Genomic DNA, 57,671 nt, shown 5'->3' on the forward strand with positions numbered 1-57,671 from the left:
GTTGTCTTGAATTTCTATTTGGATTTTGTTGTTCATTTTTTTTACATCAACATAAATTTTATTTCCGTTTGAATATTTAATAGAATTGTTTATTGCCTCTTGAATTGTTCTATATATATTAATACCAATGAAAGATGAAAGTTTAATTTCTGATAATTGCTCGTCAATTTTAAATTCAAAATCAATATCTTCTTTAGCAATTTTTGCCTTTTCAATGAAATTAAAAATCCTAGAACGTAAATCTTCAAAAGAAAATTCGTCTTTATTCATTGCCCAAATTGTATCACGAAGTTCAATAATTGTAGCTTTTGTAAAATCACTAATTTTTGTTAGTTGATTATTGATTTTAGTATCGGTTATTTTATTTCCAAATTTTAAATTATCGACCGATGAAATCACAAAAGTCAATTGAGCTCCAATATTATCGTGTAAATCTCTTGAAATAGAGAGTCGTTGTTCGTGTAATTGATTTTGGTTTTCTATTTCTTTAATTGCTGATTTTAATTGAAACTCCTGTTCTTGTTGCTTATTTTTAAGTTTTTGTTGACGATATATTAAGTATCCAATTGTAATTAATGCTAATGAAATCAATGATAGGATTTGAAATTGAGTGTTTTTCTTTTTGATTTGAAGTTCGCTTTCTGCAATTTTTGTTTTAGAAATTAAAAGCTCTTTCTCTTTTTTTTCTGTTTCATAAATAGTTTTAAACTCAGCTGCTGCTACTTCTTTTCTCTCATTGATCAAGCTTTTATATACCGATTGATATTTGTTAGAATATTCTAAAGCGCTTTTATAATTTCCTTTATTTTTATAAAAATCAACTAACAAATTATAGCTTTTTGCTATGCCTGGATTATAATTTACATTTTTGGCAATTTCAATACTCTTATTGGCAAAATTTAATACCTCAGCATCATTATTACAAAAAATAGCTAATTGCGCAAGATTTGCATAAGAATCTGAAATTTGTTTTTCATTTTTACTCAATAAATCTAATTTTAAACATTCATTGAAATAGTATTTTGCACTATCCAGTTGATTGGAAAACATGAAACAATTTGCTTTATTATCAAGAAATGTAGCTTTTAAATTATCTGACTTAATTTTCTCACAAATTTTCAACCCTTCTTCATCAATCTTTAATGCTTCCTTCAAATTTCCATTCATACCTTGCAAATTTGCCATTGTGTGAATTGCAACTAAATAATGTGGATTTAATTTGTAATTTTCTAAATAATTTACTGCTAATATTAAATGCTGTTTTGCTAATTTCATTTCTTCTTTTTGAAGATATAATTGACCTAAATTTGCATAAATTCCGCCAATCATAAGTGAGTCTTTAAGCTTTTCAGATAATTTTAAAGCATTCAAAAGATTTTTTAATGACTTTTCATATTGACCTGTGTGCTTGTAATAATTCCCTAAACCCGCAAAAGTTGAAATTTTTAAACTATCAACTTTAGAATCTTTCAATAAATTAAATGAAGCATTAAAATTTTTAAAAGACAAACTGTCGTTATTGATTGAATTATAATAAATGCCATAAGCAATTTTAGCAGTAGCTTTAAAATCATTAGATTCATTTTTAATCAATGATTGTATACTATCGGCATAGTTTTTTATAAGAAAGTGCTTTTTGTTTCGTAAAGATTTTGCAATCCTAAACCATTCAATAATTTGCTTTTGATTTTTAGTAAACGCTTTTGATTCTTGCCGATTTGTATCTTCTTTTTGACACGAAAACAAGACTATAAACAATAAAACAAGTATTCTTTTTATCATAAAGTTTTTATTTATATTGTATAAAGTTAATTATAATTCCCATTGGAAATAATTTCAATAAAAACTTTTTGCAATTCAACAACCTCATCACCAAGAGCTTTCATATCATTAGAATAATTTGACTTATAATCATCCGAAATTAAAACTTGATTATTCAGCAATTGATGTTTAGAATTTAGAGACGCAATTATTTGCTCTAATTTTTCCATGTTATTCTGGTGTTCTTCTCGTATTGAAGCATTGTTTACAAACAAATAAATCACAAAAAAAAGCAACAGAATTATTATTGATATTAAAATATAAATCATAAAAAAAGTCATTAAATCAATTACAAATTTGACCTAATGACTTTGAAAAAACAATACGTATAAATGCGTATTTATGATTTAATTTTTGCCTGAAACTCTTGATTATTATTTACAATTTCACCTTCGTATTTTAAAGTCCAACCCATAGAACTTGTTAGAATTAAAATTTTAGATAACTCACTTACTAATCTATTTTTAGCATTTGACTTCAAAGTAGATTTATCTATTTTCTTTTTAAGATTTTCTTTTGCAATCTTGTTGATTTTGTTATAGTCATCACCTGTAAACTCATTAAAAGTTGAAGATTCAGTATTGTAATATTTAATATCTGGACTAATTTTTATTTCCTCTTCAGGAATTGTTAAAATTGTTACTGTTTTATTTTTAGCATCAACATCATATTTTACTTTGCTTAAATCAAAACCTACAGTAACATCGGCATTAATAACAACTAAAGCTTTTTTGTCAAAACTCAATCCTGGAATATAGGTTTCTTTTCTATCTTTGTATGTTAGCACTTCGGCAAAATGTCCTTCTGTTACAACGAGCTTTCCTACATTCTTTATTTGTTGTTGAATTAAATTTGTATCATATTCAATCGATGAGGTTTCACTTTTAGTGGTAAAAAATTTATACCCAAAAAACAATACTAAACCTATTAGAATTAAAACTGCCCATTTTCTAAATTCTGATAAAGCGCCAAAAAAGCCAACTTTTTGTGGAGTTTGTTGTGTCATATTTTTATATTGAAAGTTTTCAAATTTATGAAATAAAATCCAATGAAAACAAAAAAGGCTATCTCAAAAAAGATAGCCCTTTTCAACCTAAAAACTACTATTTTTAACTACCTATTTCTAATCTAAATGAACCATTGGTAACATTTTTTGTTCCACCTGAACAATCTTCTGATTCAAGTAATTCCTTACCTTTAAAGCTAAAAGTTCCTTCAATTTTTGTGGCATCAATGAATGTAATTTCTAAAGTCCCATTAGAATCATCACAAAAAGAAGAGTTATATGTTTTTGTTGACATGGAATTAATATCTACATCAATCAATGATAAACTTCCTACATAATTATCCTCGTTATTTGACAAATCCATTGCATACGTTCCTACTTCTAAACTTCCGTCAATTGCATACAATTGAATATTAACCGATTTACCTGTTGTTGTAGAAAAACCTTGCAAAACTAAATTTCCAGAATTATAACCGCCATTTGCATAATCGCCTTCTGCTAATAAATTTGTGCTTCCAATTTTTGCTTTCACAAAAGTTCCTGTGCTTGGTCCGCTAAATCCACCGCTACCACCATCGCTATCATCACTACTACATGAAGATAAAATTGAGGTAACTGCAAGAAATAAAATGAATCCAAACTTGTTTAATTTTTTCATTGTTTTTTGTTTTAAAGTTATAAGACAAAATTGAATGAATTAAATACGGAACTCAATACGAAGAAAATCGTATTTTTATTTTAGAAATTAATAAGTGGTAATTTTTCTTTTAAATCAGAAATTTTCTTACTGAGATTAGTTAAGAATTTTTGATGACTTTCTGAATCTGGATTAAAAGGTCTGTGTTTTAAAGCACGTTGGATCTCACAAACTTGATTCATTGTTTTGAACTCCGTTTCGGAAACATAATTTTCAAAGAATTTTATCCAAATATAATCAATTGCCGTTTGAGAAGGATGTAACATATCTTCGGCATAAAAACGATAATCGCGAAGTTCGTCCAACAGGATTTCGTAACTAGGAAAGTAGTTGCACTTCGACAAGCTCAGTGTGACAACTTTTTGTAATGCAGTTATCAAATGTGCTTTGCTTCTCTGGTTTTCTACAAAGCCATCTTTGATATGTCGAACTGGTGAAATGGTAAAAATGAATTTACAATTTGGATTTATTGAATGAATTAAATCTATACTATTTTGAATGGATTTTTCGATAACTTCAATAGGTAGAATTTCTTTTTCAAATTGATTTTGAGGCACTTTATGGCAGTTTGCTACAATACAAATTCTGTGAGATTGCGCTTGTCTAAGTCGATAAACCCATGAAGTTCCGTAAGTAATAATAAAATGTGAGGCTTCAGTGATTTGATTTCTAAAATTGTCTAAAATTGTATTAAGATTCTGAAGTAATACCTCATTTGAAGTAGTACTTAAAACAGAATGAGTTTCAAAACAATGCCAATGCTCATTGTGAAAAAAAATATCATTCTCAGTAAACTCAATTTTATTTACCGCTCGATTTATTAAATTTTCAATTGATACCGGATTGAAAATAATCCCAAAAGGATTGACAGAATTTTGAAACTTAAAATAGTCAAACTTCTCCGCCATAGTTGAGGCAAAACAGGAACCAATAGAAATAATTTTAGAATTATAATCTATTGGAAAATTTGACTTTTGAATGGGTATTTTTGTGGTGAAGTTCATTTTATAAAAATATTTTACAAAAATACAAAATGATTATTTAACCTTGTAACTTAGATGAAATTATACAATCAAAAAAAACAATCTTGATTTTTTTATTCTCTACTTTTGTAAAAAAATAAAACTTCATGAAACTACTTTATTCCTACTTAAAAAAACATAAACTTTTACTCTTTTTTGCCTTATTAATGGCGGCAATAAACATTTGCTTTAGCTTGTCTGATTCGGTTATTACGGGTAAATTGATGCAAGATTGTGGTGTTGGAATTGAAAAATACAAAGGAAACGAAATTGGTTTTATTAAATCGGTTGCATTTTGGCTCGGATTATCACTTGGCGCGGCAATGATTTCTAGAATAACTAAAAATTTTCAAGATTATTTTACCAATATAGTAATTCAGCGAACTGGAGCTGAAATGTACACTGACGGAATTAAAAAATCACTCGATTTACCTTACGAACAATTTGAAGATCAACGAAGTGGTGAAACATTAAGCAAATTAACCAAAGTACGTTCTGATTCTGAAAAACTAATTACACTTTCTATTTCGCTGATATTTCAAACAATTATTGGATTTATATTTGTAATCATTTATGTTTCCAGAATTGACTATAGAATTTCATTTATTTTTCTACTTACAGCTCCAATTATAGCAATCATTAGTTCGTATTTAGGTAAAAAAATAAAAGTCGTTTCTAGAAAAATTGTTACTCAAACCAATGCTTTAGCAGGTTCTACTACAGAAAGTTTACGAAATATAGAATTGGTAAAAAGTTTGGGATTAACCTATCAAGAAGAAAAACGACTCAACTTAAACACGTTTAAAATTCTTCAATTAGAATTACAAAAAATCCGTTTCATTAGAAGTTTGAGTTTTATTCAAGGCACAACAGTACATTTTTTAAGAACTTGCGTCGTTTTTACATTGTATTATTTCTTGTTTGGAGGCGAAATTATTGTTGGAGATTTATTGACCATGGTCTTTTTTACCTTCTTCATTTTTGGTCCATTACAAGAGTTAGGTACGTTTATTATTGCATTAAATGAAACCAAAGTTTCCATGGAAAACTTCAAAGAATTATTGAATGCTCCAAAAGAATACCGTCCAAAAAATGCTAAAGATGTTGGCGCAATTAAAGCATTACAATTTTCCGATGTGAGTTTCAAACATAAATCAGCGAAACATAATGCGGTAGAGAATATAACTTTTGATATAAAACAAGGCGAAACAGTTGCATTCGTTGGTCCTTCTGGAGCAGGAAAAACCACATTGGTCAAACTTTTAGTTGGATTATATCCGCCAGAAAAAGGACATGTAAAATACAACGAAATCGATTCTAAAGAAATTGATTTATTGGATTTGAGAAAACAGCTCGGCTTTGTAACTCAAGATGCGCAATTATTTAGTGGAACTATTCGTGAAAACTTATTGTTTGTAAAACCATCAGCAACCGACGAAGAATTACTTGAAGTATTGCATAAAGCAAGTTGCGACCGATTATTAGAACGTGCCGAAGATGGATTAAATTCAACTATTGGCGAAGGCGGAATTAAAGTTTCTGGCGGTGAAAAACAACGTTTATCAATTGCAAGAGCTATTTTGAGAAACCCAAATTTATTAATTTTTGATGAAGCCACTTCTGCATTAGATTCGATTACTGAAGAAGAAATTAACGCCACCATCAGAAATATATCCGACCAAAATAGAATTACGGTATTAATTGCACACCGATTATCAACCGTAATGCATGCCGATAAAATTTTCGTATTAGAACAAGGAAAAATCATCGAACAAGGAAAACATGAAGCGTTGCTAGAAGAAAAAGGTTTGTATTATGCAATGTGGCGTCAACAGATTGGGGAAAGAAAATAATTCTAAAAGACATAAAAAAACTCAAAACTTAAATTAGTTTTGAGTTTTCTATTGATGCTATTTATAAAATTAATTATAAGTAACTGTTTCTATGTATGTTTGACTACCTTCAGTGTAAGTATTTGATACAGGAAAATTCAATGCATTGTATGTGTATGTTGATGAAACATTATTAGAAGATGTTTCTGAATCAGTAAATGTCAAAACATTATGATCAAAACCAGATCCAACATTTTCTGAACCTGCAAATGCATACCACTTATAGCCAGTAATATTTTTAAATGGTGTAAACTTGTTATCATAAGTGTATGTATTTGTTGTTGTAACTGGTCCAAATCCAAAATCATAATTAGAAACAACATTTAAAATATCATTTCCTACCATTGTGAAAACTCCAGTTGAATATACTTCTCCATCTTCAGTCCTTGTAAAAGAAATCGTTCCATTTGCATTGTGAACATATGTTTCTTGATTACTAAAGAAATCTGCATAATCTGTGGTGTAACTAATTAATCTTCCTGATGAATCATAAGTATATAACTCAGTCAAATCTAATTCACCATCATAAAAGGTTTCCACTTTTGTGATTAAATCACCTGTATATGTAAATACACTTTTTTGTCCGTCACTGCTTTCAATTTTTGTTAATTTAGTTCCATTATAGAAGAAATTATCTGTAAATTCTCCATCAGCATCTTCTGATACGACTTTTTTTGGTAAAACTGCATTTGGATCTGTAGTTTCTGATGAATCGTCTCCACCACTAGAACATGAAGTAAATGTAAGTGCAAATACACTTAATAATAAAGCTAATTTTTTCATTTTAAATTGATTATGTTAATTTTACAGCAAAGAAACTACTTTTTTTTATGTGACAAAATTTTTATAGTTATTTTTTACAAAAAAACCTTACAATTTAAAAATCACTTTAAATTGTAAGGTTTTAAAAATAAAATTATCAATATAGTTATTTTACAAACTCAACTGCTTTATCCAAAGCCTCTTTAATTCCTAAAACATTTTTACCTTTTCCTGATGCGAAGAACGGTTGTCCACCACCATTTCCGTCGATGTATTTTCCTAATTCTCTAATTACATTTCCTGCATTTAATCCTTTTTCAGCAACTAATTCTTTTGAAATATAACAATGAATATTTGGAGCATTATCTTCAATTGAAGCTAAAAATACGAATGAATTTGATTTTGAAGTCCCAATTGCCTGAGCTAAATCTTTAGTTGAACTTATTGACAAATCTACTTGTTTAGCTAAAAAGTTAACTCCATTTATTTCTTGGAATTCTGCAACTAACGCATTTTTCAATCCGTCTACTTTTTCTTTTAACAATTGCTCAATTTGTTTTTTCAACTTCGCATTATCATCTTGTAACGTAGCAACCGATTTTAAAATATCTTGAGGATTTTTCAACGTTTCTTTAATTTCTGCTAAAGTACTTTCTTGATTTTTGTAGAAATCTTTCACAGCATCACCAGTAATAGCCTCAATACGTCGAATTCCTGCAGCAACAGCACCTTCAGAAATTATTTTGAAATGCCAAATATCTGCCGTGTTTTTTACGTGAATTCCACCACAAAGTTCTTTGCTTTTGCCAAATTCAATCATTCTTACTGAATCACCATATTTTTCTCCGAACAAAGCCATTGCGCCTTTATCCAATGCTTCTTGTATTGGAATATTTCTATGTTCTATCAATCGTAATTGTGCTTCGATTTGTGCATTTACACTTGCTTCTACTTGACGTAATTCGTCATCAGAAACTTTAGAAAAATGTGAAAAGTCAAAACGTAAATAATTTGGATTTACCAACGAACCTTTTTGCTCCACATGTGTTCCTAAAATGGTTCTCAATGCCAAATGCATTAAATGCGTAGCCGAGTGATTTTTAGAAGTTGACGTTCTTAAATCAGTGTTTACTTTTGCTACAAAACCAGCTTCAATATTCTCTGGAAGTTGTTTTGCAAAATGTAATATTAAATTATTTTCTTTCTTTGTGTCAATAATATCAATCGTTTCATTAGCAGAAACTAAGGTTCCTTTATCACCAACTTGTCCTCCGCCTTCTGGATAAAATGGCGTATTATCTAAAACTATTTGATATAAAATTCCATCTTTTTTAGAATCTACTTTACGAATTCTGGTGATTCTTACGTCATTCTCTGTTTGGTCATATCCTACAAAAGTTTCTACATTTCCTGAAATTAAAACTGACCAATCTTCGGTTGAAACTTCTGAAGCTGCACGAGAACGCGCTTTTTGTTTTTGTAATTCTGCTTCGAAATCTTCTTCGTCGTATGAATATCCTTTTTCTTTTAAAATTAAAGCCGTCAAATCTTTCGGAAAACCAAAAGTATCGTACAATTCGAAAACTTTTGCACCTGAAACTTCTTTTCCGTCAGTTTCAGCAACAACCTTGTCTAATAATTGTAACCCTTGATCTAAAGTTCTCAAAAATGATGCTTCTTCTTCACGAATTACATTAGTAACCAATTGTTGCTGCGACTTTATTTCTGGGAAAAATTCACCCATTTGATTCGCCAAAACCTCTACCAATTTATTGATAAACGGTTCTTTGGTGTTCAAAAATGTAAATCCGTAACGAATGGCACGACGCAAAATTCTACGAATTACATAACCTGCGCCAGTATTTGATGGTAATTGTCCGTCAGCAATAGCGAAAGCCACAGCACGAACGTGATCTACAATTACACGAATTGCGATGTTGGTTTTATTTTGTTCTTCTGACACCTCTACTGCGCTCAGTGAGACATCATTTGAGGTATATTTTAATCCTGTAATTTGTTCTACTTTTTCAATTAGCGGTGTAAAAACATCGGTGTCATAATTTGAAGTTACGTTTTGCATAGCCATACACAAACGCTCAAATCCCATTCCGGTATCAACATGTTGAGCAGGTAATTTTTCTAGTGAACCATCAGCTTTACGGTTGAATTCCATGAAGACATTGTTCCAAATTTCAACTACTTGCGGATGATCTGCATTTACTAAATTTCTTCCTGAAACGGCAGTTCTCTCTGCATCGGTTCTTAAATCGATATGAATTTCTGAACATGGACCACACGGACCTTGATCGCCCATTTCCCAAAAGTTGTCTTTTTTATTTCCTAAAATAATTCGGTCTTCTGGAACATATTGTTTCCAAATATCGAATGCTTCTTGGTCAAAAGGAACATTTTCTGCAGGATTTCCTTCAAAAACAGAAACATATAAACGGTCTTTATCTAACTTTAAAACTTCAGTTAAAAATTCCCAAGCCCAAGCAAGTGCTTCTTTTTTGAAATAATCGCCAAACGACCAGTTTCCCAGCATTTCGAACATCGTGTGATGATAAGTATCAAAACCTACATCTTCTAAATCGTTGTGCTTTCCTGAAACACGAAGACATTTTTGTGTATCGGCTATTCTTGGACTTTTTGGAGTTCCATTTCCTAAAAAGTATTCTTTGAATTGTGCCATTCCTGAGTTGTTGAACATCAAGGTTGGGTCATCTTTTAGCACAATTGGTGCTGATGGAACAATTAAATGTCCTTTTGATTCAAAGAAATTGAGGTAAGCTTTACGAATGTCTTGTGATTTCATTGTACTTATGATATTTTTTTAAACACAGAAACATAGTTTTTGATTCTTTTTAAAAGTAGTTACACTTTTATGATAGTAAAACATAGTTTCTATTAGTTCTTTATTTTTATTTATTATTCTGATATTTTTTTTAATTCTTGTAATGCTAATGGAAATTTTTCTTCCATGTAATTAATATATTCTGGAACACAATCAATTTCGGCTGTCACGGTTGTAATTCCTTCAACTTCATTCAATTTATATATTTCAAAACTTCCTGTCCATTTTTCAGATTCAGCATCAATTGGTTGTTCTTTTAAATCTTTTAAATTTCCAATGTGTTTAAATATGATCAATTTATTTGGAATAAGATAAAAAATGTCGCTGTACATTCCTTCAAATGATGGCGCAATAAAATGAATTCTGCTTCCTAATTCAATTTCACCTGTGTAATAAGTTCCTGCACAAAAAGGAGTTGTCCATTTAGTATATGAATTTTTATCCCACATTTTATCCCAAACAGTTTCTGTAGAAGCTTTAATTTCTTTAGTGAAAACTAATTTTTTAATATTGTATAGATAATTTCTCAAGTTAGTTTTAACCAAAGCATTCCAACCCATTTCATAATTGGCAATAGTAAAACTAGGTCCGGCATCTGCAAAACTTTCAACACCTTCGTGTGTCAATGTTACCTTTGATTTTCCATCAACTTCATCAATTTTCCATGTTACAATTGAACTCCCTTTTGATTGTTCTGGATGCAACCATGTATGTTGAAATAATTTATTTTCTTCAACTTTTAGAACTTCACCTTCATGGAGATATTCTTTTTTTTCTCCTTCATAAAAAGAAAATTTATTCCCAATAGTCAAATTGAAATTTGAAATATCAAAATACCAAACCTTCATTGCGTCTGAATTTGTAATAGCATCCCAAATTTTTTCATTGGTTGCATCAAAAGAAGCTTCTATTATAATTACACTCATGATTAGAAGAATTAATTAACTTATTTGAGAAGAATTAAAAATAAAAAATAGTATAGTTTGAAACATTTCTTAAATTTGTTCGTATAACCATTGTTATTCTTAAAACGATTACAAAAATAGTATAATTTAAGAAATGTCGAAGAAAGTTAAGTATTATTACGATTCAGAAAATTTAGCCTACCGAAAAATTAAACCTCAAAAGAGAAAAAAATTTGGATATGCTTTGTTATTCCTTATTGCATCGGCGTTGTTTGGTTTTTTATGTTTTGTAATGTTTATGAATATTCCTTATTTTAAAACACCAAAAGACAAATTACAAGCTAGAGAAATTGAAAATTTGAAAGTAAAATATTCAATTTTGAATAAAAAAATAGAAAGTTTAGAAGAAGTTGCTTCCGATTTAGAAAACAGAGACAACAATTTATACCGAACATTTTTTAATTACGCACCAATTTCAACTGAAAAAAGAAGAGGTATTTTTGATAAAAACAGATATAAAGAATTAGAAGGATTTAATAATTCAGAATTGGTTATTAATACCACAAAAAAAGTTGATGGCATTTCAAAGGCATTAGCTTTTCAATCAAAATCTTTAGATGAGATATTAAAATTAGCAAGAGCAAAAGATAAGTTATTGAGTGCAATTCCGGCAATTCAGCCAGTGAAGAATGAAGATTTAAAGCGTATGGCATCAGGTTTTGGTTATAGAACAGATCCATTTACAAAAGCCAGAAAAATGCACGAAGGAATGGATTTTACTGCTTCAACAGGAACACCAATTTATGCCACAGGTGACGGAGTTGTTAAAAGTGCTGACAATTCACTTTCTGGCTACGGAAATCATATTGAAATTAATCATGGTTTTGGATATTTAACGCTTTATGGCCACTTAAGCAGTTATAAAGTTCGACCAGGACAACGAGTAAAACGAGGTGACATCATTGGTTTAGTAGGAAGTACAGGAAGAAGCCAGGCGCCACATTTGCACTATGAAGTTCATAAAGATGGAAAAGTAGTAAATCCAATTAATTTTTATTACGGAAATATTTCGGCTGCTGAATATAAAGTCATTTCAAAAATTGCAAATCAAGAAAACCAGTCGTTAGATTAGTGTTCAAAATTTAATAAAGAAATTAATATGCACATAGAATTATCAAAAGACAAATTATATTTTAGTATTGGTGAGATTGCCGAAGCTTTTGATGTAAATGCATCACTAATACGTTTTTGGGATAAAGAATTTGATATTCTAAAACCAAAGAAAAATGCGAAAGGAAATCGAATGTTCACGCAAGAAGATGTAAAAAACTTGCAATTGATATATCATTTAGTAAAAGAAAGAGGATTTACATTAGAAGGAGCAAAAACACATTTGAAAGAAGGACAGAAAAAAACCTTAGACAAATTTGATATTATTTCAAAATTAGAAGGAATAAAAGCAGAACTTACAAATATTAAAAATAATTTATAACTATGAATAAAAATTTAGCTCCACTTAGCTATTTAACATCTTTATTTTTTTCAATAATTGGTGCTGTGATGAAAATTCTACACTATGATTATTCAGAAATTTTATTGTCTCTAGGCATCATTTTACTTATCATTTTTATAATAGCAGCATTTGTTGAAGTGAGTCGATCAAGAAACATTTCAGATTCTGAAAAATTTATGTGGAAAGTTGGTTTTATTACCTTAGGTGCAATAGCAGGATTAGTTTATGTTGTATCTGCAAGAAAAAGAATTTTAAGAAATTAAACTATATTTATAAATAAACAAAAACAAAAAATAAACCTTAAAAACAATTAGAAATTATGAGAAAATTTTTGCCATGGATAATTTTGGTTGGTGTAATCTTAATCGGATACAGCTACTTCAAAGGAATTAACAATACTGCAGTAACTCTTGAACAAGATGTTAAAGAAGCATGGGGTAATGTTCAAACTTCTTATCAAAGAAGAAATGACCTTATAGGTAATTTAGTTAAAACGGTTCAAGGTGCTGCTGAGTATGAAAAAGGAACTTTAACAGCAGTAATTGAAGCTCGTTCAAAAGCAACATCTGTAACAATTGACCCAACAAATATTACGCCTGAACAATTAGCACAATTCAATCAAGTACAAGGTGGAATGAGTAATGCTTTATCAAGATTATTGGTAACGGTTGAACAATATCCAAGCTTGAAAGCAAATGAAAACTTCTTAAAATTACAAGATGAATTAGCTAGTACTGAAAATCAAATTTTAACTGCAAGAACTCGTTACAATGAAGCAATTAAACCTTATAACAATCACGTGAAAGTATTTCCTAACAATATTTTTGCAGGTTGGTTCGGATTTAAAGAAAAACCATTCTTTGAGGCAGTTGCTGGTGCTGAAAAAGCTCCTGAAGTAGAATTCAATTTTGATAAAAAAGAGGAAACAAAATAATGTCAAAAGTAGAAGATTTTTTAACAAAAGCCGAAGAGGAAGAAGTTGTTGAAGCTATTCGATTGGCTGAAAAAAATACTTCTGGCGAAATTCGTGTTCATTTAGAAAAAGAAACTTCCATTGCTCCTATTGAGCGAGCATTGGAAGTGTTTCATGAACTTAAAATGGATAAAACCCAACAACGAAATGGTGTTATTATTTACGTTGCCGTAAAGAGCAAACAATTTGCCATTTATGGTGATGCAGGAATAAACCAAAAAGTTGCGGACGATTTTTGGAATTGCACTAAGGATATTATGGTTAATCATTTCAAAAATGGCGAAAATAAATTGGCTCTAGTTAATGGAATTTTCAACATTGGTGAACAACTTAAAAATTACTTTCCTTTCCAAGATGATGATAAAGACGAACTCTCTAACGAAATATCAAAAGGATGATACAACTAGTATTTAAAATAGTAAAATTCTTGTTGATTGTTTCGTTGTTATTGTTACATCAACTTGGATTTGGACAATTTACAATTCCTCCAAAACCCGATTTTCAAACTTCAGTTTATGATTATGCAAAACTTCTAAATGAATCTGAAAAAGCTTCATTAGAAGATAAACTGATTAAATATTCCGATTCTACAACTACACAAATTGTTGTTATTACAATTGATGATTTAAAAAATGAAGATGTTGGAGTTGTAGCAACAAATTGGGCGCATACATGGGGAATTGGTCAAGCAGATAAAGATAATGGTGTCATTATTTTAGTTTCAAAAAATGACAGAAAAATATCAATTCGTCCAGGATATGGTGTTGAAGATCGATTAGTAGCTGGAATTTGCGGAGAAATTATTAGAAATGTAATAACTCCCGAATTTAAGAACGGTAGTTATTACAATGGATTAAATAAAGGTGCTGATGCAATTTTCCAAGTATTAAAGGGAAAATATAAAGGCACTCGTATTAAAGATTCAGATAAAGGTAGTTTTCTACCCATTCTAATTTTTATTGTTTTTTTCATCATCCTCATAATTATTATCTCAAAAAACAAAAACAATGGCGGAAACAGTGGTGGATTTGGCGGACCAGATTTAGCTGACATTATCATTTTAAGCCGAATGGGAAGAGGTGGCGGATTTGGTGGTGGAAGTTTTGGTGGCGGTGGATTTGGTGGTGGTTCTTCTGGAGGATTTGGCGGCGGATTTGGCGGTGGCGGATTTTCTGGCGGTGGCGCAAGTGGTGGATGGTAAATCCATTTTTACAAAATCAAAATTCAAATAATTTATATAATAAAAACGCCTTTCAAAATTTGAAAGGCGTTTTGTTTTTTACCACATAAATCTATTACTTGGTTTCTTTTCTTTGGCTCCAAATTTTTCAATTTTGTAAGTCAGTGAAAACATAGCATAACGTTTTAAAACAATATTTTCTTCATCGCGTATTGAGGTTGCAGATATGGTTCTTGTTGAACTTAAATTTTGATTTAACATATCGTAAACCTTTACCTTGGCGATTAACTTCTTTTGGAAAAAACTATACGATAAACTTGTATTCCACAAATAGAAATCTTTTTTAAATCCATCGGCAATGTTTGAGTTATAAGTATATCCGAAGTCGTTACCGAAAGTCCAATTTTTTGGCCAATAATTAGTTATTTGAACATTAAATTTATGCGTGAAATTTGATGCTGAACTAACTACATAATTGGTAAAATCGGTTTTACTTAAAGTATAATTATACGTTGGGTTTATAGTAAATAATTCACCATATTCATATGTAAAATTAAATCTTGGTGAAAAATTAAATGATTTAGCACTATACAATTGCCCATCTGTAAATCCTTTTGAAACATTTGCCCAATTATTAATATTAACTCCAAACTTATAGGTATGAGTTTCTTTTTTTATTGACTTGTTCATATAAAATCCAAACCAATAATTGTTTGTTCCTGTAACATTTTGATAAGTTGTTGTTCTTTTTCTATCAGCATCAAATGTTGTTGATGAAACCACTTGGGATTCGTAAAAATTTCCACCCGAATAAATTCCATAACCAGAACGAGTTGCGTAATCATAGTTTCTATAACTGAAATACACATTGTGATATTTATTCAAATCAATATTTGGGTTACCAATAAATGTATTTAATGGATTTGATAAATTTTCAAAAGGTAAAACCTGATTTGCAGAAGGCATTTCAAATTCATAATTATAACTTATCCAAATGTTTTTAGATTTTGTAAATCTATAATTAATGCTGGAGCTGATATATGGCATTAAATAATCTTTATTCAAATCTGTTGCAACACCAACATAATCTGAGTGATTATCAAACTTCACTATACTCGTCCCAAAACTTGCTCTTACATTAAATTTACTTTTATTCCAATCAAAACCTGCCTTTGGTGTCAAAGTCTTTGTAAAAGATGTAGTATAAGTTGAAAGCAAATCATTATTAATTGAGTAATCATCTGAAACCGAATCATAATCAAACGTATTTATCCTCTCTAATTGTTTATCAAAACGGACATCAGTACCAACTTTAATTTGTAGCGAATCCGTAATGGGTTCGGAAAATTCAATTTCTGAATAATAATTATCTGAGATTTTCTTCGTAATTCCCAACTGATTTCGGGTATCATCTGGATCAGTTCCTTGATAGAAAATGGTGTTTGAATTAGTAGTAGTTTCATCGAGCGATTTATTATTTTCATTTTCAAATGATACGCTTAAAAATCTTCCTTTTCTACGGAATGTTTTGGTAAAAGTTAATGTATTTCCAAAATTATCAGAATCGCTATCACTAAAATTACTTGATGTACTTTCATTCAATAAAGCATCAACATTATCTCTTGACTCTTGCGATGATGCACTTTTATACTTTCCTGTTGATTTAGTATATCTTGGTTCAATTACAATTGAAGTTAAAGAATCTATTTTATATTCTAATTCAAATGTCATGTTGTGTCCAAAACGCTCATCGGTTGTTTTTGAAGTAGAGTTGGTCGAGAAATTTCCTGATGGCAATAAATTAGTTTGATTGGTTCTGTTTACATTTTCAGAATTTGTATTAGAGAAAAAATAGCTTCCAGTAGCATCTAAACCTTTTTTCCATTCATCAGAATAATTAATTCCAACCATATTAGAACGCGTGATTCCTGTATTTCCACCAAAACGTCTTCCGTTAATTCCAAAAGAGCCATCGCCATTTACCCACATACTTCTACTTCTTCCTCCACCCATATTATCAAATATTTCATCCATTGAAAAACCTGTAGAGTTGATATTATTTGAAGAAGCAAGAATGCTGACTTTCGTTTTATTTTTAAAATAGTTAGCTAAACCACTACTTTCATAACGATCATTTGTACCTGCGCCAGCCATAATTTTCCCGAAAAAACCTTTATTTTTCTTTTCATCAATGGTCAGATTTATACTCGCATTATTGGAACTTGCAACAGCACCTGTTTTTTCTTCTTTAGTAGTTTTAGTATCTGAAACTTGAACTTTATTAATGATGTCAGAAGGTAAATTTTGTAATGCAATTTTACCATCTTTATCAAAAAAAGGCTTTCCATTTACAAGAATTTGGTTTACTTCTTTACCATTTACAGTAATTTTTCCATCGGCATCAATCTCAACTCCAGGAAGTTGTTTTAAAAGTGTTTCTACATTGGCATCAGGTCTAACTTTGAAAGATGATGCGTTAAATTCAAGTGTATCTTTTTTAATTCTGATTGGTGGTGCTTCACTTTTTATAACGACTTCATCAATATTTTTTATTGCAGTCTTTAAAGATACTGTACCAAAATCTTTATCTGAATCTATTGAATTCAAATTGATTTTAAAATCATCAAAACCAACGGAAGATATTTTTAAATAAACAGGTTTAGCAATATTTTTAATTTTAAAATCAAATTTTCCAAATTTATCAGAAATTGTATAATCTATTACTACAGAATCTTTTGCTGAGGAAATATAAACAGTAGCAGATTCTATTGGAAGTTTTGTGGTTTCGTCTATAATCTTTCCTTTTAACGAATTAGTTTTTTGAGAAAATGAAAAGGTAAAAAATAATAATGCAATGATGGAGTAAAATGTTTTCAACATAAAAATTAGGTTAGTTTCTGTAGATAACTGCGAAATAACTACTTTAGTATCAAAAGTTGGAATTTCTTACGAAAATTTAACATTAATTTATTTTTTAAGAATAAAAAAAACCGACTCAAATTCATGAATCGGCTTTAATATTATAATATAATAAATATTATCTTTTTGGTTGCAATGACTTTAAAGAACTCAAAGCATAATTGTTAGTTGGATCTAAAGCCAACGTTTTGTTGAAATAATCAATAGCTTTTGCTTTATCAGAATTTGCATAATGAGCTGCAATACTATTATAAGACTCCGTAACTTTTGCTTTATTTTTAGTAACTTCTTCATCACCTTTAGCTAAAACCATATCTAAATATTTTTGATATGTAGCAGCCATAACATCATCTTTATCTAAAGAACTATTGATTCTTGCTTTATATAAGTATGCTTCTTGATAAGTTGGTGTAGCAGTAATTACATTATCCATAGCTTTATCAGCACTTTCAAGAGCTACTTTATCAATTGTTTTTTCATCTTTACCTCTATTTTCTGTATATACAGCTAAACCATAATACACATTATCTTCAAGATAATTTTTAGAGTTTGGATTTGTAATTGCTACTCCAAATATTGCAGCAGCAACATTATACAATTTTTGTTGTGTAAAATAATTTTTACCAATTTCATTTAATGCATTAGCTAAAGATGGCTCAGCTTCAACTGCTTTTTTAACATTAGCAATTCCTGAATTTAATAATGCTGCATCTACTGTTTTTCCATCAGCACCAACCGATTTTTTTACCGTTGCAAGTCCTAAAAACAAGTAATCACCATTAATTACTTTATTTGTTCCTTTATTAATAAATTCATTTAAAGAACTTATTGCAACATCAGTATTTCCATTTTCATAAGCAGCATAACCTAAGTAACGCAAAATTCTTGGGTTCACTTTGTCTAATTTTTTCATTTCATTTGCTTCAACTTCAAGCGCTTTATAATCTTTTGCCAAGATCAAAAAGTCAGCATGACGCATACGGGAAGCTAAAGAATAATCTGTTAAAGACAAATATTTTTCATAATAATCTAAAGCTTTTTTAATGTTTTCATTATAAAACTTTGGTTGATTATTTGCCCACAAATAATGTGTTTCCGCAAGCTCTCTGTATAAAGGTCCATAATTTGAATTAATAGTAGCCACTTCATCAAAAGCTTTAATTGCTTCATTATATGCTTTAGCTCCTTTTAAAAGTACACCAAGTTGCATTTTAGCTCTAATTAATGAACTATCAGTTTGGTAGGCACTTCTGTAAGCTGAATAAGCTTCATTTTGGTTTTTATCACCATAATGAGCATCTCCAAGAGCTAATTGAACATAAGCATTTGTAGGATTTGCTGCTTTAGCTTTTTCTAAAACTGCAATAGCACTTTTAAAATCAGGTTTGTCAGCATTCATATATGCTTTTGCAATATAGATATACTCTTCTATATCTTTCTTTTTCAAATCTTTTGTTACCAAATCAAATTTTGATTTAGCAGAAGAAACATCACCTTTGTTCAAGAACATTTGACCTAAACCAATGTTATTGATTTTTCCTCCATCAAGAGCTATTCCTTTATCAAAAAATATTTTTGCAGAATCCTCTACACTTTGAGTAAGATAAATATTTCCCAAAAGAAAAGAAGCTTTTCCTCCATCTTTTGTTGATACTAAACTCTTTAATAACGACTTAGCTTTTTCGTACTGTTCAGCATCAATGGCTTTAGTAGCTTGATCTAAATTTTGTGCTTGGCTCACTGCGGCTGAAGCTAACAAAGCTATACTGAAAATTTTAAATTTGCTCATCTTATTGTAATTTATTTTTTTTCTATTTGATTTCTAGTTCTAATATTTCTACTTGGTTCTCTTATTGGAGATAGACCAGATTGTAATATTATTCGTTGCCCTATCTCTCCAGCAATGAATGAAGCAAACCCCATTCCTAAACCTTCATATCCTTGACAATTTATAATATACAAAACACGTGCCAAAGGATATTTTCGAGTTCCAATGTTCTCTTGTGTAGGATAAACATAATCATTATCATCACCTTTTACACTCAAAACATTTACTTTCTCGATATATTGTTTCATATTTGGTTTTGGTTGAGAAATCCAATTGATTCCAACAACACCAATCATCCCATCATTTTGTGAAACATATTTTATTACTTCTTCATTAGTTTTGTATGAAAAAACACCATCAGTAGGCAATGTCTCAATACCTGCTAATTTACATAAATACGAAGCCGTACTTGAATTTGGATTGTCAAAAACTAAACCTTTAATGTTATTTTTTGTCCCTTTTAAAAAATCAAGAACATCCTTCAAAGCAATTAACGAATCATTTGACTTTTTATTTTTAATGAATGTAACAGCATCAATTGCAAAAGGTGTTGTTCTAGGTTTAATTTTCTTTTGATTAAAAACAGCAATTTCTTTCTTATTTAATTGACGTGATAAAACAATGATTCCAGCTTTATCTTCAGAAAAATCCAAAACAGCTTCTCTTTCAGATTTTGGCAAAAGTTCAAGTTTTGCATTATACTGATTTTGAAAAACTAAAGCTTGATCTTCAACGATAGGTAATAATGTCTCATCAACTAAAATTGAAGTATTACCCTCTAATATTGTATCCGATTTTGGTGCGTTTTTATCTTTCTTTTCACATGAAAATATAATAGCAAAAACTACTATAGATATTAAAACAACATATTTGATATACTTTTTCATTCTTCAGAATTGAATTTATAGAATCTAAAAAACCTAAAAAAAGCGTACACAATTAGTAAAACGCCTAGTAAAACTCTATAGGTTGTTGTTAAAGGATATGGAAAGTTTTTCCATAAAATAATTATAATTCCAAATGTTAAATAAAACAAAAAAAACAATCCTCTTATAAATAGAAGAAATCGCTCATTAAGCGATTTCTTCTTGAAATTATCTTTGAATTTCTTCAACATTATTCAGGTGCTTGAATTGTAATAGGCAACATGTATGAACATCTTACTTTTTTACCATTTTGTTCAGCAGCACTCCATTTTACTTTATTCTTTTTAACAACACGAATTGCTTCTTCTTTTGTTCCAAAACCTGCATCTCTAACAACTTTTATATCAGTTAAAGTACCGTCTTTTTCAACAACAAATTGAACAAATATCTTTCCGCCTTTGAATCCTTCATCTTCTGGAGCTTGAAAATTAGAGCCAATAAAACTTCTAAACTTATCAATTCCTCCTGGATATTCAGGTTGTACTTCAATACCTGCTTGGTTGTAGATAGTGTTATCTTCTTCAACAACTTCTTGTTGTTTTGGTCCATCACCTGGAGGAGTTAAAACGATATCTGCATTAGGATCACCTTTGATATCTTCTTTTCCAAGATTTTTATCTTTAATATCCTCTACTTTAGGTGGCTCTTCGGTTACATCCTCTGTTTTAGCCACAACTGGCTTAACAAACTTCACCTGATCCACTTTTGGTGGAGGTGGCGGTGGTGGTGGAAGATTTTCTTTTGGTTTTTCTTCTTTTGGTGGCAATTTAACTGTTGTAATTTTATCAGTTAAAGCTTCATCTCCATCAGATGAACTCGGCAACATATTAATAATTACTGGAGCCGCAATACCTAAAGAAAAAATAACTGCACCGATTAAAAAGGCACGAAGATTTGTATTGGTGTTTTTCTTACGTAAATCGTAAGCACCATAACTTTTATTACGTCCTTCAAAAACGATATCAAGCCATTTATTATTTAATAAATCTAACTTCATTTTAATGTTTTTTAAGTATTACTATTCTACTTTTTTATTAAGCTCATCTGCTAACTTTTGCTCCTCAGGAGAAAATTCATTAACGATAGCATAAGTAGGCACTTTACAAATTGCCATTTCATCTAAAATATCTACTAGATTTTTGTAAGTAGATTTTTTAGTAGGTTTGATAATTACAATCATACCTTTTTCTTTATCACCTGTAACTTCAACAATCGACTTTACCCTTGGAAGCAATACAGAACGAATTCCTTCTTTACCATAACCTATGGTTTGTGGTTTTCCGTTAGGCTCAGGTGTTTCTAAAAGTCCATGAAACCATTTGATTTTGTCATTATCTCCAAGAATAACCGTTACAGTTCTTCTTTGATCTGTTTTAACCTCAGTAGAGTCATTATCATCTTTATCAGGCAAACCCAAATCCATAGATTGAGGTTTTGATAACGATGTGGTTAACATAAAGAACGTAATCAATAAGAATGCTAAATCCACCATTGCAGTTAAATCAACTTTTGAATTTTGTTTTTTACTTCTTACTTTACCGCCACCTTTTTTGCCTCCGCCGTCGCCGGTATTTAATTCAGCCATTTTATACTATTATTTGAATTAATAATCTTTACCTCTTGCACCAGTAACTAAATTAAAGCTATTGATTTTTTGGTCCTGTAACATATCCATAATTTTTTTAATTTGTGGATATTCTTGTTTAGCATCGCCTTTAATTGCGAAGTCAAGGTCTTTATCTTTCCCTAATTCAACATTTGCTTGACGTGCAGTATAGATCCAATCTTTAAGTTGGTTATCCAAAGAATCCATTGGAATTCCTGGTTGTAAACCTTCTTTATTTCTATCAGCACTTTTCATAGCAATAATTTGCTTCAAATTAGTTATCGGAACACCAAATTCCTCCATTAGAGAAAATTGTGCTGTCTCTTCAGGTGTAAATTTTACACCATATTTATCACCCATTAGTTCTAATGTTTTTTCGCGAATATCTCTATCCTTCATTCCAAAAAACACTTTATTTTTTCCTTCACTTTTTCCAACTGTCAAAGTAACTAATCCTGTTTCAGGAAGTTTTACTTCTACTGTTGAAGCAGGAGTTTGCACAGGTAAAGCCTCAGGAGTTTTAGCTGTTGCAGTTAAAATAAAGAACGTGAGCAAAAGAAAAGCAACATCACACATAGCCGTCATATCAATTGACGCTGCGTTTTTAGACATTTTTATTTTTGCCATTTATTTTTTTATTAGTTTTTCAAAAATTGAAAAATTATCAACTTTTAAAAAGTTACTACTATTTTAAGCTACCTCTTAATCTTCTGTATGTGTTTACGATAGAAGTACCAGCTTCATCGATAGAATATGTTAATGTATCAATTTTAGAGTTAAAGAAATTGTACATTACAATCGCTAAAGCAGAAGTTGCAATACCAGTTGCAGTATTAATTAACGCTTCAGAGATACCTGTTGCAAGTGCAGCTTGGTCAGGAGTTCCAGCAGAAGCTAACGCACCAAACGCTTTAATCATACCAGATACAGTTCCTAATAATCCACCAAGAGTTCCTAAAGAAACTAAAGTAGAAAGAATAGTCATGTGTTTTTCTAACATTGGCATTTCTAAAGTTGTAGCTTCTTCGATTTCTTTGTGAATCATTTCTGAAGCTTCTTCGCTATTAAATCCTTCTTTTTTAACATCTTGGAATTTTACTAATGCAGATTTAATAGCATTTGCAACAGAACCTTGTTGTTTATCACAATCTTGAATCGCATCTTCAATGTTTCCTGCTTTGATATTTGACTGAATCTTGCTCATAAATTTATCAAGATTACCTTTTCCTGCAGCTTTAGCAATAACAAAATATCTTTCAAAAGAGAAAACAATCACCATTAATAACATTCCTAATAATACCGGTACAATAAAACCTCCTTTGTAAACCATACCTAAAGTATTTAATGGATGTCCTTTTTCTGGATCACCACCTTCAAAATTTGATTCTGCTCCCATAAGGAATTTCCACACCAAAGTACCTACTAAAATACATGCTACAATGATAATTCCTGTTATCATTCCTCCTCCGTTTGAACCGTTTTCTTTTTTAACGTTTGCCATTTTTTTAAAATTTAATAGTTTTTAATAATTTATAAGTTTTAGTTGTAAATAAACTTGAATAGGAGCAAATTTAATTTTTTAGTTTAAATAAAAAAACTTTTTTTGTTATTTATAACATTATCTTAAAAGATAATGAATCGTAGAATTTATTCTATCAATATTTCAGTTTTGATGTTAAAAACTTAAAAATTTATACTCAAAACAACAAAAATATATCTTCATTCTATTTTCAATAACGCCAAACTAATGTCTTTTATTATTAATAAAGATACTAAAAATAAATAAAAGGTTGGGAAGTGTTAAAAAAAAATTCAAAATTTCAAATTAATAGCGTGGTAAAAATATATTATCTTCGCTATAAAATTTATTACTACATTTCAAATAAAATAATATAATGAGCATAACAGAATCATTTATTCAGCATATTAATGAAGGTTACACTTCAAAAGGTGAGGGTATTTTACTTGGCGCAGCCATTTTAAACGGTGAACCAGTTGGAGAAACTCAAGTTAAAATTCCATTGAAAACACTAAATCGTCATGGATTAATTGCTGGTGCAACTGGAACAGGCAAAACTAAGACAATTCAAGTACTTTCAGAGCAATTGTCCTCTTTTGGGATTCCAGTTTTAATGATGGATATTAAAGGAGACTTCTCAGGAATAGCGCAACCTGGTGAAGAAAAACCTTTTATTACAGAACGACATACAAAAATAAATATTCCTTATTCTACTAGTGCTTTTCCCGTAGAGTTAATGACACTTTCTGCACAAGATGGAGTTAGAATGCGAGCTACTGTTTCTGAATTTGGACCAGTATTATTTTCAAGAATATTAGACTTGAATGACACTCAATCTGGAGTGATGGCTGTTATATTCAAATATTGTGATGATAACAAAATGCCTTTGCTAGACTTAAAAGACATTAAAAAAGTACTTAATTACATTACTGAAGAAGGAAAAGATGACATTTCTGAAAACTACGGCAAGATTTCAACAGCTACGACCGGAACAATTCTGAGAAAAATTATTGAATTGGAACAACAAGGAGGTGATTTCTTTTTTGGTGAAAAATCTTTTGAAATTGATGATTTGATGCGAATTGATGAAAACGGTAAAGGATATATTAATATATTACGACTAACTGACATCCAAGATAAACCAAAATTATTTTCAACTTTTATGTTGAGTTTGTTAGCCGAAATTTATCAGCAAATGCCAGAAAAAGGCGATGTTGATCAACCTGAACTAGTTTTATTTATCGATGAAGCGCATTTGATTTTTGACGAAGCTAGTAAAGTTCTTTTAGATCAGATAGAAACTATTATTAAACTTATTCGTTCGAAAGGAATTGGCGTTTACTTTGTTACTCAAAACCCAATGGATATTCCAAAAGGTGTTTTGGCGCAATTAGGTTTGAAAATTCAGCATGCTTTGAGAGCTTTTACCGCAAATGATAGACAAGCCATCAAGCAAACTGCCGATAATTATCCAACTTCTGAATATTATCAAACTGATGAAATTTTGACTTCGCTTGGAATTGGCGAAGCTTTTGTTACTGCTTTAAATGAAAAAGGAATCCCTACTCCATTGGCTGCAACCATGCTTCGTGCTCCACAAAGTAGAATGGATATTTTAGTAGATTCTGAAATTGAAGCAATTAATGCTAAATCTAAATTGGTTAAAAAATATGCCGAAGAAATTGACCGTGAAAGCGCCTACGAAATTTTAAATAAAAAAATTGAAGAAGCTGTTCAAGCATCAGAAGAAATTGAAGAAGAAGAAAAGAAAAGTAACGAACCTAGTACAGCCGAAGTTATTGGTAAATCTGTAACAAAAGTGGTTACTAGTGCAAGTTTTATTCGTGGTGTTTTTGGAATTTTGATGAAGATTTTTAAAAAATAAGTGATTAGTATTTAGCTAATGAAAGGTTACTTAACAATAGGATTACTCATACTTTCCAATGTTTTTATGACATTAGCTTGGTATGGACATTTAAAATTCAAAGAATTAAAATGGTTTGAAAATACTGGGTTGATAACGATTGTTTTAATCAGTTGGGGTTTGGCATTGTTTGAATATTGTTTTCAAGTTCCTGCAAATCGAATTGGATTTCAAGGAAATGGTGGACCTTTTTCATTATTGCAATTAAAAGTCATTCAAGAAGTAATTACATTGGTGATTTTTGTGATTTTTTCATTCCTGTTTTTCAAAAATGAAACATTGCGATGGAATCATTTTGTGGGAATGTGCTTTTTGGTTTTGGCAGTTTATTTTATATTTAAAAAATGAAAAGAACTTTACTTCTAGTTGTTTCTTTATTTAGCACTTTTGTTATCTTTTCACAAAGTAAAAGAGTTCTCTTTTTAGGAAATAGTTACACACAAGTTAATGATTTACCGCAATTATTATTAAATATTGGGCAATCAACAAATGATATTTTTATTGTTGACAGCAATACTCCAGGTGGACACACACTTCAACAACATAATAGTAACCCAACTTCTTTATCAAAAATTAATGAAGGAAACTGGGATTTTGTTGTTCTACAAGAGCAAAGCCAACTACCATCTTTCCCAATTAATCAAGTCAATACACAAGTTTTTCCATTTGCACAAAGTTTGAACAACTTAATTGTTTCTCAAAATCCATGTGCCGAAACCGTTTTTTACATGACATGGGGTAGACAAAATGGTGATTCTTCAAATTGTGATTTTTTTCCTCCACTTTGTACTTACGAAGGAATGGACGATCTTTTAAGAGAACGTTATATGATGATGACCGTTGACAATAATGCCATAACATCGCCTGTTGGTGCCGTTTGGAGATATATAAGAAATAATATTCCTAGTTTAAATTTATATAGTTCAGATGGAAGTCACCCATCAATTACAGGTTCTTATGTAGCAGCTTGCACTTTCTACACAACTTTAACGCGAAAAGATCCTACATTAATAACATTTAATTCTAGCTTATCTTCTGCTGAAGCAATGCTTGTTAAACTTGCTGTTAAAAATATTGTATACGAGCACTTAACAGATTGGAAAATTGGCAACTATGATACTGTGTCAAATTTTAGTTATTCTAATGTTACTTCAAGTGAAATAAGTTTTGACAATAACTCATTAAATGCAAATCAGTATGAATGGGATTTTGGTGATGGTACAACTTCAAATGATGAAAATCCAACACATAACTTTTTAAATGAAGGTGAATATACTGTAACCTTAAATGCTTCAAAATGCGGAAACATTAGTTATTCACAACAAACGATACTTATTTCCAACTTAAACGGTCAAGAATTTAACATTAAAAACTTGGAATTATATCCAAATCCAACAAATGAGGAACTTAATATTATTTCAAATGAGATAATAGATTTAGTATCTCTTTATGATGTTAATGGTAGATTAATTGAAACTATTGAAAACAATAATAATAAAATTACCATTAATTTCTCAAACAAAAAAGAAGGTTTTTATATTGTAAAAATGAATTCGAATGGAGAAATTTATACTAAAAAAATCATCAAAAATTAATGAAAAAATATTTAATTCAAAAAACACCTTTTGTTGTTCCAACTACTGATGGCAAATTAATTGAAGAGCATCATGGAAAAGTTGCTACAAATAATGATGATATTTCAATTGCCCACATGATTGCGCCACCAAAATGGAGCGAACCTTTTCAAACACCTGAATTTGAAGAATACACATTTATAATTTCAGGTAAAAAACAATTTATTATTGAAGATGATATAATTGTGCTTGAAGCAGGTCAATCTATTAAAATTGAAGCCAATACAAGAGTTCAATATTCAAATCCGTTTGACGAATCATGTGAATATATTGCTATTTGTAAACCAGCATTCGATTTTACAAAAGTTAATAGAGAATAATAAAATTTTAAAAGATTGTATTTAATGCTATATGAATAAATCATTTAAAGGAGAATATGTACCATTTATAAGCAGACTTACAAAAAGATTAGTACCGTTGATTCTAATAGTAATTCTTGCACTTTTTAAACTTTATTTTGGTCGCTCTTCTGAAACTCTAGGAAGTTATAGAGCTTATTTTTTTATATTTATAGTTATCTGTTTTATAATTGGAATTTACTTTCAAACTAACAAAATTAGAACGATTGTGAATGAAATAAAATTTACTGATGATAGTCTTCATATTATTGGACAAGATTTTAATTCAAAATTTGAGGACAAACTAAATATTAATAAAGTAATCATAGAAATTCAAGAAGAAGAATTAAGTAGAAATAAATCGAGATACTGTTTAGAAATATATTCTGATGATAAATATTATTATTTAAATAAATTTAATGATTGGAAATACTCAACACTTGCGGAAGTTGTTGACGAATTCAAACTAAAAACTGAAAAATTAGTTTCAAATTCGGACTTATATCCATTATTAAAGGATAATTAAGGATATAATTTATTTATTTTTTTAGAATTAAGATGTGGTTTCGCCTTCGTCGAAATGACAAAAACTTATTTTGTGTTTAATAATTTAATTATCAAGTTTTCAACTTCATCAGAATTCCATTTTTCTTGAATGTTTTCTATTTGAAGAATTTCTTCCATGATTTTATTTTGAAAATCTCCAATTGCTAATGCTTCGGAATAAGGTTGTAAACTAAAAGTCACACGACTGTATAATGGCATCCACTTATCGGGATGTTTATCTGAAAACCATTTTTCAATTTTCTTTTGAAGTAAAAATTTTTCATCAGCGGTTTTAGAACTCATTTCCATGAAATTTCGATAGGAAAGTTCTGCAATAGCATCAGTATTTGGTTTTCTTGAATTTTCGTAATCGTTTAATAAATTTGCCCAATCATCGCCATATTTTTCAATCATCTGTTCTAATACAGTTATATCTTCAAAACCTGCATTCATCCCATGTCCATAAAAAGGCACAATAGCATGACAAGCATCTCCAATTAGAGCTACTTTATCACTAAAAGTCCATGGAAAACATTTCATTGTAACCAAGTAACTCGTTGGGTTTTTGAAAAAATCTTGCACTAAATTAGGAATCACTTCTTTAGTATCTGGAAAATATTGAGCAAAAAAATCAACTAGTTGCTCATTTGATTGCAATGATTCAAAGGAGTTTTCGCCATCATGTGGCATGAACAATGTACAAGTAAATGTACCATCTAGATTGGCTAAAGCCATCAACATAAATTTACCTCTAGGCCAAATATGTAAAGAATTTTTATCTAATTTATGTGAACCATCAGCATTAGCAGGAATGTGTAATTCTTTGTAACCAATTTCTAAAAATTCTTGTGAATAATTAAACATACTCTGGCGTTGCATTCTATGTCTAACTCTTGAAAAAGCACCATCAGCACCAAAAGTTAAATCATAGTCTTTAGTAATCCATTCGCCTCTTTCAGTTTCACCAATTGATATCGTTGCTGTAGTTAAATCAACATCCCAAACCTTTTCCTCAAAGAAAAATTCAACACCAGCTTTTTCAGCTAGATCAACCATTTTTTTATTTAATAAACCTCGAGAAAGAGAATAAATAACTTCACCATCTTTACCATAAAATTGTTCATTAACTGTATTTTCACCAACATGAATAGCTCGTTTTTCGACAGGAATTCCAATTCCTAAAACCTCTTTCTCTAAGCCAACATCACTCAAAGCTTTGACACCTCTATCTGATAAAACTAAGTTTATAGATCTTCCAGAGAAATTTATTTTTCTAATATCAGGACTTCTATCATAAATATGAACAGTGTGACCTCTTCTTTTAAGATAAATTCCTAATAAAGTTCCAACTAATCCTGAACCTACAATGGCTATTTTTTTGGGAGTTTGCATTAAATAATTACGAATTTAAAATTACAAATTATTAATTGTTTTAATAGTACAAAGATGCGTCAAATTATTTAGCAATAAAAACCAATTTAGTTGATGAAGCAATAATTTCCTTTTTATTCATTTTCATTTTTCTAAATTTACCTTGATTGTACATTTCGGCTTGATCATTATAATGCTTACTCATAGGATTTCCTGAATTTCCTGTTGGTAAAATACTTACGCTATTTTCAACATCAGAAAAATCGATAATTCTTCGAGTTGATGGTCCAGCTTTTACTTCATAAATTCCATTAGAAGGAAAGCCAAACATTAAATTATTTATCACTTCATTACTTCCTGCTACTTCAAATTTTCCAACATTAAAAAATGGTGCTAAAAGTTCTATTTTACCAATTGGATGTATGTGTTCTAACGTATGAACTTTATTCCAAGTCCATTTTGAAATATCATTTCCAAGTTGACTTTCGAGTTCAGCAACTGTTTCTTTAAATGATTTTGTTAGAATCTCTTTTTGAGTTTCCTTTTTATCTTTCGTTTTAGAATTATCCCACCAAACTGAATTTTCATTAGCTAGTTGTGGTTCAATCATTTGCTTAATTACATGAGTAGTGAGTAAAGCCGAAAATTTATCTTTACCCAATTCATCTTGAAAAGTATTTTCTAAATATCTGTAAATTAATTTATTGTAAATTGTTGATTGAATAGTAGTTAATTCGTTTTCGCCATTCCATTTTACTAAAGAATACATAGCATCTTTTTCTAATCGTGAAAAATCATTTGTATTCAAACTTGACACAATAGCTATTGCATTTTTTGCTGCATTGGTTGAAGTATTATCCAAAATCATTTTTTCAACATCTTTAGAAGTCCAATTGTTTTTTGGAAAAAGAAAACTCTCAATTCGCATGGCTCTATCCTTTGGCAAATAATAACCTGGATACAAATAACCATCAACTGCTTCTGTTTGATTATTAGACGAATACACATAATTCCAACTCGGATTTAATGCCGTTGGATTTTTAGTAAAATCGAGAAACTCTTTCTTATCGTCTTCCCCATTACTTCCATTTAGGATAAAATTTGGATTGACATTATTAGGTAATTTATATAACTTTCCTGCAGCAGTCCACGAAATATTATTTTGAGCATCACCATACATAATATTCAATCCTGGTGCATGAATGAGTTCAATATTTTTTCTAAAATCTGTAATATTTTTAGCATGACTTAAATGATAAACTGCATCAAGAATTTGATTTTTTTCTTGCGTATAAATCCACGAAAGTGCAATAGGTTTATCAGTAGAAATGGTATTCATAACACCATTCATAATTGGCCCATGAATACTTTCTCGAATGTTTAAAACAATATCGGAACTATCTTTTACTCTAATTGTTTTTTTACGAATCTTAAAGTTCAAATATTGATTTTTATACTTGTATTGATTATCATTCTTTAAATTAATTTCCTCTTGAAACAAATCAATATCGTCATTTTCAAACATCGTTAATCCATAAGCATAATTGCGATTATGTGCTAAAAGTGGAAATGGAGTTCCAGCTAAATAATAGCCATAAATTTCATAATCTGGACAAGAAATATGTGCCTCATACCAAGTACAAGGTTGAGCAAAAGCAATATGAGGATCATTAGCAAAAATGACTTTGCCGTTTTTAGTCTTTTGTGAACCTATAACCCAACTATTACTTCCAATAAATGCAGGAACAGGCGAATTATCTAATATACTGGCTACTTGTTTAGAAATCTCAGAGTAATTAGAAACTTCACCTTCAAAACTTTTTAATTGAACAGCTCCAAAAGAACCATCCAAACCAAAATCTTTTAAATATGCTGCGCCTAAATTATCACGAATGTCAGTCATTAAAGGATCGGTTTTTTGAGCCATCGCAAAACTAAAAGACATAAATCCGAAGATATTATAAACATCTTTTAAGGTGAATGGTTTCTTTTCTAAACCCAATAAAGTGTATTCTACAGGAGTTTTTCCGTTTTCAATATATTGATTTATTCCATCAAGATAAGCTGTTGCTAATTTGTAGCTTTCAGAATTTTTATCAATATTGGCTACCGCTTTTTCTGAATTTTCATCGATTCCTAGACCTACAAAAAACATATCGGTTTTAGAAACTTTATTCCCAAAAAGTTCCGATAGTCTTCCGGCAGCAATTCTACGTAACAATTCCATTTGCCATAATCTATCTTGGGCATGAACATAACCTAGAACTACTTGAGCATCCGTTTGATTAGCAGCATAAATATGCGGAATTCCATAATCGTCAAAGAAAACCTCGGTGTTTTTAGAAATGTTTTTTATGTTAACTTGACCTTCGTATTGAGGTTTAGTAGTTTGCAAATAAATTAAAAGCGAGAGTGCAATTACAATTAGAAAGACAACAATTAGAAGTAGTACTTTTTTCAGTTTTTTCATAAATAAAGTTAAAAACCAAAGTTAATTAAAAAATCCGTAACATATAATGCTACGGATTTTTAAAATTAATAAATTAAGATTACTTCTTTTTACCATCAATTATTGCTCCTGTTCCAGCTCCAACTCCTGCTCCAACTAATCCACCTATTATTGCGCCTTCACCTTTTTTCTTACTAACAATCGCTCCTGTTGCTGCACCAACTCCAGCTCCAATAACTGCTCCTTTTGCCGCACCACTCCATCCTTTTCTTTTAGTTGTTGTGGTATTTGAAGATGAAGGAGTAGAAGTATTATTTACGACTACAACTTCTTTTTGCTTTTCAATTTTAGCCGCTTCAGTTTTCATCGAATCAATAATTCTTTGTTTTTCAGCAACTATTTTCATAGAGTCTATAGTAGCTTGTTTTGTGTCTTCTGCAACACCCATCTTATCAGTATTTTTACATGAAGTTAAAAAAGATAAAAATAAAAGCGATGCATATAAAAATAAATTTTTCATACAATTTTTGTTTAAAATTAATAATACAAAGTAAGTTTAAATCAAACTCAATCACCTTACATAATTTCAAACAAGTTTTATATAATTTGTTTATTTTCTTTGAAATTCAATTTTTTCTCCAACATCCAATCCATTGTTTTTAGCTAAAACGCCACACATGTGAAATAACATTCTTGCACCCACATTTCCATCCCAATCATCATTTTCGCTTGGTGCAACTTCAACTAAATCGAAACCAATAATTTCTTTTCCGCTTTCGGCTAATTTATTGAACAAATAAGTTGCTTGTTCGAAAGAAAATCCGCCTGGAACCGGAGTTCCTGTATTTGGGCAATACCATGGATACATTCCATCAATATCAAAAGAGATACACACTTTTTGTGGTAAAGTTTCTATAATTGCATCGCATTGTTGTTGCCATGTTTTTCCTTCAAAAGTTTCTTTTTTTAAATCAGAATCTGTGTGAACCAAAACCCTTCCGTTTTGTGATTTTACAACATCAACTTCTTGTTCGCAGAAATCACGAATTCCTACTTGGACGATTTTAGAAATCTGTGGAATTTGTAACGCGTTGTACATAATTGACGCGTGTGAATAGGTAAAGCCTTCATAAGCAATACGTAAATCCATGTGAGCATCAAGATGTAAAATCCCGAAATTATCGTGTTTTGTTGCCAAAGCTTCGTAGTAACCAAGTGGCGTTGAATGATCACCACCAAGAAGAACGACTTTTTTACCTTTATTCATCCAATGCAAAACCGTTTCTTTAACTTCGGTATGCAAGTCACGACAAACTATATTTATTTTTTCTAAATCAGATTGTAATGCTGGAATTTGAGCTACATCTTGACCGTCTTCTAAAGCTTCGATAATGGGTTGCGCTAAAGCTTTATATTTATCTGAATTATTTTTCCATGAATCTGGAATTTCAGCGTAATACATTCCGAGTTTCCATAATTCAGGAAAATCTTGATGATTTAAATCCACTTGAAAAGAGGCATCTAAAACGGCTTCTGGACCTTCTGAAGCGCCTGCACCATAACTCACTGTAACTTCCCAAGGCACAGGAATTATTATTATTTCTGATTGTTCAGATGAAAATGGTAATCCAAAAATGGTTGCATCGGCCAATCCTGGTTGAGAAGGATCGAAAGTATTTATTATTTCTTGTTTTGTCATTTTATTTTGAATGAATTGTAAGTATTCCTTGTTTTAAAATCTGACCAAAATTGTACATGTCTTCATACGAAGTATATAATGGCACTGGAGCAAGACGAATTACATTAGGTTCACGCCAATCAGTTATAACTCCATTACTCATTAAGTAATCAAACAGACTTCTACCTTCACCATGAAGAAAAACAGATAGCTGACAAGCTCTTTCTTCTTGATTTGATGGTGTAATTACTTCAAATGTACTATTAACTTCTTTGTCGATTTCATGAAGAATAAACTCTAAATAAGATGTAATTTGGTTTCTTTTTGCAATTAGTTTTTCCATACCTACTTCAGCAAACATTTCTACAGATGCTAAATATGGAGCAAGAGAAAGAATTGGTAAATTTGAAACTTGCCAACCATCAGCACCATGAACTGGATCGAAAGTTGGTTCCATTTTGAAACGTCTTTCTTTATTGTGTCCCCACCAACCAGCAAATCTTGGTAAATTAGAATGATGGTGTTTTTCGTGAACAAAACAACCAGAAGCATTTCCTGGTCCGGAATTCATGTATTTGTAGGAACACCATGCTGCAAAATCGACATTCCAATCGTGCAATTCTAATTTTATATTTCCTGCTGCGTGTGCTAAATCAAAACCTACGTTTGCTCCTACTTTATGACCTGCTTCAGTGATGGTTTTCATATCAAAAACTTGTCCCGTGTAGTAATTTACGCCTCCAAATAATACTAAAGCTAACTCATCGCCAACTTCTTCAATTTTAGCAAGAATGTCCTCTAATCGAATATTATGCTCGCCTTCTCTCCTTTTAATTTCAACTATAGCATCTTCTGGTTTAAATCCGTGATGATTGACTTGCGATTGAAACATATATTGATCTGAGGGAAATGCTTTTTCTTCGCAAATTATTTTGTAACGTGTTTTGGTTGGACGATAAAAGGAAACCATCAATAAGTGTAAATTGATAGTTAACGTGTTCATTACTGAAACTTCTGAAGGTTTTGCTCCAACAATTTTACTTAATGGTTCAGCGAAACGCTCTTGATAATCCCACCAAGGCTTTTCTGCATAGAAATGACCTTCAACAGCTAGATTTGCCCAATCGTTCATTACATCTTCTACATAATTTTTAGCAGATTTTGGTTGTAAACCTAGAGAATTTCCAGTGAAGTAAATCACGTCTTTACCATCATGTTGTGGAAAGATGAATTCTTGTCTGTATTTTTTTAATTCGTCTTGAGCATCTAATTGTTGAGCGAATTCAAGTGAGTTTTGAAAAGTCATTGTGTGATTTGTTTGTGGTGTAAATGTAGAGAAAAGTTTAAAAGTTTAAAAGTTTAGTCGTTTAAAAGTTTGTGTTGGTTGATTTTGTGTAAGACAATTACCAACTAGCCCTGATACTGAAATTGTTTGAGCTCTTTTTCTAATGTTGCCTTCGAGAGCATTTCGACAAGCTCAATGTGACACTTTAGGCAAAATTAGAAAAAAGCGAGTTTCAGCAGCAGGAAAATGGTTTGTAGAAATGCCTAGTGATTCGCTACTAATTAGAATACCACGGAATGACAAAATTGTGGATAAAAAAAAATCTCACCATTTTTGATGAGATTTTTTTTATAAGGTCTTCGAACTCCCGAAGTTTCGGGACAGACTGACAATGTAATAATTATAATATAAGCATTGCATCGCCATAAGAATAGAATTTGTATCCTTCTTTAATGGCTTCGTCATAAGCTTTACGCATTAAATCGTGTCCACAAAATGCTGAAATCATCATTAATAATGTTGATTTTGGTGTGTGGAAGTTAGTAATCATTGCGTCTGCGATACTGAAGTCGTATGGTGGAAAAATGAATTTGTTTGTCCAACCATCAAATGGATTTAGTGTTCTTGCAGATGAAACTGAACTTTCAATAGCTCGCATTGATGTAGTTCCTACGCAACAGATTCTTTTCTTCTTAGCTTTTGCATTGTTTACGATATCGCAAGCTTCTTGAGTGATTTTTAACTCTTCTGAATCCATTTTGTGTTTGGATAAATCTTCAACCTCAACAGGATTGAATGTTCCTAAACCAACGTGAAGTGTTACTTCTGCAAAGTCAACACCTTTGATTTCTAATCTTTTTAAAAGATGTTTTGAAAAGTGTAAACCTGCTGTTGGAGCTGCAACTGCGCCTTCTTCTTTTGCGTAGATAGTTTGGTAACGTTCTGCATCTTCCTCAGTTACTTCTCGGTTAATATATTTTGGGATTGGAGTTTCTCCAAGTTCTGTTAATTTATTTCTGAATTCTTCGTAAGAACCATCGTAAAGGAAACGTAAAGTTCTTCCACGAGAAGTCGTATTATCGATAACTTCTGCTACTAATGAATCATCATCACCAAAATATAATTTATTTCCAATTCTGATTTTACGTGCTGGATCAACTAAAACATCCCAAAGACGTTGCTCTGCGTTTAATTCTCTAAGTAAGAAAACTTCAATTCTTGCACCTGTTTTTTCTTTATTTCCATACATACGTGCAGGAAAAACTTTAGTATTGTTAAGAATCATAACATCGCCATCACCGAAATAATCGATAACATCTTTGAACATTTTATGTTCGATAGTACCTTTTTTTCTGTCGATAACCATTAAACGAGATTCGTCACGGTTTTCTGCTGGGAATTCAGCCAATAATTCTGTAGGAAGATTAAAATTAAAATGTGATAATTTCATATATGTGAAAGTTGTTTTTTAGCTGTCATATATGTTATCGCCTTTTATTTATTGGTGTTTGCTTACGCAAACTTGTTGTTAATGGCGATTTCATAATTAAATTTTAGATATTAGATTTTAAATTTTAGATATTATTATCGTAAAAATTAAATCGAATGCAAATATACGATTGTGAAATAGGCGTTGTCAAGTGTTTTGCTGTTTATTTTTAGTTTTGCCATAAAGACGCGAAGTCGCGAAGTTTTTTATTGATTTTCTACTTGAAATCCTATGCTATGCAAATCTTCCCAAAAAGTGGGATAAGATTTGGAAACTACTTCTGCATCCTCAATAATTATTGACGTTTTTAGGGCTAAAGGTGCAAATGCCATTGCCATTCTATGATCTTGGTAGGTTTTTATTTTTATATTTGAATTTAGATTGTTGGATTGTTGGATTGTTAGAGAATCATTTGTCACAGAAATGTTTGCTCCAAGTTTAGATAGTTCGGTTTTTAACGCTTCTAATCTATCGGTTTCTTTTATTTTTAACGTGTGTAAACCTGTTAAATGACATCCTATTCCTAATCCAAAACAGGTTACTGCAATGGTTTGCGCGATGTCTGGAGAATTGTTGAGTTTAAGGTTTAAAGTTTGCTTCGCCTGTTCGTTTTCACTCGGGTCAGGTTTAAAGTTGTTTGATTTTATTATAGTTATAGAATTGTTATTATTGAAAATAGTTTCTACTCCAAAGTTTTTATAGATTTCTACTAATGCTGAATCGCCTTGAAGACTATTTTGTTTGTAACTTGATAGTGTTATTTGTGTTCCAATTTCTGATAGTGCGATAATTGAGTACCAATAAGATGCTGAACTCCAATCGGATTCTATAGTTATGATTTGTTGTGCCTCAATTGCGCTTGGTGTGACAGTAATTTTATCATTAACAAAAGAAGTTTTAACACCAATTTCGTTTAGTAACGCTAAGGTCATTTTGATGTATGGAATTGATGTTATTTCGCCTTCAAGTGTTAATTCTAATCCATTTTCAAGTTTTGGCGCAATCAATAAAAGTGCTGAAATGTATTGACTACTTACATTTGCTGGAAGTGAAACTTTATTATTAATTAATTTTCTTCCTTTGATTTTTATTGGCGGAAAACCTTCGTTTTCTTCATAAGAAATTTCAGCACCAAGTTGTTGCAAAGCTTCGACTAAAATTTTAATTGGCCGTTCCTTCATTCTTGATGAACCTGTCAATACAATCTCTTTTCCTTCTTGAATAGCAAAAAAAGCTGTTAGAAATCGCATTGCTGTTCCTGCGTGGTGAACATTAAAAAGTTGTTGCACTTCCACTGCGCTCAGTGTGACAGAAGTTGGAAGTTGGAAGTTTTGAATAATATTGGTCATAACTTCGGAATCATCAGAATTTGATGCGTTTTCCAATGAAATATTCGGATACAATGCTTTTAGCAACAATAACCTATTGGTTTCTGATTTTGAACCAGTGATTGAAAGTTGCGAGTTGCGCACTTCGACAAGCTCAGTGTGACGAGTTGTGATTTGTGAGTTGGTTAAAAGTAAATTCACTTTTTTTGATTTTTGCTGAATACTGAGACTGAAAATTACAAACTATTTTAATTTCTCATTATTATGATGTCTGTCGTGGTCGCGATTTGTTTTTAAATCCATTTTTTTATCAAAAGCAGCTTGAAGATCAATTCCTGTTTGGTTAGCAAGACACAACACCACGAAAACTACGTCAGCAAGTTCTTCACCAAGGTCTTTGTTTTTGTCGCTTTCTTTTTCGGATTGTTCACCATAACGACGTGCAATAATTCTTGCTACTTCACCTACTTCTTCAGTAAGCTGTGCCATGTTAGTTAGTTCATTAAAATAACGAACTCCGTGATTTTTTATCCAATTGTCAACTTCTAGTTGGGAGTTTTTTAGATTCATGTTATATCTTTTTTAAAACAATTTTTTCATTTTCCTTCTCAACAATTTTTTTAAAAAATTCTTTTAAAGTAGAATAGTCATCCGCAGAAAAAATTGCTGAATTAATATTTAAATTGACTGAAAGTTGTATTTTTCTTTCTTCAACTGTACAAATAAATTTAAAATTCCCATATTCATTTGGCAACGAAATTAAAGTTTCTTTTGGAAAACTTTCAACAACATATCCATCAGGAATATTCAAAGTTATCAAATATCTATCTTTTGTAGGATAACTAAAATCTACAGGATATTCTCTTTTTTCCTGCTTGAATGGATTTTCAGTTACTGCAAAATATAACAATGGTGAAAAGTACATTTTATCTCCAATAATTTCAATTGAATTACTAGTTTCAAATGTATACTTTTCAACTATTGGTTGGCTCAAATCTTTTTCATTAGCTCTTTCGTAATTGTCAATCTTCAATCCTAAATATTTTTTTTCTATTGTTTCAATAAAACTATCAATTGAAATCCCTACTTTTTTTTCCCTAAATTCTAAAGCATAATAATCAAATAATTGATTTCTTACTTGACCAGATATTTGTCCATAACTATCTAAAGTTGCAATCATGTAAATATTATTAGTAGAACTTTGTACTGGCATTAAATTTATTTCACTGGAAATTCCACTTTTATCGATACTTCTACCTATCCAATTAAGATTCCTTATAGGCATAATATTCATAGTAGAATTTTTACTTGTAGCGTCTAATAAAATTGTTTCATTATCAATATTTGCCATTGCAATTACAAAATTAAATCTTGTTCTATTTGGGAAAAGTGCTATGCCGTTATCCCTTGTACTCAATAGAACAGGTGATGCATCAATTCCTGCAAACTTTAGCATTGAAACTAACATTAAATTAATTTCAGCAGCATTACCAGATTTATCATAAAAGGCCTTATCAATATTCTTTTTAGTGTAATATCCGTACTTACCATTCCAAGTCATTTGATTTTTAACAAAATCAAAAACTTTAATCAATCTCTCTTTTTTAGAATCAATATCTTTTGTAAGTATTGTAACTTGATTTGCAAAATAATCTGTTTTTTCTATCTCATCCCCAAATTCTTTTTCTTTATAAATTGATTTTGCAACATCTTCCCATGTAGTTGCAATTTTTTTTGGTTCTTCATCAGGCATTCTTACAACCTGTAATTCATGATCTATTTTAGCATAATAATTTTCAATGTTATTGATTTGACTCTCTTCTATTAGAGCTGGAACATCAAACACAGAATACTTTGTTTTAATTTGTTTATAAAACATACTTAAAGTTTTTCCAAATTTACCTTCAAAATTCTGAGAAGCATCTTCTATTACTTCATCTATTTTTACATCAATAAATCCTGATTTTATTCCTTTGTAAATGTAAAACTCTGGTATTTCTGTTAAATATTCAGCATAATTAACTGGAATTTTATATTGAAACTGAAATTCAGGAAGGATAGATAAATTTTGAGATTTTATAATGTATTTAAGTTCAACAATTGAGCCTACTTTTACATTAGGAAAAGTGATGGATTTTGATTTCCAATATTCATTTATTTTTTCAACAAACTTCCCTTCATTTGTAACTTTATCTTTAACGATAATTCCATTTTCGATATTATAAGTAAATGCCTTAGATATTTCAACTATTTCATCGTCTAGATTTAAATATCCAACATAATATGGCATTTCAAAATTAGCCCATCCTAGTCCTTCAGTTTTATAAATTTTCAATTTAATTGAATATTCTGTTGTAGAAACAAATCCTTCACTTTGATTATATTTAAAACTTGTTTTAGCTTTTTTAAATAATATTGCAGCTACTGCATTTGTGTCATTTTTACATTTTTTTTCAAGCAACTCCTCTTTTGTAACCTTACCCAAATCAAAATTTTGGGCATAACCAAAAGTATTTATTATAAAAAAAAGTGCTAGAGTTATTTTATTCATTTATATCTTTTTTAAAACAATTTTTTCATTTTCCTTTTCAACTACTTTTTTAAAAAATTCTTTTAAAGAATCATAATCATCTGAAGGAATTATTGCAACATTAATATTCAAACTTGCTACAAGTTGTATTTTCTTTTCTTCAACAGTACATGTAAATCTAAAACCACCATAACCTTCTGGCAATGCAATTGCAACCTCTTTTGGATATGTTTCAACTTGATATCCGTCAGGAATATTCAAAGTTATCATAAACTTGTCTTTCGTTGGATAACTAAAATCTACAGGATATTCTCTTTCATCTTGTTTAAATGGATTTTCAGTTAATGCAAAAAACAATAAAGGTGCAAAATACATTTTATCTCCAATAATTTCGACTGCATTATTTGACTTAAAAGAATATTTCTCTGCTAAAGGTTGATATATTTCTTTTTCATTTATTCGTTCATAATTTTCAATTTCAAGTCCTGAATGTTTTTTTTCTAATTTTTCTAAATAACTATCCAAAGATAAACTACCATAACTTTCTCTAAATTGAAAAGCATAATAATCAAAATATTGATCTCTAACCTGTCCTGCTACTTGACCTTGATTATCAATTGTAGCAATCATGTTTACATTTTCTGAAGAATTATTTTTTGGCATTAGATCTACGCTTTCAGAAGTACCATCTTTTCTGATTAATCTTCCGTACCAATTTAAATCTCTGATTGGCAAAATATTTGGTATAGAATTGCTATCTGTTGCATCAAGCAAAATAAGTTCTGAATCTAATTTAACAGAAGCAATTACATAATTAAAAGCGTTTCGATTTGGAAACATAGCAATTCCATTTAAACGTGTGCTAACTAAAATTGGATTAGAATCTAATCCTGCATACCTAAGCATTGCTACTAACATTAAATTGATATCTGCAACATTTCCAATTTTTTCAGTATATGCTTTTTTTACACCAATATCACAATTATAGCCGAAATATTCATTCCATTTTAATCTTGATTTAACAAAATTAAATATTGCAATCATTTTTTCTTCACGAGTATTTAATCCTTCGATTAATTTATTAATATCATTTTCAAAATAATTAGTTTTATCTAATTCTGCTCCAAAATATTCATTTTCATATATAGTTTTAGTAACTGATTCCCAATCTGTAGAAAAAACTTTATAAGGTTGCTCGGGAAATTTAACCATAGAAAGTTCATGAGAAACACTAGATATGTAATTTTTAATGTTATTTACAAAAATTTCATCTTTTAATGATGGAAAATCAGTAGTAACAAAAGTTACAAGGTTTTCTTTAAAATTAAGGCTTGAATTAATTCTTTTAGGAGTTCCTGTATTAAGACCAGGTACAAAATCTTCTTTGTATACATAATCTATTGTTCTTTGCCTAATATCTTTTTCAACTTTAGGAAATAAATATCCTCTTTGACTTATATTGTATACAAAATATTCTGGTATATAAGTTGCTAATTCTGAATAATCAACTGGAATGTCTGATTGAAATTCCCAATCTTCCATTGTTCCTATTTCTTCTGATTTAATTTCATACTCAAATTCAACAATAGATCCTTCTTTTACGTTAGGCATCGCAATCTTTTTCCTATTCCAAAATTTATTAACTTTTTCATCAAAAATACTTTCTTTTTTTAATTTAGACTTTTCAATTTTTCCATCTACAATATTATATGTTGTTGCATTTGAAAAATTTACGGTTTCTTTTGCATTTCCACCAATATAATATCTTTGAGAAAAATTCGCATAATCATATCCTTCTTTTTTATAAATTTTAATTTTAACTTTTATCGTTGTAATCATATCAAATCCACTATCTTGAGAATAATCAAATCTTACTACACCTTTCTTAAAAATTATAGCTGCTACTGCATCTGGTTCTTTAGAATGCGCCTTTTCTTGAAGTTCTTCGATGGTTACTTTTCCTAACTCTTTTTTTTGAGACAATATGAAGTTACTTAACAACAACATTATACTCAATATTATCTTTTTCATTTTATTGTTTTTTTATTACTATTTTGGAATTGTCACATTTAGCAATTTGCTCTCTAAATTTTCTATAATTATCATATTCCGTTTTATCAAAAAATCCTTTATTAATGGAAAGCACTCGCTTGTACTTAATTTTTTTGGGGTTCATTACAACTATTTCTGTTTTGTAATTCCCAAATTTATCATTTATTTCAAAATCATTTGGCTTTGCATCAATTACATACCCATCAGGAATGACAATCTCAAATTCATCTTCGTCAATGTAACCTCTCGAGATTTCAAAAGGATTCTTTCTATTTCTATATCGTTTTGGAATGTTTGAATTTTGATTGAATGCATTTATTGGAAATAGTATGATATCATTATTTAATGAACCATAATTAACGGCTGTTATCTTTAAATCCTCAATAAATTCAACATCATCTTTATTATTAGAATGTTTAATACTTTCCAGTTTTAAATTATTAATCCATCCAAAATATGATTTATAAAATTCCTCTAATTCCAATTTTGATTTTAATTCTATTAAATACTTATTATCATATTGAGTTCCTTTGGATTTTATTTGCATACTTCCAACGATAGTACCTTCCTCATTAATAGAGTAATTGCCCTTAGTAATTTGAGAATTATTTTTATCTAAATACTCATTTGTTTTAATAATTTCTCCTCCATCAGGTTTGACAACTAAAGCATATCTATCATCCGTAAAATTACCAATAAAACCAAAAGGCAAAATTTGACTTGTACATTCTAAAAAAACGATTTTATCTTTTGTTGGTAATGTTAAAATAACGTGATTACCTTGCATTGAAACAAAATCTTCTTGAAAATCATTTTTTTCATTATCTCCATAAATTATAGTGTAGTAAGAATCAATTCCAACAGTTTTTAATAAAACTCTAGTGTAATTTGTCAAAGCTTTACAATCACCATAACCTAATCTATCAACATCCTTAGCAATCATTGGTTTCCAACCACCAATACCTAATTGAACACTAACATAACGCGTTTTATCTTGAACATACTTATAAATAATCTTTGCTTTTTCTATTTGATCATTTTCATTTTTAACAAGTTCTTTGACTTTTAATTGAGTTTCTATTGAAAGCTCTTCAGAATCCTTAATTAAATTATTATAAATCCAATTTCCATAATCTTTCCATGTCTTAACTTCTCCTAAAATTCCCTCCAAGCTAATTTTTTCAATACCAAACAACACAAATGGAACTAGTTTTTTAAATGATGGAGAATTATCTTCTATTTTTTCAGCTAATAAATTTTCCACTGAAAAAGATATAAAGCCTTCTTTTTCAGTTTTAATTATATTTTTATTTTCAATGTTTTTTTCTAAAAATTTAAAGCCTAAATCTTCTGAAAAATTAATATTGATTTTTGACTTTTCAACGCTTTCAAATGCATCATCAATTGGAAACCATGATGGAATAAATGCGGTACTTGAAGTTTCAGTTTCACTCTCAAAAAGAATTGTAAATGGATAATTAATTGGTGTGTAATCTAAAAACAACTTTCTATTATCAGTATAAATAGAAACTCCATCTACAACACTTTGATCTTTAAAATCCTTTCGTTTTATTTTTTTTATCTCTTTTCCAAAAGAATCGTAAATGGTTGCTTCAATTGAATTAACTTGACATGATTTATCATAATATTCAAAAGCATCAACGTTATTTATACCATATTTATTTAAAACCGTTACAATTTTTCTTTTTTTAACAATTAACTGTTTTTGGCTAACAATATTAATATCAATTTGTTGAAATCGCACTACACTATTTGCATCTTCTTTTAATGCTTCAGGTAATAAAATTGTTGAATAGTCTATATTTTGAGAAAAAGATAAATTTGATAAGAATAGGTAAGAAATAATTAATAAGCATATTTTTTTCATAACAAGATTTTATCCAAAAATAAGATTTTTTTATAAATTGTAAAATTATTCCTTATTTTTAGTATCAATAATTATTGTCACAGGACCATCATTTATTAAAGACACTTTCATGTCTGCTCCAAATTGTCCTGTTTGAACTTTTTTACCTATTTCAATTTCCATTTGATGTACAAATTTTTCATAAAGCGGAATGGCAACATCTGGTTTTGCTGCTTTTATATAAGAAGGACGGTTTCCTTTCTTTGTTAATGCGTGAAGTGTAAATTGACTAACCACAATAATATCACCTTCTATATCTTTTAGTGATAAATTCATTACATCATTTTCATCTCCAAAAATGCGAAGATTGGCAATTTTTGAAGTTAACCAAACAATATCTTCTTGAGAATCTGCATCTTCAATTCCGATTAAAACTAATAAACCTTTTTGGATTTCTGCTACAATTTTATTTTCAATTGTAACTGAAGATTGTAAAACTCTTTGGATAACGGCTTTCATTAACTAATTTAGAATGTAATTATTACAAATGCTTTATAAAAAAGTACCTCGGACTAAGCTCGGTGTGACAAACTTTTTAAACTTGAAATTGATTTTTGAAATTATTTATTTCGCGTTTCGTCACTTGCAATTCGATCGTCATTATAAATATCTGTTCGATAGTGATCTTCATCTCCTTCTAATATTTTTAAATAACTATTATATCGTGTCCAAGAAATTTCATCTTTCTCTAATGCTTCTTTAATAGCGCATTTTGGTTCTTCTTTGTGCAAGCAATTATTGAATTTACACTTGTCTTTCAACTTGAAAAATTCTGGAAAATAACCGCTTATTTCCTCTTTTTCCATATCAACAATTCCAAAACCTTTAATTCCTGGTGTGTCAATGATTTTTGCTCCAAAAGATAAATCATACATTTCTGCAAAAGTTGTAGTGTGTTGTCCTTGCATACTTTGCTCCGAAATGGTTTTTGTTTTTAAATGCAAACTTGGCTCTAAAGCATTGACTAAAGTTGATTTTCCTACTCCTGAATGTCCTGAAAACATAGAAACTTTGTTTGTCATTAATTCTTTTAAAGTTTCTAAACCGTTTTTCTCTTGAGCAGAAACTCTCAAGCATTTATAACCAATTTGAGAATAAATATATTGCAAAAACAATTGTTCATCGAGCATAGCTTCATCATAAGTATCAATCTTATTAAAAACTAAGACTGCCTCAATTCCATAAGCTTCAGCTGTAACTAAAAATCTATCGATAAAACTTGTAGTAGTTGGCGGATTATTTATTGTAATTAATAAAAAAACTAAATCAATATTTGAAGCAATTATGTGAGTTTGCTTTGAAAGATTAACAGACTTTCTTACGATATAGTTCTTTCTATCATGAATGTTATTAATTATTCCAATCTCTTCATCAGTAGAATTATCTAACTCAAAATCAACAATATCTCCAACCGAAATTGGGTTGGTACTTTTAATTCCTTTTATACGAAACTTACCCTTAATACGGCATTCATAAACCTGACCATCTTCTGTTTTTACGGTGTAATAACTTCCTGTAGATTTATAAACTATTCCTGTCATTTCAGATTTTCGGATTTCAAAATTTAGATTTCAGCAAGAAGCCAAAATTTAAATTTTAATTATCTACAAAAGTAGAAAAAAGACTTTAGAAGTTTGGCGTTTTATTATAATAAAAAAGACCGTTTAAATTACTAAACGGTCTTTCTAAAATTGAATTCTTATTTTTAGTATTTGTAAGCTACTCCTTTTTTGATAGCTTGAGAACCACCTAAACCATTTGAAGTTGCACCAACTGTTGATTTATCAGCAGTTTGTAAAATAAATGGACAACCCATTGCTGCAGCAGCCATTTTTAATTTTTTCTCAGCTTTTTTATCACCTGTGTTTCCAGTATGGTAGTTGATTAAACCTGTTTTTCCTCTAACTTCACCTTCTTTTTTCAATCCTGAGATGTAAGCTTTATCTTCTAAGATAACTACTTTTTCCCAATCATCTTCTCCGTTTACAACGATTTTTTCTGTTACTTCTTCAATACGTCCTGATTTTCCATAAACAATTTTTTCAACTGCATATTTACTTATTGTATTTTCAGCATCTTCACCATCATATTTGAATATGATTGTATATTCTTCTAATTTAATAACCTTCCCTTTTACAGTTTCACCGTTGTGTTTTGTAATTACATCAACTTGAGCAATTGCAGAATTCAATCCGAATAAAACTGCAAGCAATAAAATAACTTTTTTCATTGTTTTAATTTTTTGTTTAATATTAATTTTCAGTGCAATAATACAATATTTTTTAAAACTTCTACATACGAAAATATTCGTATTTATTTTTTATTAAATATTTTTTCCTGATGCGTAATACTTTCTTGGTGAATGGCTTTGAAAAACTGAATGATAAATTCTTCACTCAATCCTTTTTGGTTTCCGTCATTGACCATTTTTTCAAGAATTTCGTTCCAACGTTTGTTTTGCAATACCGCTACGTTTTTTTCTTTTTTTAAAGCTCCAATATCTTCAGCAATTTTCATTCTTTTACCAATAACATCCAATAATTTAGCATCAAATTCATCAATTTTACTTCTTAATTTAGCTAATCTTGTTTGATATTCATCAGCATCATCGGTTTCTTTTCTGATTGTTAAATCAAAAATAATTTGTTTTAATCTTTCAGGTGTAACTTGTTGTGCAGCATCACTCCATGCGTTATCAGGATCAATGTGGGTTTCGATAATCATTCCGTCATAATTCAAATCCAATGCTTCTTGAGTAACTTGAAAAATCATTTCGCGATTTCCAGTAATGTGTGACGGATCAATTATTAATGGAATATCTGGAAATTTATTTTGAAAATCAATTGCAATTTGCCATTCAGGATTGTTACGATATTTTGTTTTTTCATAAGTAGAAAATCCTCTATGAATAACACCAAGGTTTTTGATATTGGCATTGTATAAACGTTCTACACCACCAATCCATAAAGCTAAATCTGGATTTACAGGATTTTTCACAAGTACAATTTTTTCTGTATTTTGCAAAGCATCAGCGATTTCTTGAACCGCAAACGGATTTACAGTTGTTCGTGCTCCAATCCACAAAATATCAATATCATGTTCCAATGCCAATTTCACATGAGCAGCTGTTGCTACTTCAATTGCCATTTGCAAACCAGTTTCAGCTTTGGCTTTTTGCAACCATTTCAATCCGATTTCACCAACACCTTCAAATCCGCCTGGACGTGTTCTTGGCTTCCAAATTCCAGCTCTATAAACTGATACTTTTGAATCTTTTAATTCACGTGCAATTTTTAAAACTTGTTCTTCTGTTTCTGCACTACATGGTCCAGCGATTACTAGTGGATGTGGCAAATTGAAGTTGTTTAACCACGTTCTCATTTCTTTTTTGTTTTCCATTTTTTATTTGAGTTGGAAGCTTGAAGTTGGAAGCTGGGAGTTTTTCTTCCTACTTCCATCTTCTAACTTCTTGCTATTTTAAAATTTCCTTAATTCTATTCGTATTTTGCATTTCGTTATAAACTTCTTCATAATTATCATCTTCTAATAATTTCTTGAAATTTGATAAATTTTGAATGTATTCCTCTAATGATTTTATAACTTGTTTTTTGTTTTGCTTAAAAATTGGCGTCCACATTGCTGGTGAACTTTTTGCTAAACGCACGGTACTTTCAAATCCTGAACCTGCCATGTCAAAAATATCTTGTTCGTCTTTTTCTTTTTCAATGACTGTTTTTCCTAGCATAAACGAACTTATATGCGACAAATGTGATACATAAGCAATGTGTTTGTCGTGCGATTTTGAATCCATATAACGAATGCGCATTCCGAGTTTTTTGAACAAATCCATAGCTTTTTCTTGCAATTTGAAGGTTGTTTTTTCTACTTCGCAAATGATGTTTGTTTTGCCTTCATACAAACCTTTAATGGCAGCTTTTGGTCCCGAAAATTCTGTTCCTGCAATAGGATGACAAGCCATGAAATTTCTTCTTTTTGGATGATTTTCAATCGCTTCACAAATTGGGTTTTTAGTTGAACCTACATCAAAAACCAAAGTCTGTTCTCCAATTTTATTTAAAATCTCTGGCAAAATTACTAAAGCAACATCAACTGGCACAGCAACGATTACTAAATCTGCGTTAATTAAGTCTTTTTCGGTTGCTTTTTTGTCGATGATTCCGAGATTTATTGCTTCTTCAAGATGTTTTTCGTTAGCGTCAATTCCGAAAACAATTGCATCATCATAAATTGATTTGATGTCTAATGCCATTGAACCGCCTATTAATCCTGTTCCTATTATAAATACTTTCATGTTTACTTTTTTTTCAATGTCAATGTCAATTACAATCTCAAAATTCAAATTATAAAATTGAATTTTTGAGTTTGATATTGAATTTTGTAATTGACATTGTTATTGAACTCTTTTTTTTGATTGCTATAGAATTTTGAATTGACATTGTCATTGAAATCTTTTTATTGCCATTGAAATATTTTCTTCTTTCACGCACAATGAAAATCGAATGTAACCTTCGCCGTTACTACCAAAAATGGTTCCTGGCGTGAGAAAAATATGTTTTTCATATAACAGATTATCTATAAATTCTTCCGATTGAATTCCTACTGGTAATTTTGCCCAAACAAACATTCCGACTGCGTTTTTATCGAAAGTACACTTCATTTTTTCTGCTAATTCAAAAATCAAGTTTCTTCTTTTGGTGTAAATTTCATTCTGACTTTCGAACCAATCTTTCCCTAATTTTAATGCAGCTATTGCTCCTTTTTGAATTCCATAAAACATTCCAGAATCCATATTGCTTTTTACTTTTAAAATAGCATCTATTAAAGTTGCATTTCCTGAAACCATTCCAACACGCCAACCTGCCATGTTGAACGTTTTGCTCAATGAATTCAATTCTAAAGCTATTTCTTTTGAACCTTCTATTTGAAAAATTGACAACGGATTTTCGTTCAAAACAAAGCTATACGGATTGTCATTTACAATTAAAATGTTATTTTTTCTTCCAAAATCGATTAGCTTTTGATATAAATCTAAAGTTGCATTTGCGCCTGTTGGCATGTGTGGATAGGAAACCCACATCAATTTTACTTTTGATAAATTTGTTTTTTCTAATGCTTCAAAATCAGGTTGCCAATTAGTAGACTCTTTTAAATCATAATATACTGCTTTTGCTTGAACCAATTCCGTCACAGAAGCATACGTTGGATAACCAGGATTTGGTATTAAAACTTCATCGCCTTCATTTAAAAAAGCTAGTGAAATGTGCATTATTCCTTCTTTCGAACCCATTAATGGTAGAATTTCAGTAGTTGAATTTAATTCGACATTGAAATTAGTTGCATAAAAATCGGCAAAACCTTGACGCAATTCTGGTAAACCTTGATAACTTTGATATTCGTGTGCTTTTTCGTCAAACATTGCGTTTTGAATGGCTTCAATCACCGATGAATGTGGTGCCAAATCAGGACTTCCAATTCCCATATTGATGATTGGTTTTCCTTCAGACATGAGCTGTCTTACTTCTTTCAATTTTCTGGAGAAGTAATATTCCTGAACGGTTTCTAGTCTTTTTGCTATTTGTATCATTTTATTTTACTGCAAATTCGAATGGTTGTTGCTTTAAACACATAGAAACATAGATTTCATTTTCTAATAAAGACGCTTCGCTTGACATGAGTTTTCATAGCTATATAAAACGAAGTTTCTATAAATTCTTTCTACTCTTTATTTTCTATGTTTCTATGTGTTTATTTTCTTTTTTTATACTCACCTAAAACTTTAAAATGATTGGTCATAATTTCTAAAATTTTGACGGCTTTTTCATAATGTTTGTACTTTTCAAAAACTACATCTACAAAAAATGAATATTGAAAAGGTGTTTCAATTATAGGCATCGATTGGATTTTAGTCAAATTTAGCTTGCAATTCGTCATTACATTTAAAACCGTTGCCAAACTTCCTGGTGTGTCGTCCAATTCAAATTTTATAGATGCTTTATTAATTTCTTCTTTATTTTCTTGACTTCTTTCTTTACTGATGATAAAAAAACGAGTCATGTTATTGTTTACTGTTTGAATTTCTGGTGCGATTATATTTAAGTCGTATAATTCTGCTGCGACTTTACTTCCTATTGCGGCAATGTTTTTTATTTGATTTTGATGAATTCTTCTTGCGGTTTCTGCTGTGTCTTTGTCTTCAACTAATTTGATATTTGGATGTTTTTTTAAAAAATCCATACATTGCAATAAAGCCATTGGATGTGAATGCACTTCTTGAATATGTTCTAATTTTTGTCCATTTAAAACCATTAAATTCTGTATAATATCTAAATAATATTCGCCAATAATGTGAAAATTATTCTTGTCAATTAAAGCATAATTTGGAATTATTGAACCTGCAATTGAATTTTCAATAGCCATAACTGCCAGTTGCGATTGATTGTTAATCAAACTATCGGCAAGTGCTTCAAACGATAAACATTCATCAATTTCAATAGTTGATTGAAAATATTCTAAGGCAACTTGATGGTGAAACGATCCTTTAATTCCTTGTATGGCTATTTTTTCTTTCATTTTAATCAAAAAAAAATCCCGATTTTCATCGGGATTGTACTTTATAATTGTTTCAAATTTACTTTTTAACATATAGCAATACTAATCCCTTTTTCTGTCCAAAGAAGAAATAAAAGAAATAGTTGTAATATGTTGTGAAATTTGTATTCATTTTCGTTTTTATGTTTTGCTAAAGTAGTAAAATTTGTTAAACCATTGTAAAAAATTTAAAAAAAGTTACGGAAACGTTTTCGTAAATCATAAAAAGATTATTTAGACGTTATTAACTTTATTGGTTTTAGTTTTCCTTTAGTATTTATTACATTTGCTTCAAATATTAAATTATGTCTATAGAAGTTCAAAATATTTCAAAAAGTTATGGTGCTCAAAAGGCATTAGACAATGTTTCATTTTCTGTGAAAAAAGGAGAAATTGTTGGTTTTCTTGGTCCGAATGGTGCTGGAAAATCTACTTTAATGAAAATTTTGACGACTTACATCAATTCTGATGAAGGAAAAGCTTCTGTAAATGGCAATGATGTAAACGAAAATCAAAAAGCTGTACAGCAATCCGTTGGTTATTTACCAGAACATAATCCGTTGTATTTAGATTTGTATGTTCGTGAATATTTAGAATTTAATGCTGATGTTTATAAAGTTGCTAAATCGAGAATTGAAGAAGTGATTGAGTTAACAGGTTTAACTGCGGAAAGTCATAAAAAAATTGGGCAATTGTCTAAAGGATATCGTCAGCGTGTTGGATTAGCAACCGCTTTATTGCATAATCCTGATGTTTTAATTCTGGACGAACCAACTACTGGTTTAGATCCAAATCAGTTAGTTGAAATTAGAAACGTGATTAAAAACGTAGGTAAAAACAAAACCGTTTTTCTTTCTACACACATTATGCAAGAAGTTGAAGCCATTTGCGACAGAGTAATTATCATCAACAATGGAAAAATTGTAACCGACAAAAAATTAGACAAATTAGTTTCTGATATTGTAGAACAAGTAATTGAAGTTGAGTTTGATAAAGAGGTAAATGAAGCATTGTTTGCAAAATTATCTGATTTAAAATCGTTTAAGAATACACACGATAAAGTTTGGGAATTAACTTTTGAAACGGATGACGACAAACGTCCATCGGTATTTGATTTTGCTCAAGAAAATGGTTTGCGTGCACTTCAGTTGGCTTTAAAAAGTAAAAATTTAGAACAAATTTTTAGAGAAAAAACAGCTAAGAAATAGTAACTAGATTAAGGTTTATAAAATATAGATTGCAGATTTTTTAGCCCTGATTGAAGAGAAAAGCTTTTTGAAATTAAAAGCTAGTTTTTGTTGCTAGAAAAAAGCGACCAACGAAAGCTCTTTTTATAGTTTACAAAAACAGCTTTGAATGAAAAAACTTGTAACGAAAAGCAGGATTAGCTTCTAATTATAAATAACTTTTCCTTGATATAATTCTTCCACATTTACTATAGGTGGATTATTTTTTAGAACAATGTTTCCTGTACTGTTCATTGTTCCTTCTATTTTTTCAGTTGGATGAACAATCATATCATTTGAACCACGATGATAGACTTGTATGTTTTTTGCAATTAAATTTTCAGCTTCAATTCGTCCATCACCAAAATAGAAAGAAAACTCGGCTGTATTTGTTTTTCCTGTGATATAAAATCGAGACACATTATTGTTTGCAATTTTAAAAACATCGTTGTCAATATTTAAAATAAAATCGCCTGTTCCTGCGCCACTTTCGCCATCAGCATCTTTGTCTAACGAAAGGAAAAACAAGTTTGGAAACGTTAAAACTCCGTTAGAACTAATTGTTCTGTCTGTTTTTGAATAAACTTCTTCTAATGTTGGTGTTGTGACTAAAATTTTTGTTTGTCCATAATCGCGAACCCAATTGCAACTTGTATTATCTTTAAAAATTAATTGGTCTCCATTTTGTCTAACCTCAATATTGTCAATAAAATTTTCTCCAGCAACAACTTGAACTTTATATTCTGTTCCTTGCGTTATGACTACTTCAATTCCTCTGTAAACTTTTAATTTTTTAAAATTAGTTACGGTGATTTCTTTAGTTATAATTCTTCCTGAACTTTCGACGCAATCGCTTGGTTTTTCGCAGGAATTGAAAATAAAAAATATTGACAGTAAAAATAATACCTTCTTCATAACTTAAATTTTATATCCAATTCCAAATTCTAATGCTTCAGCTAGAAACAAATGTGTTTTTATAGTAAATCCGCCAAAAATCTTATCGGTGAAATAATATTTTAAACCTACTCTATCATAAATCGCTAAATCCTTTTTGAAAGGTTGATAAACATAATAACCAACTTGTGCTTCGAGTGAAATTTTGTTTATTAATAGTTCGTGTCCAACGAAAAGTCCTATTCTTTTATAATCTGTATCTGATTTAATATTCATTTCTGGATAAGCAACTGAATAATACTTGATATATTCTTTCATGGATTCAGTAAGAAATAATTCCGTTCCAAGTTGTAATGCCGATTTTCTATTGATTCGTTTATCAGCATAAAAACCAATGTGATAAAACGGAAACTGACCACTATTTATGATAGGATTTTCGTTAATTCCAGTTCTAACAATCACATTATAATGAATAGGTTCTTTGTATGATTTTTTAACAGATGAAGTATCAATAACTCGAACAAAATCTTTTGAAAGATTGTAATTCACACCAATATTTAATGAATACGTATTTATACCACTGTTAGGCGATTTTACTCTTCCGTTAGAAAAATGTGTGAATAAAAATCCGGCATGAAAGCCAAAATCTTTGAATAATTTTTGATTGTCATATACTAATCCAAAATTAGTATTTCCCATGAACTTGCTACCAAAGGCTTTGTTTTTACTGTTTTCAACTTTATCATAAGGATTTGTCGTTAAAGCTATTCCTTGCGAAAGTTTAAATTGTAGTTGACGTTTCCAAAAATAAAAATTATAGAAAGCACCAACGGCATAATTTTTACCTAAAGGTTGGCTTTTAAAATCTTGAAAAAGAAAATAACCACCATAATCAGGAAAATTATATGCTTGATGCCACTCTTTTGAACCATCGGTTCGTTTGCCAAATGTAGCCATGAAACCTTCTGGATGACCATTAACTAAATGTGACATGTCTTCAGAATGCGACATTGCATTTCCTCTAATAAGAGAAACATCAAGTGTATAAGGATTTTTATCTTGACCAAAAACAGAAACCGATATTAACAAACAAAGAAATAAAATCTTTTGCATCCTAAAATTTTAAGTTCACAAATATAGTAGAATATTTTTAGGAGCGAATGATTTGCGAGTTTTTGGTTTCCTTATTCCTGCTTTTCGTTACAATTCTCGTCTCGTTTTATAGAACGAGACTAGAATTTTCTCTTCAATCAGGGCTAGTTAGGTTATGTCTTTTGTAAAAATCAGAATTAAAAAATCTCCTTCGCAATAGCTTTGATATTTTCAGCTTTTCCCATAGAATAATAATGTAAAACAGGAATTCCTGCAGCAACTAATTCTTTACTTTGGGCAATACACCATTCAATTCCAATTTGTTTTACATGATCGTTATCTTTTGCTTTTACAACCGCCATAATCAAATCGTCTGGCAATTCTAAAGAAAAACGGTGCGGAATTAAATTCAGCTGTTTTTTAGTTGCAATAGGTTTCAAACCCGGAATAATGGGCACTGTAATTCCTGCATTTCTGCATTTATCTACAAAATCGAAGAATTTTTTATTGTCAAAAAACATTTGAGTAATGATATAATCAGCTCCGTTTCTAATTTTTTCTTTCAAAAAATGAATATCACTATCTAAACTTGGTGCTTCCATATGTTTTTCGGGATAACCTGCAACTCCAATACAAAAATTAGTACACGCTGAATTTTGCAAATCTTCATCTAAGTAAATTCCTTTGTTTAGATTATTAATTTGGGTAACCAATTCTGATGCATACTCATTTCCTTCTTTTTCTGGTTTAAAGTAAGTTTCATTTTTCAAAGCATCACCACGAAGTGCCACCACATTATTGATTCCCAAGAAATCTAAATCTATCAACAAATTTTCAGTATCTTCTTTAGTAAATCCACCACACAAAATATGTGGAATAGCATCAACTTGATACTTATTCTGAATTCCAGCACAAATACCAACTGTTCCTGGACGTTTTTTTACAATTTTTTTCTGTAAAAGTCCGCTCGGTAATTCTTTGAATTCATATTCCTCACGATGGTAAGTTACATCAATAAATGGTGGTTTGAATTCCATCAAAGGATCAATTCCATCATAAATAAATTGAATGTTTTGACCTTTTAACGGCGGCAGAATCTCGAAAGAGAATAAGGGTTTTCCTTGAGCGTTTTCTATATGTTGTGTTACTTTCATAATTTTTATTGTTTCAAGTTTCAGGTTTAAGGTTTCAGGTTGTTAACTTTGAACTTGAAACTTTAAACTAGAAACAAAATTTAATCTGCTATATTCGGTGCAAGCCATTTACTTGCTATTTCTGTTGAAATTCCTCTACGTTTTGCGTAATCAATAACTTGATCTTCTTTTATTTTTCCGAGTCCAAAATATTTACTTTCAGGATTTGCAAAGTAGTATCCAGAAACTGATGCTGCTGGCCACATTGCCATACTTTCTGTTAGCTTTACTCCTATTTCTTGTTCAACATTTAGTAATTTCCAAATAGTTGGTTTTTCTAAATGGTCTGGACAAGCAGGATAACCTGGTGCTGGACGAATACCTTTATATTCTTCTTTTATCAAATCATCATTAGATAAATTTTCATCAGAAGCATAACCCCAAATTTCTTTTCTAACTTTTAAATGTAAATATTCTGCAAAAGCTTCGGCTAATCTATCTCCAAGTGCTTTTACCAATATGGAATTATAATCGTCTAATTGCTTTTCAAATTCCAATGCTTTTTCATCTACTCCAAAACCTGTTGTTACACAAAAACATCCTATATAATCTTGCTTTCCAGAATCTTTTGGCGCAATAAAATCGGCAAGTGCAATGTTTGGCGCGCCTGCTGTTTTTTGAGATTGTTGTCTTAAAGTTAGAAAGGTTGTAGGTTGGACTTCGACAAGCTCAGTCTGACAAATCAGTATATCATCTTCATTTATAGTATTTGCTGGAAAAATACCAAGAATTCCTTTCGCCGTTAGCCATTTTTCAGAAACTATTTGGTTTAACATTTTTTGAGCATCATCAAATAAATTTGTGGCTTGTTCTCCAACAACCTCATCTGTCAAAATCGCTGGAAATTTTCCGTGCAATTCCCATGATTGAAAAAATGGTGTCCAATCGATGAAATCTACTAACTCAGAAAGATCCACTTCAATGGTTTTTGTTCCAATGAAATTTGGTTTTACTTGATTGAAATTGTTCCAATCCAATTGTAATTTATTTTTTCGAGCTTCTTCAATAGAAAGATAATTTTTGTCTCGACTTCTGCTTAGATAGCCTTCTCGAAGTTGATCATATTCTTCTCTAATAGCTTTTACATAACCTTCTTTAGTTTCGGCTTGCAACAAATTACTTGCAACAGTCACGGCACGAGAAGCATCGTTTACATGAACAACTGTTTCCTTATATTCAGGTGCAATTTTTACAGCTGTATGTGCACGAGAAGTCGTAGCACCACCAATCATAATTGGAATTTTAATATTTAATTTATCTAATTCTTTTGCTAGATAAACCATTTCGTCTAATGATGGTGTAATCAATCCACTCAATCCTATAATATCTACATTATGCTCAACTGCAGCTTGAATGATTTTTTCTGGCGCAACCATCACTCCTAAATCAATAATTTCAAAGTTATTACACCCTAAAACTACCGCAACAATATTTTTTCCAATATCATGAACATCACCTTTAACAGTTGCCATCAAGACTTTTCCTGCCGATGAAGATTTTCCGTCTTTTTGTGCTTCAATAAATGGAAGTAAATAGGCGACAGCTTTCTTCATTACTCTAGCTGATTTCACTACTTGAGGCAAAAACATTTTTCCGCTTCCAAATAAATCACCCACAACATTCATTCCTGCCATTAGATTGATTTCGATAACATCGATAGCTTTTTCGGAATTTATACGTGCTTCTTCGACATCTATTTCTATGAATTCGTCGATTCCTTTCACTAAAGAATGAGTTAATCGTTCTTGAACAGAACCATTTCTCCATTCTTGAATTGCTTTTTCATTGGTTTTGAAATCACCTTTGAAACTTTCTGCTAAATCCAATAATCGTTCAGTTGCATCTTCTCTTCTGTTTAACAAAACATCTTCAACATGTTCTAATAAAATTGGATCAATTTCGTCATAAATCTCTAACATTTCTGGATTTACAATTCCCATTGTCATTCCGTTTTTGATAGCATGATAAAGAAAAGCCGAATGCATGGCTTCACGCACTTTGTCATTACCACGAAACGAAAACGAAACATTACTCACACCACCAGAAATATTAGCATAAGGAAGATTTTCACGAATCCATTTAGTTGCTTTGAAAAAATCTAAAGCGTTCAATTTATGTTCATCCATTCCTGTAGCTACAGGAAAAATATTAGGATCAAAAATGATGTCTTGCGCAGGAAAATGAACTTCATTAACCAGTATATCATAACTTCTTTTGCAAATTTCGATACGTCTTTCATAAGTATCCGCTTGACCTTCTTCGTCAAAAGCCATTACGATTACAGCAGCACCATATCTTTTTATCAATTTGGCATGATGAATAAAAACTTCTTTTCCTTCTTTAAGTGAGATGGAATTTACAACACCTTTTCCTTGAATGACTTTCAATCCAGCTTCGATGATTTCCCATTTGGAACTATCAATCATTACTGGAACACGAGCAATATCGGGTTCGGCGGCAATTAGATTTAAGAATTTAGTCATGGCATATACGCCGTCTAGCATTCCTTCATCCATATTGACATCGATGATTTGTGCTCCACCTTCTACTTGTTCTCTAGCTACAGAGAGTGCTTCTTCATAGTTGCCTTCTTTGATTAATCGAAGAAATTTACGTGAACCTGTAACATTAGTTCGTTCACCAACATTAACGAAAATTGAATTTTCATCAACAAAAAGCGGTT

50 protein-coding genes (2 of these 50 cut by a window edge) are annotated in these 57,671 nt (G+C 30.2%); 13 read left to right on the forward strand and 37 right to left on the reverse strand.

All coding sequences use genetic code 11. The features are described from left to right. The 5 genes from Q0049_RS12760 to Q0049_RS12780 all read right to left on the reverse strand — a co-directional run. Window positions 1–1,782 carry the 5' portion of an ATP-binding protein gene (locus Q0049_RS12760; protein ID WP_298120393.1) on the reverse strand. 138 nt of this gene lie to the left of the window's left edge, so only the first 1,782 of its 1,920 coding nucleotides appear in the window; its start codon is at window positions 1,780–1,782; its stop codon lies off the left edge, out of view. Window positions 1,783–1,808: 26 nt separating this feature from the next. Further along, complete coding sequence (locus Q0049_RS12765; protein ID WP_298120395.1) at window positions 1,809–1,991, reverse strand: hypothetical protein; 183 nt, start codon at window positions 1,989–1,991, stop codon at window positions 1,809–1,811. A 170-nt stretch (window positions 1,992–2,161) separates the two neighbouring features. Beyond that, entirely contained in the window at window positions 2,162–2,827 is a 666-nt protein-coding gene (locus tag Q0049_RS12770) for a DUF4230 domain-containing protein (protein ID WP_298120397.1), read from the reverse strand. Window positions 2,828–2,930: 103 nt separating this feature from the next. Beyond that, complete coding sequence (locus tag Q0049_RS12775) at window positions 2,931–3,485, reverse strand: hypothetical protein (protein WP_298120399.1); 555 nt, start codon at window positions 3,483–3,485, stop codon at window positions 2,931–2,933. Between the two features lie 80 nt (window positions 3,486–3,565). Beyond that, complete coding sequence (locus tag Q0049_RS12780) at window positions 3,566–4,528, reverse strand: GSCFA domain-containing protein (protein ID WP_298120401.1); 963 nt, start codon at window positions 4,526–4,528, stop codon at window positions 3,566–3,568. Between the two features lie 125 nt (window positions 4,529–4,653). On the opposite strand from Q0049_RS12780, the gene Q0049_RS12785 reads away from it, so the two are divergent. Next, the gene (locus Q0049_RS12785) at window positions 4,654–6,399 is read left to right on the forward strand and encodes an ABC transporter ATP-binding protein (protein WP_298120405.1); all 1,746 of its coding nucleotides are present in this window, start codon (window positions 4,654–4,656) and stop codon (window positions 6,397–6,399) included. A gap of 69 nt (window positions 6,400–6,468) precedes the next feature. Here the strand turns inward: Q0049_RS12785 and Q0049_RS12790 are convergent, their stop codons facing one another. The 3 genes from Q0049_RS12790 to Q0049_RS12800 all read right to left on the reverse strand — a co-directional run bounded on the left by Q0049_RS12790 (window position 6,469) and on the right by Q0049_RS12800 (window position 10,980). Then, window positions 6,469–7,221 (reverse strand): hypothetical protein, encoded by a 753-nt coding sequence (locus tag Q0049_RS12790; RefSeq protein ID WP_298120406.1) that lies wholly within the window; start codon window positions 7,219–7,221, stop codon window positions 6,469–6,471. Between the two features lie 145 nt (window positions 7,222–7,366). Next, window positions 7,367–10,015, reverse strand: a complete 2,649-nt coding sequence (gene alaS, locus Q0049_RS12795; RefSeq protein ID WP_298120408.1) for an alanine--tRNA ligase — start codon at window positions 10,013–10,015, stop codon at window positions 7,367–7,369. Window positions 10,016–10,128: 113 nt separating this feature from the next. Next, complete coding sequence (locus Q0049_RS12800; RefSeq protein WP_298120410.1) at window positions 10,129–10,980, reverse strand: SRPBCC family protein; 852 nt, start codon at window positions 10,978–10,980, stop codon at window positions 10,129–10,131. A gap of 133 nt (window positions 10,981–11,113) precedes the next feature. Here Q0049_RS12800 and Q0049_RS12805 point away from each other — a divergent pair, with 133 nt between their 5' ends. The 6 genes from Q0049_RS12805 to Q0049_RS12830 are packed head-to-tail and all read left to right on the forward strand — an operon-like array spanning window position 11,114 to window position 14,646. After that, the gene (locus tag Q0049_RS12805) at window positions 11,114–12,091 is read left to right on the forward strand and encodes a M23 family metallopeptidase (protein WP_298120412.1); all 978 of its coding nucleotides are present in this window, start codon (window positions 11,114–11,116) and stop codon (window positions 12,089–12,091) included. Window positions 12,092–12,118: 27 nt separating this feature from the next. Then, window positions 12,119–12,451, forward strand: coding sequence for a MerR family transcriptional regulator (locus Q0049_RS12810; protein ID WP_298120414.1), 333 nt, complete (start codon window positions 12,119–12,121; stop codon window positions 12,449–12,451). Window positions 12,452–12,453: 2 nt separating this feature from the next. Beyond that, complete coding sequence (locus Q0049_RS12815; RefSeq protein WP_298120416.1) at window positions 12,454–12,735, forward strand: hypothetical protein; 282 nt, start codon at window positions 12,454–12,456, stop codon at window positions 12,733–12,735. A gap of 56 nt (window positions 12,736–12,791) precedes the next feature. Next, window positions 12,792–13,406 (forward strand): LemA family protein, encoded by a 615-nt coding sequence (locus tag Q0049_RS12820; RefSeq protein WP_298120418.1) that lies wholly within the window; start codon window positions 12,792–12,794, stop codon window positions 13,404–13,406. Continuing rightward, entirely contained in the window at window positions 13,406–13,843 is a 438-nt protein-coding gene (locus Q0049_RS12825) for a TPM domain-containing protein (protein ID WP_298120419.1), read from the forward strand. The genes Q0049_RS12820 and Q0049_RS12825 overlap by 1 nt, the downstream gene beginning before the upstream one ends. Next, complete coding sequence (locus Q0049_RS12830) at window positions 13,840–14,646, forward strand: YgcG family protein (protein ID WP_298120420.1); 807 nt, start codon at window positions 13,840–13,842, stop codon at window positions 14,644–14,646. The genes Q0049_RS12825 and Q0049_RS12830 overlap by 4 nt, the downstream gene beginning before the upstream one ends. 78 nt (window positions 14,647–14,724) lie before the next feature. On the opposite strand, the gene Q0049_RS12835 is transcribed toward Q0049_RS12830, so the two are convergent. The 7 genes from Q0049_RS12835 to Q0049_RS12865 form a co-directional block, all read right to left on the reverse strand. Further along, window positions 14,725–17,505: an outer membrane beta-barrel protein gene (locus Q0049_RS12835; protein ID WP_298120423.1), complete on the reverse strand. Its 2,781-nt coding sequence runs from the start codon at window positions 17,503–17,505 to the stop codon at window positions 14,725–14,727. Window positions 17,506–17,662: 157 nt separating this feature from the next. Then, entirely contained in the window at window positions 17,663–19,333 is a 1,671-nt protein-coding gene (locus Q0049_RS12840; RefSeq protein WP_298120428.1) for a hypothetical protein, read from the reverse strand. An 11-nt stretch (window positions 19,334–19,344) separates the two neighbouring features. Next, window positions 19,345–20,259 (reverse strand): PstS family phosphate ABC transporter substrate-binding protein, encoded by a 915-nt coding sequence (locus Q0049_RS12845; RefSeq protein ID WP_298120430.1) that lies wholly within the window; start codon window positions 20,257–20,259, stop codon window positions 19,345–19,347. Window positions 20,260–20,488: 229 nt separating this feature from the next. Continuing rightward, window positions 20,489–21,295, reverse strand: a complete 807-nt coding sequence (locus Q0049_RS12850; protein WP_298120431.1) for an energy transducer TonB — start codon at window positions 21,293–21,295, stop codon at window positions 20,489–20,491. Window positions 21,296–21,316: 21 nt separating this feature from the next. After that, complete coding sequence (locus Q0049_RS12855) at window positions 21,317–21,883, reverse strand: biopolymer transporter ExbD (protein WP_298120433.1); 567 nt, start codon at window positions 21,881–21,883, stop codon at window positions 21,317–21,319. A gap of 18 nt (window positions 21,884–21,901) precedes the next feature. Continuing rightward, on the reverse strand, window positions 21,902–22,531 hold the full coding sequence (locus Q0049_RS12860; protein ID WP_298120436.1) for a biopolymer transporter ExbD: 630 nt from the start codon (window positions 22,529–22,531) through the stop codon (window positions 21,902–21,904). A 58-nt stretch (window positions 22,532–22,589) separates the two neighbouring features. Then, a complete protein-coding gene (locus Q0049_RS12865; RefSeq protein ID WP_298120439.1) occupies window positions 22,590–23,405 on the reverse strand; it encodes a MotA/TolQ/ExbB proton channel family protein in 816 nt (271 codons plus the stop codon). Between the two features lie 394 nt (window positions 23,406–23,799). Here Q0049_RS12865 and Q0049_RS12870 point away from each other — a divergent pair, with 394 nt between their 5' ends. The 5 genes from Q0049_RS12870 to Q0049_RS12890 are packed head-to-tail and all read left to right on the forward strand — an operon-like array spanning window position 23,800 to window position 27,845. Beyond that, entirely contained in the window at window positions 23,800–25,308 is a 1,509-nt protein-coding gene (locus Q0049_RS12870) for a helicase HerA-like domain-containing protein (RefSeq protein WP_298120442.1), read from the forward strand. An 18-nt stretch (window positions 25,309–25,326) separates the two neighbouring features. Further along, a complete protein-coding gene (locus Q0049_RS12875) occupies window positions 25,327–25,695 on the forward strand; it encodes a DMT family protein (protein ID WP_298120444.1) in 369 nt (122 codons plus the stop codon). Then, on the forward strand, window positions 25,692–26,942 hold the full coding sequence (locus Q0049_RS12880; RefSeq protein WP_298120447.1) for a T9SS type A sorting domain-containing protein: 1,251 nt from the start codon (window positions 25,692–25,694) through the stop codon (window positions 26,940–26,942). The genes Q0049_RS12875 and Q0049_RS12880 overlap by 4 nt, the downstream gene beginning before the upstream one ends. Then, window positions 26,942–27,301: a cupin domain-containing protein gene (locus Q0049_RS12885; RefSeq protein ID WP_298120450.1), complete on the forward strand. Its 360-nt coding sequence runs from the start codon at window positions 26,942–26,944 to the stop codon at window positions 27,299–27,301. The genes Q0049_RS12880 and Q0049_RS12885 overlap by 1 nt, the downstream gene beginning before the upstream one ends. A gap of 31 nt (window positions 27,302–27,332) precedes the next feature. Then, window positions 27,333–27,845, forward strand: coding sequence for a hypothetical protein (locus Q0049_RS12890; protein ID WP_298120452.1), 513 nt, complete (start codon window positions 27,333–27,335; stop codon window positions 27,843–27,845). Between the two features lie 65 nt (window positions 27,846–27,910). Here the strand turns inward: Q0049_RS12890 and Q0049_RS12895 are convergent, their stop codons facing one another. From Q0049_RS12895 to Q0049_RS12980, 18 genes are all read right to left on the reverse strand, one after another. Next, window positions 27,911–29,257, reverse strand: coding sequence for an NAD(P)/FAD-dependent oxidoreductase (locus Q0049_RS12895; protein ID WP_298120453.1), 1,347 nt, complete (start codon window positions 29,255–29,257; stop codon window positions 27,911–27,913). Window positions 29,258–29,321: 64 nt separating this feature from the next. Then, on the reverse strand, window positions 29,322–31,706 hold the full coding sequence (locus Q0049_RS12900; RefSeq protein WP_298120455.1) for a penicillin acylase family protein: 2,385 nt from the start codon (window positions 31,704–31,706) through the stop codon (window positions 29,322–29,324). Between the two features lie 79 nt (window positions 31,707–31,785). Beyond that, window positions 31,786–32,205: a glycine zipper family protein gene (locus tag Q0049_RS12905; protein ID WP_298120457.1), complete on the reverse strand. Its 420-nt coding sequence runs from the start codon at window positions 32,203–32,205 to the stop codon at window positions 31,786–31,788. Between the two features lie 90 nt (window positions 32,206–32,295). Then, a complete protein-coding gene (locus tag Q0049_RS12910; protein ID WP_298120459.1) occupies window positions 32,296–33,384 on the reverse strand; it encodes an agmatinase family protein in 1,089 nt (362 codons plus the stop codon). Between the two features lies 1 nt (window position 33,385). Then, entirely contained in the window at window positions 33,386–34,669 is a 1,284-nt protein-coding gene (gene kynU, locus Q0049_RS12915) for a kynureninase (protein ID WP_298120461.1), read from the reverse strand. 379 nt (window positions 34,670–35,048) lie between these two features. Continuing rightward, window positions 35,049–36,098, reverse strand: a complete 1,050-nt coding sequence (gene queA / locus Q0049_RS12920) for a tRNA preQ1(34) S-adenosylmethionine ribosyltransferase-isomerase QueA (protein ID WP_298120463.1) — start codon at window positions 36,096–36,098, stop codon at window positions 35,049–35,051. A 245-nt stretch (window positions 36,099–36,343) separates the two neighbouring features. Further along, window positions 36,344–37,639, reverse strand: coding sequence for a 3-phosphoshikimate 1-carboxyvinyltransferase (aroA, locus tag Q0049_RS12925; protein ID WP_298120924.1), 1,296 nt, complete (start codon window positions 37,637–37,639; stop codon window positions 36,344–36,346). A gap of 69 nt (window positions 37,640–37,708) precedes the next feature. Beyond that, the gene (locus Q0049_RS12930; RefSeq protein WP_288110994.1) at window positions 37,709–38,035 is read right to left on the reverse strand and encodes a nucleotide pyrophosphohydrolase; all 327 of its coding nucleotides are present in this window, start codon (window positions 38,033–38,035) and stop codon (window positions 37,709–37,711) included. A 1-nt stretch (window position 38,036) separates the two neighbouring features. Next, window positions 38,037–40,016: a DUF3857 domain-containing protein gene (locus Q0049_RS12935; protein ID WP_298120468.1), complete on the reverse strand. Its 1,980-nt coding sequence runs from the start codon at window positions 40,014–40,016 to the stop codon at window positions 38,037–38,039. Further along, window positions 40,017–42,026, reverse strand: coding sequence for a DUF3857 domain-containing protein (locus Q0049_RS12940; RefSeq protein ID WP_298120471.1), 2,010 nt, complete (start codon window positions 42,024–42,026; stop codon window positions 40,017–40,019). It lies immediately after the preceding gene. Window position 42,027: 1 nt separating this feature from the next. Next, window positions 42,028–43,935: a DUF3857 domain-containing protein gene (locus tag Q0049_RS12945; protein ID WP_298120474.1), complete on the reverse strand. Its 1,908-nt coding sequence runs from the start codon at window positions 43,933–43,935 to the stop codon at window positions 42,028–42,030. Window positions 43,936–43,980: 45 nt separating this feature from the next. After that, window positions 43,981–44,433: a D-aminoacyl-tRNA deacylase gene (gene dtd, locus Q0049_RS12950; RefSeq protein ID WP_298120477.1), complete on the reverse strand. Its 453-nt coding sequence runs from the start codon at window positions 44,431–44,433 to the stop codon at window positions 43,981–43,983. Between the two features lie 101 nt (window positions 44,434–44,534). Next, the gene (gene rsgA, locus Q0049_RS12955) at window positions 44,535–45,515 is read right to left on the reverse strand and encodes a ribosome small subunit-dependent GTPase A (protein ID WP_298120480.1); all 981 of its coding nucleotides are present in this window, start codon (window positions 45,513–45,515) and stop codon (window positions 44,535–44,537) included. Between the two features lie 164 nt (window positions 45,516–45,679). After that, window positions 45,680–46,204: a hypothetical protein gene (locus tag Q0049_RS12960; protein WP_298120483.1), complete on the reverse strand. Its 525-nt coding sequence runs from the start codon at window positions 46,202–46,204 to the stop codon at window positions 45,680–45,682. 83 nt (window positions 46,205–46,287) lie between these two features. Beyond that, window positions 46,288–47,373, reverse strand: a complete 1,086-nt coding sequence (locus tag Q0049_RS12965; protein ID WP_298120486.1) for a bifunctional 3-deoxy-7-phosphoheptulonate synthase/chorismate mutase type II — start codon at window positions 47,371–47,373, stop codon at window positions 46,288–46,290. Window positions 47,374–47,446: 73 nt separating this feature from the next. Further along, window positions 47,447–48,286: a prephenate dehydrogenase gene (locus Q0049_RS12970; protein ID WP_298120487.1), complete on the reverse strand. Its 840-nt coding sequence runs from the start codon at window positions 48,284–48,286 to the stop codon at window positions 47,447–47,449. A gap of 147 nt (window positions 48,287–48,433) precedes the next feature. After that, on the reverse strand, window positions 48,434–49,579 hold the full coding sequence (locus tag Q0049_RS12975; protein WP_298120489.1) for an aminotransferase class I/II-fold pyridoxal phosphate-dependent enzyme: 1,146 nt from the start codon (window positions 49,577–49,579) through the stop codon (window positions 48,434–48,436). 161 nt (window positions 49,580–49,740) lie between these two features. Further along, on the reverse strand, window positions 49,741–50,565 hold the full coding sequence (locus Q0049_RS12980; RefSeq protein ID WP_298120492.1) for a prephenate dehydratase: 825 nt from the start codon (window positions 50,563–50,565) through the stop codon (window positions 49,741–49,743). Between the two features lie 323 nt (window positions 50,566–50,888). Here Q0049_RS12980 and gldA point away from each other — a divergent pair, with 323 nt between their 5' ends. Continuing rightward, the gene (gldA, locus tag Q0049_RS12985; protein ID WP_298120497.1) at window positions 50,889–51,791 is read left to right on the forward strand and encodes a gliding motility-associated ABC transporter ATP-binding subunit GldA; all 903 of its coding nucleotides are present in this window, start codon (window positions 50,889–50,891) and stop codon (window positions 51,789–51,791) included. A gap of 183 nt (window positions 51,792–51,974) precedes the next feature. On the opposite strand, the gene Q0049_RS12990 is transcribed toward gldA, so the two are convergent. From Q0049_RS12990 to metH, 4 genes are all read right to left on the reverse strand, one after another. Further along, on the reverse strand, window positions 51,975–52,724 hold the full coding sequence (locus Q0049_RS12990) for a head GIN domain-containing protein (RefSeq protein WP_298120498.1): 750 nt from the start codon (window positions 52,722–52,724) through the stop codon (window positions 51,975–51,977). A gap of 3 nt (window positions 52,725–52,727) precedes the next feature. Then, the gene (locus Q0049_RS12995; RefSeq protein WP_298120500.1) at window positions 52,728–53,816 is read right to left on the reverse strand and encodes an acyloxyacyl hydrolase; all 1,089 of its coding nucleotides are present in this window, start codon (window positions 53,814–53,816) and stop codon (window positions 52,728–52,730) included. A gap of 176 nt (window positions 53,817–53,992) precedes the next feature. Further along, window positions 53,993–54,949, reverse strand: coding sequence for a methylenetetrahydrofolate reductase [NAD(P)H] (gene metF / locus Q0049_RS13000; RefSeq protein WP_298120503.1), 957 nt, complete (start codon window positions 54,947–54,949; stop codon window positions 53,993–53,995). 80 nt (window positions 54,950–55,029) lie between these two features. Further along, window positions 55,030–57,671, reverse strand: the 3' portion of a protein-coding gene (metH, locus tag Q0049_RS13005) for a methionine synthase (protein WP_298120507.1). It continues 43 nt past the right edge of the window; only the last 2,642 of its 2,685 coding nucleotides appear in the window; its start codon lies beyond the right edge, outside the window; its stop codon occupies window positions 55,030–55,032.

Source organism: Flavobacterium sp., from assembly GCF_027484205.1.
In the GTDB taxonomy this organism is placed as follows: domain Bacteria; phylum Bacteroidota; class Bacteroidia; order Flavobacteriales; family Flavobacteriaceae; genus Flavobacterium.

What these genes read in the sequence shown, in the direction of transcription:
- Q0049_RS12765 (WP_298120395.1), bottom strand. Translation starts at nt 1,991, where the DNA reads ATGGAAAAATTAGAGCAAATAATTGCGTCTCTAAATTCTAAACATCAA.
- Q0049_RS12770 (WP_298120397.1), bottom strand. Translation starts at nt 2,827, where the DNA reads ATGACACAACAAACTCCACAAAAAGTTGGCTTTTTTGGCGCTTTATCA.
- Q0049_RS12775 (WP_298120399.1), bottom strand. Translation starts at nt 3,485, where the DNA reads ATGAAAAAATTAAACAAGTTTGGATTCATTTTATTTCTTGCAGTTACC.
- Q0049_RS12780 (WP_298120401.1), bottom strand. Translation starts at nt 4,528, where the DNA reads ATGAACTTCACCACAAAAATACCCATTCAAAAGTCAAATTTTCCAATA.
- Q0049_RS12785 (WP_298120405.1), top strand. Translation starts at nt 4,654, where the DNA reads ATGAAACTACTTTATTCCTACTTAAAAAAACATAAACTTTTACTCTTT.
- Q0049_RS12790 (WP_298120406.1), bottom strand. Translation starts at nt 7,221, where the DNA reads ATGAAAAAATTAGCTTTATTATTAAGTGTATTTGCACTTACATTTACT.
- alaS (WP_298120408.1), bottom strand. Translation starts at nt 10,015, where the DNA reads ATGAAATCACAAGACATTCGTAAAGCTTACCTCAATTTCTTTGAATCA.
- Q0049_RS12800 (WP_298120410.1), bottom strand. Translation starts at nt 10,980, where the DNA reads ATGAGTGTAATTATAATAGAAGCTTCTTTTGATGCAACCAATGAAAAA.
- Q0049_RS12805 (WP_298120412.1), top strand. Translation starts at nt 11,114, where the DNA reads ATGTCGAAGAAAGTTAAGTATTATTACGATTCAGAAAATTTAGCCTAC.
- Q0049_RS12810 (WP_298120414.1), top strand. Translation starts at nt 12,119, where the DNA reads ATGCACATAGAATTATCAAAAGACAAATTATATTTTAGTATTGGTGAG.
- Q0049_RS12815 (WP_298120416.1), top strand. Translation starts at nt 12,454, where the DNA reads ATGAATAAAAATTTAGCTCCACTTAGCTATTTAACATCTTTATTTTTT.
- Q0049_RS12820 (WP_298120418.1), top strand. Translation starts at nt 12,792, where the DNA reads ATGAGAAAATTTTTGCCATGGATAATTTTGGTTGGTGTAATCTTAATC.
- Q0049_RS12825 (WP_298120419.1), top strand. Translation starts at nt 13,406, where the DNA reads ATGTCAAAAGTAGAAGATTTTTTAACAAAAGCCGAAGAGGAAGAAGTT.
- Q0049_RS12830 (WP_298120420.1), top strand. Translation starts at nt 13,840, where the DNA reads ATGATACAACTAGTATTTAAAATAGTAAAATTCTTGTTGATTGTTTCG.
- Q0049_RS12835 (WP_298120423.1), bottom strand. Translation starts at nt 17,505, where the DNA reads ATGTTGAAAACATTTTACTCCATCATTGCATTATTATTTTTTACCTTT.
- Q0049_RS12840 (WP_298120428.1), bottom strand. Translation starts at nt 19,333, where the DNA reads ATGAGCAAATTTAAAATTTTCAGTATAGCTTTGTTAGCTTCAGCCGCA.
- Q0049_RS12845 (WP_298120430.1), bottom strand. Translation starts at nt 20,259, where the DNA reads ATGAAAAAGTATATCAAATATGTTGTTTTAATATCTATAGTAGTTTTT.
- Q0049_RS12850 (WP_298120431.1), bottom strand. Translation starts at nt 21,295, where the DNA reads ATGAAGTTAGATTTATTAAATAATAAATGGCTTGATATCGTTTTTGAA.
- Q0049_RS12855 (WP_298120433.1), bottom strand. Translation starts at nt 21,883, where the DNA reads ATGGCTGAATTAAATACCGGCGACGGCGGAGGCAAAAAAGGTGGCGGT.
- Q0049_RS12860 (WP_298120436.1), bottom strand. Translation starts at nt 22,531, where the DNA reads ATGGCAAAAATAAAAATGTCTAAAAACGCAGCGTCAATTGATATGACG.
- Q0049_RS12865 (WP_298120439.1), bottom strand. Translation starts at nt 23,405, where the DNA reads ATGGCAAACGTTAAAAAAGAAAACGGTTCAAACGGAGGAGGAATGATA.
- Q0049_RS12870 (WP_298120442.1), top strand. Translation starts at nt 23,800, where the DNA reads ATGAGCATAACAGAATCATTTATTCAGCATATTAATGAAGGTTACACT.
- Q0049_RS12875 (WP_298120444.1), top strand. Translation starts at nt 25,327, where the DNA reads ATGAAAGGTTACTTAACAATAGGATTACTCATACTTTCCAATGTTTTT.
- Q0049_RS12880 (WP_298120447.1), top strand. Translation starts at nt 25,692, where the DNA reads ATGAAAAGAACTTTACTTCTAGTTGTTTCTTTATTTAGCACTTTTGTT.
- Q0049_RS12885 (WP_298120450.1), top strand. Translation starts at nt 26,942, where the DNA reads ATGAAAAAATATTTAATTCAAAAAACACCTTTTGTTGTTCCAACTACT.
- Q0049_RS12890 (WP_298120452.1), top strand. Translation starts at nt 27,333, where the DNA reads ATGAATAAATCATTTAAAGGAGAATATGTACCATTTATAAGCAGACTT.
- Q0049_RS12895 (WP_298120453.1), bottom strand. Translation starts at nt 29,257, where the DNA reads ATGCAAACTCCCAAAAAAATAGCCATTGTAGGTTCAGGATTAGTTGGA.
- Q0049_RS12900 (WP_298120455.1), bottom strand. Translation starts at nt 31,706, where the DNA reads ATGAAAAAACTGAAAAAAGTACTACTTCTAATTGTTGTCTTTCTAATT.
- Q0049_RS12905 (WP_298120457.1), bottom strand. Translation starts at nt 32,205, where the DNA reads ATGAAAAATTTATTTTTATATGCATCGCTTTTATTTTTATCTTTTTTA.
- Q0049_RS12910 (WP_298120459.1), bottom strand. Translation starts at nt 33,384, where the DNA reads ATGACAAAACAAGAAATAATAAATACTTTCGATCCTTCTCAACCAGGA.
- kynU (WP_298120461.1), bottom strand. Translation starts at nt 34,669, where the DNA reads ATGACTTTTCAAAACTCACTTGAATTCGCTCAACAATTAGATGCTCAA.
- queA (WP_298120463.1), bottom strand. Translation starts at nt 36,098, where the DNA reads ATGAAATTATCACATTTTAATTTTAATCTTCCTACAGAATTATTGGCT.
- Q0049_RS12930 (WP_288110994.1), bottom strand. Translation starts at nt 38,035, where the DNA reads ATGAATCTAAAAAACTCCCAACTAGAAGTTGACAATTGGATAAAAAAT.
- Q0049_RS12935 (WP_298120468.1), bottom strand. Translation starts at nt 40,016, where the DNA reads ATGAATAAAATAACTCTAGCACTTTTTTTTATAATAAATACTTTTGGT.
- Q0049_RS12940 (WP_298120471.1), bottom strand. Translation starts at nt 42,026, where the DNA reads ATGAAAAAGATAATATTGAGTATAATGTTGTTGTTAAGTAACTTCATA.
- Q0049_RS12945 (WP_298120474.1), bottom strand. Translation starts at nt 43,935, where the DNA reads ATGAAAAAAATATGCTTATTAATTATTTCTTACCTATTCTTATCAAAT.
- dtd (WP_298120477.1), bottom strand. Translation starts at nt 44,433, where the DNA reads ATGAAAGCCGTTATCCAAAGAGTTTTACAATCTTCAGTTACAATTGAA.
- rsgA (WP_298120480.1), bottom strand. Translation starts at nt 45,515, where the DNA reads ATGACAGGAATAGTTTATAAATCTACAGGAAGTTATTACACCGTAAAA.
- Q0049_RS12960 (WP_298120483.1), bottom strand. Translation starts at nt 46,204, where the DNA reads ATGAAAAAAGTTATTTTATTGCTTGCAGTTTTATTCGGATTGAATTCT.
- Q0049_RS12965 (WP_298120486.1), bottom strand. Translation starts at nt 47,373, where the DNA reads ATGGAAAACAAAAAAGAAATGAGAACGTGGTTAAACAACTTCAATTTG.
- Q0049_RS12970 (WP_298120487.1), bottom strand. Translation starts at nt 48,286, where the DNA reads ATGAAAGTATTTATAATAGGAACAGGATTAATAGGCGGTTCAATGGCA.
- Q0049_RS12975 (WP_298120489.1), bottom strand. Translation starts at nt 49,579, where the DNA reads ATGATACAAATAGCAAAAAGACTAGAAACCGTTCAGGAATATTACTTC.
- Q0049_RS12980 (WP_298120492.1), bottom strand. Translation starts at nt 50,565, where the DNA reads ATGAAAGAAAAAATAGCCATACAAGGAATTAAAGGATCGTTTCACCAT.
- gldA (WP_298120497.1), top strand. Translation starts at nt 50,889, where the DNA reads ATGTCTATAGAAGTTCAAAATATTTCAAAAAGTTATGGTGCTCAAAAG.
- Q0049_RS12990 (WP_298120498.1), bottom strand. Translation starts at nt 52,724, where the DNA reads ATGAAGAAGGTATTATTTTTACTGTCAATATTTTTTATTTTCAATTCC.
- Q0049_RS12995 (WP_298120500.1), bottom strand. Translation starts at nt 53,816, where the DNA reads ATGCAAAAGATTTTATTTCTTTGTTTGTTAATATCGGTTTCTGTTTTT.
- metF (WP_298120503.1), bottom strand. Translation starts at nt 54,949, where the DNA reads ATGAAAGTAACACAACATATAGAAAACGCTCAAGGAAAACCCTTATTC.